This window comes from Paenibacillus polysaccharolyticus (assembly GCF_900102085.1).
GTDB lineage: Bacteria > Bacillota > Bacilli > Paenibacillales > Paenibacillaceae > Paenibacillus > Paenibacillus polysaccharolyticus.
Genome location: NZ_FMVM01000005.1, coordinates 1 through 57,671 on the forward strand (window position 1 = coordinate 1; position 57,671 = coordinate 57,671).

A 57,671-nucleotide genomic window follows, 5' to 3' on the forward strand; every position below is an offset into this window, starting at 1 on the left:
GTGGTTTGTGTGGTTTGTGTGGTTTGTGTGGTTTGTGTGGTTTGTGTGGTTTGTGTGGCTAGCGTTGTTCGTATGCCAGTTCCATAGTGTTGTGTGATTGCGATATTGCTCCTGGTGTCGATGGTCTACATGCTGGTGATACAGTTGCTGATGTTAGGCTTGGTTTCGCGGTTAATGTTGGTGTTAACGATTAGTGGTGGTGTACTGTGACCGTCCTGCCTGTGTAGTGTTGGTGTTACGACAATGCTTCTCCGATTACCCTTCCTCATTCTCCTGACGACGCAGCCGTTTTAGCTGATCCACGGCACTGTCCAACGCTTTTTTGCGCTGTTTCATGGAGCGTAGATGTTGCTGCTCCACCTCTTCAAAATGGGTATGATCCAGCTTCATCCAGTCCAGCACCTGGTTCAGAGGCGGTTTTACGTCGAGCTGTATTTTCTGGTGTTTGCGTGCTACACAACATAGATATTTATGATGGACTTCCAGTTTCAATACTTCAAAATACGGTAATAAACACATCGCCAGATTACTCGCATAGAACGTCTGTTTATGATCATAGAATGGATGATAGCCATAAGGAACAGTCACGATGAGTGTGCCTTCCTCCCCGAGCAGTCGATGGATCTGCAACAGCAGTGTCTCAGGATGCGCAAAATGTTCCAGCACTTCCCCTAGCAGGACAGTGTCAAACGTGGTTCTCGCCTTCCATTGCGTGATGTCCAGCATGCGAAAATCGACATGGTTGCGGACGGGCTTGGATTCTTTAGCCAATTCCTCTTGCGCATAGCGGATACTTTCTTCCTCCAAATCCACGCCTGTCACCCGAAAGCCTTCACGCCCCAGCAAAATAGACGTAATTCCCTGGCTGCATCCCACATCCAAAATACGTTTGCCTGTGGTTTCCCGGCACATCCAGTGCACCCTAGTCCTCGTCGCTTCATGAGAATCTTCGGAATTAATCTCTCCGTAATAACGTTCGTTCACCCGGTCATGATTCGCCATAGCCATCTCCCGTTTTCCCGTGCACATTTTTCATATCTTGATCCGCCCAGGCATCGTCTTGGATTCCATGCGATTCACCGTTCTCTTTCTCTGCACCTTCACCCGAGGGAACGCTCTCGCGTTTCGTACCCGGATATCTTTCATTTTGTCCTTTTACATCTGCCCCTGCTGAATCTTTCTCTCTCGTGGTCTGGCCGCTGTTACTATGACCTTTCGATCCTGACGCTTCATGCTCTGTATCTTGAAATTCCTCTTTCTCCATTCCCTGTTCCTCATGCTCTACATGTTCTGTTTCCGCAAGTTCAGCATCTTCCACAACTTCTTCATATTTCTCATGTTCCTCATGGCCTGCATGTTTTAGATATTCTGATTGGACACCCTTTTCCCTTTCAGCACCCTGACCCTTCTCCTGTTCCAAGCCGAGTGTTCTCCCATGGTCATGCCGCTCAGGCTGACCGAGCACAACGATATTGTTTCCGCGGCATCCGGCCGTGGCGTTACGTGTATCAAAAATCAGCGGTGCATGATCCGCCATCTCCTGATAATCAAACGAAGAATGGTCTGTCGTGATAATAACCAGATCGGCCCATGTCCACAATTCGGGCGTAGCTTGCCGGGACTGGAGCATGGAACCATCATCTTGACGGAATACGGGCACCATCGGATCGGTGAAAACAACGTCGGCACCCGCTGCGCTCAGTAGCCGAAAGACGTCGAGCGCAGGGGATTCGCGCAGGTCGTCAATGTCTTTTTTGTACGCCATACCCGCCAGTACAACGCGGGCGCCGCGAATAGAATGGCCACGTTGTTCCAGCAGGGCTGTTGCACGCTGAACTACGTGCTCTGGCATCTGCCGGTTCGTCGCATCTGCGAGCTCAATGAACCGCAACTCCGATCCCTGGCGATTGGCTGCCCAAGATAAATAGATCGGATCAATCGGAATGCAGTGCCCGCCAATACCCGGTCCAGGATAAAACGGCATGTAGCCAAACGGCTTCGTTGCCGCTGCCTGTAACACTTCCCAGATATCCACGCCCATCTGCTCACAAGCCGGGGTTAACTCATTAACCAGCGCAATGTTTACGCTGCGAAACGTATTCTCGAACAGTTTCGCTGTCTCGGCAACGGTTGTCGAGCTAACAGGCACGACTTCGTTCAGAAACGAGCCATAGAATTGTGTTCCATAACTCAGACAGGCGGGAGTCGAACCGCCGATGATTTTCGGAGTGTTTTTCACACCATAATGCACGCTGCCCGGATCAACTCGCTCCGGCGAATAACAGACATAGAAATGTTCACCTGCTGTCCAGCCGCGCGCTGCTTCTATGGGCTGTTTCACATGCTCTTCCGTCGTGCCTGGATACGTCGTGCTCTCCAGAATGACAAGGCTGCCCTGCTGAAGATAGGGGGTCATGCCCCCCACGGCTGATGAAATATAGGATATATCCGGCTGATGTTTATCCGTTAACGGAGTCGGTACACAGATGACAATGACATCCGCACCTGCAACTGCTGCATAATCCGTGCCTGCCGTTAACAAATTCGCCTCCAGCAGCGTTTGAAGCATCTCATCTTCAATGCCGATAATATACGAATGGCCTGCACGGAGCTTTGCCACTTTGCCTGCATCGATATCAATGCCGTGCACCTGGTAACCGGACTGTGCCATCTCAACGGCCATCGGCAGTCCCACGTAACCAAGACCGATGACAACAGCCTTCAGGGAGCGGTCATGAATGCATTGAAGCGTGGTCTGCTGTGGCTTCGGGTAGAGTTGCTTCAATCGTTGCTGTTTCCGGCCACGGTGCTCTCCTGGAGTCTGTGCCTGCTTCTCCTTTTCATCTTGACGTTTCTCTTCGGGATTCAGGCTGTTCTCACTCATCTCTTCCACCTCCAAACGTTCCGCCTCCCTTCCGTTAGTCGATATATCCTCCTGCACGCAAAAACGTAGCTATCGCCGGTTTGTTCATCATTTCACTGTCAGAGCGATACTGATCAAACTTCACACGTGGCAGATGATCATAATGTTTCGTAAGACCTTGATCGGCATGCTCCGGCAAAATGACATAATACTGCGCATCGTACTGGCGAGTACGCGGTGCTTCAAATGGCGAGATCAGCACTTCGTGCAGCTTCTCCCCCGGACGGATGCCTGTCACTTTGTAATCGCCTGACGGGCGACCTGCCTGTTCGAGCATGACAGATGCCAGTTCGGTCATGTTGCAAGCTTTCATTTTCATGACGAATGTTTCTCCACCTACCGCCGCTTCCGCTGCTTTGAGTAATAGATGAATAGCCTCGGTACGGGTCAGGAAAAAGCGAGTCATGCCTTCGTCCGTAATGGTCAGGCTTTTGCCTTCATCAATCTGTCTCCGGAACAAAGGTACAACACTGCCGCTTGTGCCCAGTACGTTGCCGCCGCGGATACATACAAACCGGGTCTTCTCGCTCAGCCAGTTGGCACGAATCATCATTTTTTCGCCCAGTGCCTTGGTCATGCCATATACGTTAATCGGATCGACTGCCTTGTCGGTGGATACGTCAATGACTTTCGGAATCCCCATACGGATGGCCGCCCGAATAATATTCTGTGTCCCAATCACATTTGTTTTAAATGCTTCATCCGGCTGATCCTCACAGACCGGAACATGCTTGAGCGCGGCCAGATGGAAGAGCACATCTACGCCTTGGCACGCTTCCTCCACTGCCCGGTAATCTCGAATATCTCCAATGATAAAACGCAGACGCGGATCATGATTGAACTCCCGCTGCATCGCGATCTGGGCATACTCGTTCCGAGATAGCAGTCGAATCTCCGCCGGGTTCTGCGCAAGCAGTACCTCCGTTAGCTTCTGACCCCAGGAGCCAGTTCCTCCGGTGACCAGAATCGTTTGTCCTTGAATCATGGATGAATCCCTCCTGTTCAGATCATGAATTCACGTAAAACCTGCGCCATCTCCTCGCGGCTTAAGCGGTCTTTAGGCGGTACTTTTTTGACGGACGTATTGCTGGAATGAACGATATTGACGTAGTTCCGCGGTGCAAGCAGTTCATGTGGCAAGTCGATCACATTCCCATGCGTGCCTCGGCCCGGAAGCTTCACACGATATCCGGCGGCATATTCTGCTGTCTTGTACAGATAGACATAAAATTGCGGGGAGCGGTGGAATGCCGGAGCCATCTCGTTGTTCACACTGTCCCACAGATAACCATTCTGATTAATCAACGCCATCGTTTCTGGCTGAGGCTGCACATCATAGAGCTGCTGCACAAATGTTTTGTGATACAGATCGTCCGAATCCAGACGGGCAATATAGATGTTTTCTACGTCTTTGGCGAACTCCAGAATCGCACGTACACTCTCGATGTGGGTTCCAAAACGAATATTCGAAGGCAGCGGCTCCTGGCTCGCCAAAATCTCCTGCATCAGCTCCCCGGATTCTTTGGAAAGCTTCACCACTGTCAAGAAATCTTGATTCGTCTGAGCCTTGAGACAATGCAATGTAAATGTGCGAAAAATGTTCATACGGCGCTCCAGCCATTCGCGGGTCAGCCGCTGCGGATCTAACCCGTAGTTATTGAAGTTAATCTCAATCACAACTTTCCTGGACATACCCTTCCTCCTCATCACGCTGTAAGCCTATATGGCGAGTACAGACGTTTTCATAGTTTTTTTTAGAATGAAATCTCGTATCTACGAAACTCGTTCCTCGCGCTGATCGCTTACACTTCAATTCTCTTAAATGCCAGCACTGTATAAAGTATGAACTCCTGAACATTCCGGCACCGACATATGTACTGATTTTCTTATAAATAGATTGATATACACCCCAAGTTATCTATTGGAGGTCGAACGCACAGATCACGGTTTCTCTCGCGACATAGAATAGAGGAGCTTGATTTTCAAAGGGGGCAGGCATTCGGAATGAATTCTACTTATCTAGAAATGCAAGACGTGCTGGATCAGCTTGAAGCAGCTTTGCAAGAGAAGCGTCCATTCTCACTGGTGCGTGTGGGGGATGGTGAAAATATCGTGATGTCGCAAGAATCCGTATGGCCTATGGAGCAGGTGCTTCAAGAGCGCTGGGCAATTAAAGCTAATCTCGGACAAAAGGGGCTGCGGCTTCCCAACCTGAAGATGCGGGACGAAGTCGCTGCTTCGTTGAAAAGAGCCACTATTGTGGGTGTCCTTCCGCGTGGAGACAGCACCATCAAGGCTCCGGATTACCTTAAGCGGCCGCTGACCGATATGATCTTTGCTCACTACGGCATCGCGCCTGCGTTGACCTGTCATGCTTGTGTGAATCGTGAACTTGTGCAAGTACCTCGGTTTTGGCAGATGCTTGCCGGCAAACGTGTGTTGCTTGTAACGCGTGAACTGGATGAGTTAGAGGCCGCACTCGTTAAGGAGCCTTATTATCTCGACATCGTAAGTACACTGGCTTTTGACAACTATGATCAGATGGATGAGACCTTGCAATGGATTCAAACGCATCAGGATGACTTTGATGTTGCACTGTTCTCTTGCGGGGTTAACGCCGTCATTCTTGCAGAACGAACAGCAGCACTGGCAGGTAAAGTCGCCATTGATTTTGGCAAAGCCAACAACATGATTTTGAAAGGACGCGCCAACTAAGTTGCATCTACAGTATTCAGTTTTTCTCTATGCCCATGATCGATAGCGCTGCTTGTATCTCTACTTCTCCCTTTCCTTCTATATCAAAACCTTTCTAATCTCTCTCTTATAAATCAATGCTCTTACACTTCTGCTTCATCTCAAAACCAAAATCCCCGCCTACCGAGGCGGGGATTTTGAATTATATCTTGATTGGAATGATCTTGATTGCCATGTAGCTGAAACAGGTACAACAAACGTTACTATAAGATGGTCTCTCTAAAGTCTTTCAAAGCTCCTTTAGTTGGTCGCGGCAATACCGTAGAACATCTCCGGCCCGGTTCGCACAGCTGTGGATACACCGGAGATGAATGACGTATATACATTTTCCAGCGCTGGTGGTGCAGCCAGATCCTGAGCTGTGAACGAATGGAACTCGGCACCGCCATTTTGCCCGACCGTTCCTTCTGCTCGATAGATGATGAAGAACGGATCGTACACAAAACCACGCACTATCTCTACAACAAACGTGTCGCCCAGTTCTCCTGTAACACCCACTGTACCATTCAAGGTAATGATAGGATTAATGACCCCCTGGGTTTGAAGACCGATAGCGCCGAAAGGTTCAGGGGATTCGGACAAAGGTAATCCCGGTGCCCCTACGTATCCCGAGTTCTCCGAGGTTCTCATATCGAGAAACACGCCCATGAAGTAACACCTCCAATGCTATGGGATAACATATTCTATGAAACTGATAACTCTTCGGATTGGATGGTTAGCAGATTTGATGAACCTATTTTTAATTCCGCGCGGTTAATGGTATATTGAACAGCATAACGAAATGAACGGATCGTATGCACACAAAGGGTACAAGCTGTTCAGAAGGAGATTGTCATTCATGAATAAACGCAAACGTTCAACCGGCGGTATATCTGCCAAAGGAAAATCATACGGAGGCTCTTCCAAGCCGCGTCCCGGCCGTTTCAACACTTCATCATCCAAACCGAATTCTCCTCGTTCGGGAGAGGATACGAGTAAGGTTTCAGCTTCCCATTCGTCCGTGGCGCCTGCAAAAAACGGTGGCAAAGGAAGCAAACCGGCCAAACCGGCCAAACCGGCTACGGCATCCAAGCGTCCAGGCAATGCACATTATCGCAAGTCCGAACCGCCACGTCAGTACAAGGTAACCGAGCCGGATGAACTGCTGAATTTCCTGCTGAAGCATATAAAGTCAGGACGTAATGCGGTGAAGTCCATTTTGGGACGTGGACAAGTATCGATAGATGAGAAAGTTGTAACGAAGTTTAACGAACCTCTGCTACCCGGACAGATCGTATCCATCAGCAAAGAAGGGGCTGTAGCCGCTCCTTCTCTGACAGGTATTAACATTTTGCATGAAGACGACGACATCATTGTGATTCGCAAGGAAGCCGGACTCCTATCGATCGCGGCTGACAAAAGTGACGATCTGACCGCTTATCGCCAGCTGATGTCACATGTGCGTCGTACCAACGAACTGAACCGGATTTTCATCGTGCATCGTCTGGATCGGGACACCTCGGGTGTGATGATGTTTGCCAAAAGTGAAGAGGTTCAGCAGCAGTTGCAAAACAACTGGAAAGAAAACGTACAAGACCGTGTTTATGTCGCACTGGTTGAAGGCGCGGTAGCTCAAGAAGAAGGCACCATCTCCTCTTGGCTCAAGGAAACTAAAACACTCAAGATGTACTCCAGTTCCCGTCCAAACGACGGGCAACATGCGGTTACGCATTATAAACGGCTGAAGTCGAACCGTGAGTTCTCCCTGCTGGAGGTTCGTCTGGAAACGGGTCGTAAAAATCAGATTCGTGTGCATATGGAAGACCTGGGACATCCGATTGCCGGGGATCGTAAATACGGCGCACGTACAAGAGATCTCGGACGTCTGGGACTCCATGCACGAGTATTGTCGTTTATTCATCCAACGACAGGCAAACTGATGACATTCGAAACGGATATTCCGAAGCCATTCCTGTATCCGTTCCGCGGAGAAGCTACACCTGCACAATAACGTGCTCATACGAAGACGGACAACCGACTAAGATGCCGTTCCTCACGGACTCATTGTCCGTCTGAAAGGAGGTTAACACGTTTGCAAAACCTGTTTATTACCGGTTACCGTGCACATGAACTGCAAATTTTCGGTCAGAAGCATGAGGGCATACCCTACATTAAAAAAGCCATCGCCTCCCGCCTTACTCCGCTTGTGGAAGATGGCTTGGAATGGGTGCTAACTCCTGGTCAATACGGTGTCGATCTGTGGGCCTGCGAGGTTGTGCTTGAACTGAAACAGAGCTATCCACATCTGAAGCTATCGATTATCACTGCTTTTCAGAACCCGGAGGAACAATGGAAAGAAGACAAGCAGGAGTATTACCGTTCCATTCTGTCTGGAGTGGACTACTATGGTGCAATTAGCAAACAGCCATATATCGGGCCATGGCAATTCACCGCACGGGACGATCTGCTGCTGCGCAAAAGCGATGGCCTGCTGCTTGTCTATGACGAAGATGCCGGCGAAGGTAGCCCACGTTTTGTAAAAGAAAAGGCAATCAAAAAACAACAAAACGAGCATTATCCCATCATTACGGTCACTTCCGAGGATATTCAATCTGTCGCGGAGGAAGAACGCATGAATGATTTTGCTTATGATGGGGATATCCCCTTCTAACTTTGGATGCTGTACGGCAAATTGCTGTGCAGTATTTTTTTCTGACTGGACTCCGTTTTTATTGGACTCTTAAGCTGAACTCAAGGAGTACGTCCGCTCGCCACAAATGGGAAACTCATGTTTTTTTTCGGGCAAGGTTGGGTATAAGTAGTATTAAAACTGCGATTTTTATGTCGTATGGGACAAAGGGGAACTGCAACCATGACTTTAACGCCAGAGCAGCGCATCCAGCTGCACGGGTTCAATAACCTGACCAAGTCACTCAGTTTCAATATGTACGATATCTGTTACACCAAGACCAAAGAAGAACGTGAAGCTTACATTGAATATATCGATGAACAATATAACGCAGACCGACTGACTCATATTTTGAAAAATGTATCGGACATCATCGGCGCACACGTCCTGAATGTCGCACAGCAGGATTATGTGCCGCAGGGCGCAAGTGTAACCATGCTGGTATCGGAAGGCCCGATCGTTGAGATTCCAGAAGAATCCTTCGATGAATCGCCTGGTCCCCTGCCCGATAATGTCGTCATGCAGCTGGATAAAAGTCACATTACAGTGCACACTTATCCCGAATTCCACCCCAGCGAGGGCATCAGCACTTTCCGTGCAGATATCGATGTGTCGACCTGTGGTGAGATTTCACCGCTGAAAGCATTGAATTACCTGATTCATTCGTTTGATACAGACATTATGATTATGGATTATCGCGTGCGTGGTTTTACAAGGGATACGAGCGGGCGCAAGCTGTTTATTGACCATGAGATCAGTTCGATCCAGAACTACATTCCGGACGAGATCAAAAGCGGCTTCGATATGATTGACGTGAACGTCTATCAGGAGAACATTTTCCACACCAAATGTAAGCTGAAAGAATTCGATCTGGATAATTATCTGTTCGGGTACACCAAGGACAAGCTCAGCAAAGCGGAACAACAGGAGATTACCGAGTGGCTGAAACTGGAGATGGATGAGATTTATTACGGCAAAAATATAGACCGTTCTTCCTGATTGGACAGACCAGTCAGGAGTGATGTCATCATGAATAAAGACAAGTGATTCTGATCCGGCTGACTTCCTTCACAGAAGCACATATTTGGGTCATATACTTGTCTTTATTGTTGTTTATTCTGGCTGTGACTGTGAGCTTACCAGCCATATGTTATTTTGAACAGATTGACAGTGTGCGCGCGAATTTCTTAAAATAGAGGGAACTGCACTCGGATGCGGTAAAGGAGGAACAGGGTATGATTGAAACGAATACGACCAAGCGTAATGAATCCCTTTTGCAAGCCTTAAACGCCCGACATGCAGCCATAACCAACAACATTGCTAATGCCGATACGCCCAATTACAAAAAGACCACCGTTGAGTTTCAAGATGAGCTTAGACGTATCATCGAGAACGGTAAAACCGGACAACTCCGGATGCAACGCACACATGAGAAGCATTTTCCCGTCAGCAATCCGAATGCCTCCATCGTGCAGTACCGAGTGATGCAGAACAACGAAACAGCCATGAACAATAACAACAACAATGTAGATATTGACCGGGAGATGGCTATGCTTTCCGAGAATCAACTCATGTATAACTACATGGCTGATCGAGTCAGCGGACATTACAAAAAAATGAAAAATTTATTGAATGATTTAAAATAAAATCTTACACCAGCAGCCCTCGTGGCTGTTTTTTTGTGTATGAGGTAGAAATGCCGATGATGAAAGCTAGAATGACAGGTAATAAAACATAAGAGAATATAAGTAATATGCCTGTTCCTGGCGAAGGTTTGTCCCCCGATTCTGTAATAGGAATTGTATAATTATTAATGAGAATAAGAACAATATAGAACGGAATCCATGAGACCGTTGGAATATATTTAAACTTTTCATTATATAACATTCTCTTCGTTATAAAATAGAACAACACCACAAATGAAACCAACAGCAAAATACTAATAATACTTATTAAAAGTGACATTGTGTTGTTTGACCAACCCGTTAATCTTGTGATCCGGTAATAGTTTAGTTGTGGTAGATAGAATACATATAGAAAAATAGCACTTGGAATACTACATAATATTATTTTATGGAACCGATTCATAGTTTCACTCCCACATTATCCCTTTGTATATAATATAAAACAATTTCTCGATCAGCTCTAGTACTTTCAAGTGTAGCGTCTGCAAGCGTTGATCCGAGTTCTCCGCCGACCAATCCACACTGGAAGTTCGGTATTTATTAGGGCTGTAGTATAATGGGATAAGCGAAGAACGTTAGATTATATAAAAAGAGGTGCAACATGACTCGTCAATACAATGCGTTTCAAGGCTCCAAAGTCAGACTCACGGCACCCTGTCCCGAAGACAGCGTGCAAATCGCACATTTTACACAAAACTACGAATATATGCGTAACTTGGATACGGATATTGTGACGCCACAAACATCCGATGAGACCGGATCTTCTTCCGTTCGGAACGGTCAAGATTTCGAATTTGCCCTGCGCACGTTGGAAGACAATCGCTTTCTCGGATTTGTTGCCATCTATCGATTGGAATGGAATAACCGCTCTGCACAACTGGCTATCGGCATTGGTGAAGAACGAGATCGTGGCAAAGGTTATGGCAGTGACGCTCTTGCGTTGATTTTGCGATATGCATTCCATGAGTTAAACCTGAATCGAATTGCTCTTGACGTGATCGAATACAACGAAGCCGCAAGACGGGCATATCTCAAGGCCGGATTCCGCGAGGAAGGCAGGCATCGTGCTGCCGTTCTTCGAGACGGTACACAGTACGATCTGATCTCGATGAGCATTCTCGCAGCAGACTGGTCCGCCCAAACGGGATATCCCGTTTCGTTTCAGCCAGGGTCTAGTTCGGGTAGTGCAAGTGCTTTCCCTTCGGCAGGCTCTACTACGGTTGGTAGCATGGCAGTCCAGGCCACTCCCCGGATCGGCGTAGGTGCAGTGATCCTTAATGAACGAAATGAAGTGCTCCTCGTTTGGCGTAATCGTGCACCCGAACAGCACACTTGGAGTATTCCCGGCGGTAAAGTCGATGTGTACGAAACACTGGAGACGGCTGTTATCCGGGAGGTTAAAGAAGAAGTCAATCTGGATATTGTGATCAACGGTCTTCTCTGTACCGCAGAAACGATTCGCCCTGAGCGACAGGAGCATTGGATTTCCGTGCTCTACTCCACCAAGGTCGTTAGCGGAGAAGCACGCAATCTGGAAGAAGGCGGAGCTATTGGGGAGATTGGCTGGTTCCCGCTCCATGAGCTACCTTCTCCACTCGCCAGCTTTGCCGTCCCGGCATTGGAAGCAGCGAAGCAACAATATACACAGAAACATGGCATCGACATCTCACAATGAATAGCTTTACGGGAAATACATTAACGCAACGCAGCGTCCCTTTCATACTGCATGAGTCCAGACACCAGTTCGACTGGAAAGGTCAAGGTGCCCTTTCCCTGAAAACGTTCCGGTACGGAACATCATTATACGAAGCGGGTCATGGACATTTTGCAGTCGATCAGGACAGATATTTGCTTTTGAACGAAGGACAGGAATATCAGCTACATATTGATTCACCTGTTCCTGTCGAATCGTTTTGCATCTTCTTCCCTTCGGGGCTAGTGGAAGAGATTGGTCGGAATATCTCTGGAAGTAACCGCTATCTCTTGGATGAGCCTTATGCCACATCTTCCCTTGGTACACTGGACTGGATGGAACGAACATATCCTATGACCGATCAACTAGGAGCTGCTCTTGAGCGATTGCGCTCCTCCTATGCCTCTCAGGCCGTAGATGTATGGGGACTAGAGGAACAACTCTATCATCTGGGCGTGCACATGCTTGTTTTGCACCGTGAGATTCGGTTGGAAATCGATAGCTTGGATATGGTGAAATCTTCAACCCGAAACGAGATATATCGAAGAATCTATATCGCGCACGAGTACATGACAGCCTACTATAATAAACCTATCACGCTTGCGGAGACTGCCTCAGCCGCGCATCTGTCCGTAAATCATTTTCTCCGCAGTTATAAAAAGGTGTTTGGCATATCGCCACATCAATTTTTGACGGAACGCAGACTTCAGGCTGCTTGTCAGCTGTTATCCAATACGGATCTCCCTGTTACAGAAATCTGTTACAACGTCGGTTTTGAGAGCCTTGGCTCGTTCAGCTCCCTTTTCTCCAAACGATTTAAACACTCCCCTGCACAGCATCGGATAAAAAGGTGATTTTCGAGAAGCACTGTCCGTGTGAACGATCTATCATGGAGTTAGTTACGAACGAGCTTACGTCACACTCCCTGTGTGGATAGAAACGAAAGAGGAGGTTTTCACAGATGAAAGACACAGATCAGAGTCCAAAGCAGCTAGAGTCATTGGAACAGCTATTTGAAGCGGCACAGCAGAATGATGTGGAAAAAATAAAGTCCCTGCTAGCCGTACAACCAGAACTGGCCAACACGGAAAACAAGGATGGATTGACACCGCTGGGATATGCCGCACATTTTGGACACTCCGAGAGCGTACATGCCCTTATTGAACACGGTGCGGAAGTGAATGCGATCTCTCATTCCCTTATCTCCTTCATTCCCTGCAACACAGCCCTACACGCCGCACTGGCTGGAGAACGTTCAGTGGAAGTGATCCAGCTATTGCTGGAACATGGCGCATCCACAAGCATCCTTGACAGTGATGGACAGCAAGCCCTTCATACGGCTGCCTTTCATACCGATCAGACAGCCATTATAGACTTGTTGCTTGAATATGGAGCCGATGTCACGGCACTTAATACATCCGGCGAAATCGCACTAGATATTGCGAAGCAACGTAGTCATACCTCTGTCGCTGCTCGTCTGGAGCAAACGATGGCAAAGCTATCCTAAGCGGGATAGATATAAGCCGCTATAGCGATGTGAATCCGTACTATACTTGGGACTCATGCTACACTTGTGACTCGGTATCGTACCTAGAAGGCTATTTGAGATCATACTTGTCACCGTCAGCATCTTCCTGGAGCCGTAATGCTCGTGGGAGGGCTGACGGTTTTTGCTGTATAATGCAACGAAACTTTCTGAAGATCAACATGCACAACATTTTTTTCAAAAAAACAAGAACCGTTTGGCAACTTTCTCTGTCTAATACGAAACAACATCAGCAAAGGAGGAGCCTTGTGACCCCTACCGAACTTACGCGAGCTGCACAAAAGGGGGATGCTGCAGCGTTTGCAGCCTTAATGGAGATGCATCAGAGCCGCCTGTACCGGATCGCCTATGCGTATCTGCATAATGAGGGCGATGCACTGGAAGCGATACAGGAAGCAACCTACCGCGCATACCGCAAACTCAAAAAACTGAAAGAACCTACCTACTTCAGTACATGGCTAATCCGCATCCTTCTGAACTACTGTGCAGATGAACGCAAACGCAAAATCCGGTTCAGTCCCGTGACCGAGATCCGTGAATCCGGCCGCTGGGATCGACCCGAAGATCCAGACCTTGCCGCTGCGGTAGCTGCACTTGAACCGGAATACAAACAAATTATTATTCTGAGTTATTTCGAAGGTTTCTCGTTAACTGAAGTCGCTGACATTCTCGAAATTCCGGCAGGCACGGTCAAATCACGACTGCACCGCGCGCTTGGCAAGCTCCGGGATCAACTTGAACCGAAAGGAGAGCTCTTATCATGACCGACGAACAAAATCCGTTCGAAGCTTTGGAGACACGTCTTCAAGCACGCAAAGCCGAATACGATACGATGCCCGTACCGGATACAGCAACTTCCCGAGCTGTACAGGCCGGGATTCAACAAGCTTCCCGTAAACGAAAAACCAGATTACGCTGGCTGACCAGCTCCATCTCCGCAGCAGCCCTGATTTTATTGTTCACTGGCTGTATTCGGGTATCCCCTGCCTTTGCGTCCTTTGTCGAGCAACTGCCTGGAATGGAAGGCGTCGTCAATCTGATCCGGCAAGACAAAGGATTGATGATGGCGATTGATCAGTCCCTGTTGCAAAAAGTCGGGATCACCGACGAGCATAATGGGGGTTCCGTAACCGTGGAAGGCATTATTACTGACGACTCACGCATGGTTATTTTTTACAAGATGAAAGGCATGAAAAATACAGAACAATTCGACTATGACATCGATTTACTGGATGGAAACGGTAAAGATCTTCCTGTTGGTTTTGGCTATTCTACAATCCACTTTGACTCAGATGATCCAGTGTATGAAAACTATATTGATGTTATTTTTACCGACCAAGCCCCCCCTCCGGATGTGTTAACGGTGGTATTCAAATCGAGAGACAAAGCCAATCCAGGCGTGTGGAAGGTAACGATGCCAGTCGATAAAAATTTAACCAAGGGCATGAAAGAGGTTATCCCTGTAAACGAAACCTTAGTTGTCGATGGACAGCGTATCCAGGTAAAACAGGCCACCATGTATCCAACCCGGTTGGTACTTGACGTACAGATGGACCCAAACAACACCAAAAAAATCTTTGGTCTCAGCGATCTGCAACTCGTGGATGAGCAAGGACGTGCCTGGAGAACCGATACCTCCGTCGGGGAAGATACACGCTCCATTTATTTTGAAAGCATGTATTTCTCCAAACCTAAAAAGCTGACCTTACAAGGCTCCGGATTCTCGGGTCTTGATAAAAAGGAGCTTGATTTCAGCCTCGACCTGAAAACACGTGAGATTACGGGAGGCCCTTCCGGTCTTCAGATGCTTGGCAGCAAAGTAGAGGGCAAAAATCTTATTGTTGATTTCTCTGTTCCTGACAGCATGGAAGATAGTTTCGTACTCGGTTTCAGCAAAGTAAAAGACCGTTCAGGTAAAACTTATCAAACCCCTGGTGCAAGCTGGAGTCCGGGTTATGGTAAAGATCTGGATCACACCACGGTTTCAATCACCATCGAACATGGTGCAAAATTACAGGGTCAGCTTCAGATGAAAATTGCTACCTATCCGTCAAAAGTAAAGTCACCCTTTTCACTCGAAATCCCTGTAAATCCTTGAGGGTCAGGTCAGTTACGAAAGCGGCCGTGGAGCTCTGCACATGTCATATGTGTAATCACCTTTTCTAGGCAGATGCATATCTTGAAGTAAGAAGCATTTTATTTCGAGGAAGGGTTGTGCATCATGTCTGAATCGCCATCCACACCAACCACTCGTGTTGTATATCAGGCCAATCAACCGATGTTGCAATCCGTGCAAAATGTGCGGAACATGCTTCATCATACGGTTCGTCAGCATATCGGCAAGAAAGTGCAAGTTCAGAACATCGATGGTCAGGTCTGGGAAGGGGTCATTATTAGTGCAGACCGCGGAATTCTGTACCTTCAAGTGACACCCATGCATGGTTACCCTGAACCGCGTGCTTTGTTTGGCCCAACGATTCTACCGCTGGTGCTGTATGAATTGCTCGTCATCACCTTGTTAATGTAAGCCAAAAGGGCTTCGTCTCTTTCCTTTCGAGGATTGGGCGAAGCTTTTTTATTCCATGTCCCGGGATTGCTTATGAGCGTGTGAAATATGATACAATGGTGTCGGTGCCACGCCTTATTTCATATGAAACGGAGTTTGATCCGGTTGGAATACATACGTCATGACCCCTCTTCTCCTGTTGAATCCGAATCGGAGATGCGTAACAAAAGTCAACACCCTGTGACTGAACCGTCTGAGCAATCCCAAGTCATCGCCATCTGTCTGCTTGCTGGGAAAATCATGCTGCAAAGCGGCGGTGAAACGTACCGCGTTGAAGATACGATGAAGCGGATGGCCGCTGCATTGGGGCTGCCACATTCACATAGTTATGTGGTGCCCACGGGCATCTTTTTCTCGGTGGATGCCACGGAACCCGCGAAGCTGATTCGCATCTCGGAGCGCACCACAGACCTCGATAAAGTGTCTGAAGTGAATGCCGTCTCACGTCGCATCGGACAAGGGCAACTAACCGTTCAGGAAGCCCATGAGCTGCTGCTGGAGATCGAACGCAAGCCTTCCGGTTATTCGTATGCTGTCCAGCTAGGGGCCGCTGCCTTATCCAGTGCTTGCTTCACAATCATGTTCGGCGGAGGCTGGGGAGATTTTCTTCCGGCACTACTCTGCGGCGGAATCGGTTACGCCGCGGTCATTCTTTTTCACCGCTGGGTGCGCGTCAAATTTTTTGCCGAGCTCACAGCTTCCTTTGTCATCGGCATGCTCGCCTTTTTCCTCGTGTATGTCGGTGCAGGCTTTGAGCGGGACAAAATCATTATCGGTTCTGTCATGCCGCTCGTGCCGGGATTACTCATTACCAATGCCGTGCGCGACCTGATGGCTGGGCATCTCGTATCCGGCTTATCTAAGGGCGCCGAGGCTTTTCTTACTGCTTTTGCCATCGGCACAGGCATTGCTGTTGTATTTTCACTTTTGATGTAAGACGGAGGGTTGCAGGAAATGCTCCATTTTATAGGACAAGCTTTAACCAGCTTCATTGCTTCGGCTGCGTTTGGCATTATTTTCAATGCGCCAAGACGGATGCTGCTTCACGGCGGATTTGTCGGGATGATTGGCTGGATCATTTATATTGTGCTGGAGTATGCAGCAGATGCTGTCCCGGCCACACTGGCCGCAACGATTGCTGTTGGTGTCATCAGTCAGCTATTTTCTCGCATGTTCCGGGCACCTGTCATTATTTTTAGCGTGGCAGGTATCATTCCTCTCGTGCCGGGAGGACTGGCGTATAATGCAATGCGTAGTTTTGTGCAAAATGATTACAGTGCTGCCATGGAGATGGCCGCCAAAGCTCTTATGTTGTCGGGTGCTATCGCCGTAGGACTTGTCCTATCCGAGGTATTAAACCAGATGATTCAGAGCCTTTCCCGTTCAAACCGCATCAAGTCCACCTCCAAATGAACCTCCCAATGGCAGGTTGCCACCAAGCAAAAAAAGCCCATCGTCTGCAAGCTGGAGTTTTGACTTAGCTCCGTTCTTGTAGGCTATGGGCCTTCTCGTTTACTTGATGAACGTATTTTTTACACGTACCGACTTCAGAAAATAGGGAATAAAAATACAGCACGTCAGCAGTGAACGAATGATCAGGTTAAAAGCAGGGGTCGCATCCAGTATATGCTCTTCCCTTCCCACCTCGTTCTGAGCGATAAGAATCCAGGTAGCGATACCGATCACCAGATTGACAATGTACTGTATAATCATCAACCGTGGGAAAAGCCGCTTTCTTCGGTATAAAAGAACAAGATTCACAATAACGATAACAAACAGAATCACGCTGCTAATGAATCCAAACCATAGCAGCGGCCTTATGACTTCCGTATACAGCTGCGGGGCGATGCCCCGACTTCCTTCCCAACGTGCCGGATCCATGATCACCGCAACCTGTGAGATATCCGAAAGTAAAAATACCAGTGAAGCCCAAAGACTAATCTGAATTAAAATCAACCAGCCGCCCAAACCCGAAATACCTGGAAGTTCAGGCCGGATACCACTTTTGGACGAAACCATATCTACATCCTCATCTTGCTTACCGTATGAACGATTCATATTCATGATACCCTCCTTAGAAAAATAGAAGAGCATCTATTATAACTTAATATCTGTATGTTGTGTTATAAAAAGGAGGATATCCTCTTACAGATCGAGCACGAGTATACATTGACCTTCCCGTTTCCTTAGCCCTTTCCTTTATTGGTTGCTACGTTTCATTACCGCTCCGAACAGCTCCGCTGCTGTTCCGCTTCCGGACTTTAAGTAATGTTTCGCATCCGTATAATCGAATCCCATCCACACGACCCCCGTCCATTTCCTTGTATATCCGGCAAACCAGATATCCCGATTTGCTTGCTTGGGCACATTCGGCAATGCGGCTTGTGTCGTACCCGTTTTGCCAGCCACATGATCATCAGGCAACTGGGCACGCTTTCCTGTTCCTTGGCTCACGACAAGCTGCAGCATGTTCGTTATTTCTTGAGCCGTTCGCCTCGTGATAACTTGTTTGTTCTCTGAGCGATGGCTATAGATAATTTGTCCTCGGGCATCCGTTATTTCGTGTATAAGGTGTGCACGATTGAATCTCCCCTCATTGGCAAAAACAGCATAGGCTTGTGCAAGCTTGAGCGGCGAGACACCTTGATGCATCCCCCCAAGGGCAACGGACAGATTCATATCTTCATCCTGTAATTTAATCCCCAGTCGCTCAGCGAAACCTTTGGCCTGGCTCAACCCGATCTCGTTTAACAACCAAACCGCAGGCGCATTGATTGATTTTTGCAGCGCCTCCGACAAAGATACCGTACCTCTGTACCTTCCTCCCACATTGCCCGGCTGGTAATTTCCGTAACGCGTAGGTCGGTCAGGAAGCATACTTGATGGCTCGAATTGTCCGGACTCCAATGCTGGGCCATAGACGATGACGGGTTTAAATACGGATCCTGGTTGCCTTGCATCCTTCATAGCACGATTCATATCTCCCTTCACAGGATTTCGTCCACCCATCATTCCTTTCACTTCACCGTTATGTTGATCAAGTATTACCATACTGGCCTGTACCTGTTGAGTTTCTCGGTCATCCGGAAACCAGACATGCTCCGCGAATGTTTCCTCCATTGCCCGCTGCACACTTGCATTCAAGCCCGTTCGAATGGTCCATCCTGCGGAACGAATCTCGGCTTCACCCTTGCCGGTGAGAAGTGAGGCCTCCTGCAAGACTGCATCTAAGGCAGACGTATAGGAAGGCTTCTCCATTTGGTACGTAAGTGCCGTTGAAAGGCTCGCCATATTGGGAGGAGGCGGTTGATATTCAACAGCTACAGCCTCTTGCATCTGTTTGCTCGTAATGATTCCCTGTTCGTGCATCATGGAGAGAACGACATTACGTCGCTCTTGGGAAAGATTCTTGTTATCCACCGGATTGTAAATAGATGGCCCCTTAGGAATACCCGCGAGCGTTGCGATCTGCCAGAGTTTTAATTGTTTCAAATCTTCCACACCGAAATAACGCCATGCTGCTGCCTTGACCCCATACTGTTGCCGTCCCATGTAAATCCGGTTCAAATACATTTCCAGGATTTCGTCCTTCGAATACTTCGTTTCCATCTCGATCGCAATGGATAACTCGTTTATTTTACGGATGAAGTTCTTGTTGGCGTTCAGATACAGATTTCTAGCCAGTTGCTGTGTGATCGAACTTCCGCCCTGGCTCCAATTCATATGTAGTATATTTTCTACTATTGCCCTGCCAACACCCATGACGTCTAGACCCGCATGTCGGTAGAAACGCCGATCCTCGGTCACTAAAAAGGCCTGTTTTAGCATATCCGGCATTTCTTGCAGATCGGCATACGCCATATATCTTCCGTTTGGTGTCGTCAACCTGATGATCTCTTGTCCAGCCTCATCCAGAATGACGGTTGATGACACTTGCTGCATAACTTCCGGTTGATGGCGAATCACCATTTTTCCATACGAAAACAAATAGATGTACAGTAGCACCAGTAGAACCGCTACAATAACAGCAACATCGTACAATCGATATATGGAACGTTTCATCTTCACATTTAACATGATGGTTCCTCTGATTTAACCTTCATTTCAGAGCAATCTTTATTCGCTGTAAGCGCCGCAATCGCATTGATCTGATCACTCAATTGCCGCAGCTCACCACCGCTCAGGATTTGAATGGGTGCAGGATTCCGGCCCTTAGCAAGTTCATTAGTTCCCCGCACAAGGGCTTGCATGTCTTCGCTTATTTTCTGAGAACGAATCCAGAAAAATAAAAGAAACAAACCTCCGCCCATAAGCAACCCGATCGGTTTCTTTCCTATATGATTGATACTCCAATGTACAAGGTCGGTAAACCAGACAGCTTCATGGAACATCAAACGATAAGCTAATCTCATGATCTGGTACATAACAAAAAGAAGCACAATGCTGAGAACCGCGCTTGCTCCGCAAATATAGATGTATTTCATTCGAATGGTGTTAAATCTCGAACTCATCTTCGGTATCCTCCTCATACTTCGAACAGATTGATAGAGGTAGCATACCGAATAGTTCTTAAAGAAGCGTTGTTAACTTCTTATCAAATTCTTAATTTACATATCCAAAGCTTAATATGAGAGGTATGATATGAACATTCTACTCTTCCAATGGCGTATGGACGGGTGGTTTTATGGCCGGAAAACGGGTAACAAAATCCGTCCGGCCCTGATCGCTATAAGCGGCAATCTGCCCCTGATGCAGTTCTATCATAGATTTGGCAATGGCAAGTCCCAGTCCTGTGCCCCCTGTATCACGAGAACGTGATTTATCTACCCGATAGAAACGTTCAAACAAATGTGGTAAGTCCTGAGCCGGGATCGATTCTCCGTAATTGCTGATACGTACCACAGCTTCTCCTTCTTCAAGAGCAAGGCCAATTTCCATTACTTTGCCCGTTGCACCATATCGAATCGCATTGCTGAACAAGTTTTCATAGGCTCTAACGAGTTCTCCCGGAGCAGCCTGAATCCATAGTGGCTCTTGGCCTCCAACGATCGTATAGGTCATGCCTGCTTCTTCAAGCATTGGAGCAAATTCTTCGGCGAGTTGCATCAGGAACGGGGTCAGATTCAGTGGTCTTAAAGACAACGGAAGGCTTCCGCCGCTGACCCGAGTATATTCAAACAAATCATCAATGAGCTTGCGCAACGTCAGGGATTTCTCGTAAGCGATACTGACGTAATAACGCATTTCTAATTCATCCTGATACCGATCCTTCTCGATATACTCCAAAAATCCAAGAATCGAGGTTAAGGGTGTCCTCAAATCATGCGAGATGCCTGTGATCAGATCATTTTTGGCTGCAACTGCACTCCGTTCTTCCTGAAGAGATCGCTGGAGTTGTTCCGCCATTTGATTGATGCTCGCCGCAACCACACCAAACTCATCGGAAGTCTTCACCGCAATCCGATGTGACAATTCTCCTTTGGCAACTTCCTGGATACCCGCCGTGATCTCATCCAGTACAACCATCACTTTGCGGGTGAAGAGAAAGAAAAACAGCACAAAACTGATGATTCCTACAGCAATCATCAGTGGAACAGAGCCAATATGATTCACTAGCCAGCGAACCACTTGCCCCGGAATCGTATAATTCGGATATTGCTGATTTTCCAGAATCGTCTCGCCCACTTTGCCTGCTCCATACAATATCACCGCAGTCAAAATGCCACTTAACAGAAATGCGTAAATAAACTTCCAGCGTACCGTATTAATCCATTTCGAATTCATGGTAGAAACTCCCTGCTTGTGACGTACAACCTAAATCGGTTTAATCATCTTATATCCGACACCCCATACGGTCTGAATGAACTTCGGATGTTTACTGTCATGCTCAATCTTCTCACGAAGTTTACGAATGTGCACCATAACCGTGTTGTTAGACTCCATGAATTCTTCTTTCCAGACTTGGCGGTAAATCTGTTCCATACTAAGTACCGATCCTTGATGCCTTGCGAGCAGTTCAAGCACTGCAAATTCCCGGGGTGTAAGATGCACAGGTTTGTCATCCAGCCACACTTCATGTGTGTCTGTATTAATAATCAGATCATCAATGATCCATTCATGCTCCTTGCTTTCCCTGCCCTCATTAAATGTATGGTACCTGCGAAGCTGGGATTTCGCTCTCGCCACAAGCTCAAGCGGATTGAACGGCTTGGTTAAATAATCATCAGCGCCGATGCTTAAACCCGTTATTTTATCGATATCCGTACTTTTTGCAGACAGCATTATAATTGGCATTTTCTGCTCTTCGCGAATTTTCATGCAGGCTTCGATTCCGTCCATATTGGGCATCATGACGTCCAGAATAATGAGATCAATGTCTTCCGTCTTAAGCACCTCTAGAGCCTGTATTCCGTCATTCGCAGTAAAAATCCGGTACCCTTCATTGCCAAAATAAATTTCCATCAGTTTAATAATATCCTGCTCATCATCGACAAGCAGTATGGATGCTGGTTGTGCCACGGCATTTTTCCTTTCTGCTTCACAAATGCTACATCGGTTAACCCAACTACTAATGCAATCTATCTGTTCACAGTATACCACCTTGGAATCATACTACGGAAATCATCATGATCATTCCGCACACGTTCAATCTTCATCATCATCTGCTCGGTCTCCTCTGGCTTCACGTTCTGAATCCAAACCACGGAAGATATCAGCGCCATGGCCATATACAGAGAGTACATCTTCCAGAAACCCTCATCCGGTTCATGCCCATCAAAATATCCATGTATCTGCCCAATCGAGTATGGAATGCTGATCTCTGTAGCAAATAACCCCAGCTTCAAAAACTCATGCACAGGGTCGCCCTGATCTGCCCGGTTAAAATCAATGACTCCAGCCAGTTCACCCTTGTTTACTATCAGATTAGCTGGATGAAAATCATCATGCTGAAAACCATCGGGACGGTCTTTCATCCATTCCAAATGTTCTTCAATAAAATTCAGAATATGCTGATCACTTTCCATCACAACAGGGCACGCGTTGTATCGATCCACGTACCGCCGATGCTTCTTACTTTTCCGTATGTACCAGGACTCGGCCTGCTTCTCTACAGCTAAATGATGAATGCGCTCTAACTCTGCACCTGCTTTCAGGCCGATGGAATACTGCTGCTGCTCACTCATCGAAGGCAATACCTCGGAAGCATCTTCACCCTCAAGATAACTCAAAATCATATATCCATTGTTCTCATCCAACCTTCCAACGCCAAGCGGTGTAGAGCATAGAACCCCCATCTCTCTCAAAGCTGCCAAAACATGAGTCTCTTGTCGCTTGTCATCCATATCACAACAAGGAAAGATTCGCAGCAACATATTTCTTTGATCAGGAACAACGACTTTGAACTTATGATCCAGGGAATATCCTCGGGATATACGTTCAACCTGTAGAGCATTTCGAAGTTCAGGAATCCTTGTCACAATCTCCAGCATGCCGCTCTCACTCGAAGATGAATTCTGGTTATCCATAAATTCTACCAACTTAACCCCTCCATTATTAGATGTAAGTCACAAGTCGGCTTATATCAAAGAATACCTGCATAAATTTATGTACTGTCCCTTGTATCCCGGTTAATGCTCTTCATACCTTTACCCAATATGTATTGATGATATGTATTCGTTTAGGCAAACATCGCCGTCTTGGGTTCTCTTCCCGTCAAGGTTAACATCGTATAGAGTTGTCCCCTGTGATGGTACATATGCCCCATCATTTCAAGTAACCATTCCAGACGGCTATAGGAAGCACCCCAATAGGATGTTGTTACATGAAGCAATTCTTCCGTCGTAAACTGCATGTAACGCTGGTAGAGGAAGTTTCGGTTCTCTATGAGAGAATCCTTGATCTGATTCACAGAACACACGCGGTTCTCTTGGTAAAATCGAGTCATTTCCTCTTCTGATGCACCTTCGGATATGTACAGATCTGCGCGACAGACTAACGCTAGATGCGAAAGTAACTCCCTTATAGAACGCTTGCCCTCAATCGGAGTCAGGTCCAAATCTTCTTCACTTAACTGATCGCAAATATCAACTAATGATGCAACCGCCGTATCAATATGTTTGAATGCAGACTGAATCAATATTATCACTTCCTTTTCATCCCATTATATAGAACATATGATCTCATTTCAACCTATGTACTTCCTTTAACTATTTAAACACGCTGGCGCCTCTGATTAACATATGCGCACAAAAAAAAGCCCCTCCTCCTCTTATAAACGGGGATTCAGGACATTTTGTTACAGCTATTGAATAAATATTCACCTAATTTATGGAATGGCAGTTGGCCTGGGTAATAAAAATGAACTAAAACTTAACTGGAATAAATCGAACAACATGTATGATCAAATTGCTCAGCCTCCAGGTCAGCACCTCGAATGAAGAACTGTAATTCACCGCAATCCAGCCACTGAAAACCGATTGCATCATTCGTATCTATTTTTAACAGCAGCAGTGTGTCGGATAATTCCTCCCACGTGCGCTCCTCATCCCCATCGTAATGCGCGGTCAGCTTCTTCACACATTCCTGCTCACTGCCGGTGTGTGCCTCACCCAGCTCAATATAACTCAACGCCCGGTGTTCTGCATCGGGATGCTGCCCATCGGGGTAACCAAACATGCCGCCCCAATTAAGCGGGCTTGGGTGATTCCAGTCTGATTCGAATTCCAGATAACGGTCTAGCCAACGGCCTCCGGGAGCTCCCTCTGGATTGGAAACTGCCTCTGAGGCTTTCCCCTGTTCATCCAACGCCGCAGCATCTATGTACGCATATGTAGGAAGCTCAAGGTTAGGCAAGACGGTAACCGAATGCGCTATCGTAGGTTCTCCCCCCAGAGCAGTGGCCCCGTCCGGTTCGCGTTTTACAAGATTATATGTAGATGGTTCATAGATCACTCGATGTTCAATCGGATAAGCTGCATCCACACTGCCAATAAAAAAGTACAACATGCCCCGCTCCGGCAACGTTCCGCGCCCGTCATTCGGTGTATACGGAGACAAATCCACCATATTCAGCTGGGCCAGAAAAGTCATTGGCACCCCGTCCTTCGTAAGCGGCCAGTCCAGATCATCCGGCAGATCAGGATGTCCGCCAACACGCGAATTTCCTGTTCTGCGATATTCATCCGTTGTGGACACATCCAGGCGAATACCCCAGCGCCCAGCATCCAGCACCAGATCGGCAACAGCACCGAGACCGTATTCTTCTTCGAGGGTTTTACGTGCTTTTCTAGTCAGACGTTCACATTGTTCCGGCTTAATCATATAGATCCTCCCTTTTTGACGTTACACCTATGCTGAGACTTATTCACGTTCACACCTGTATATTCTTCCGCCTTGTCTTTTTTCCCTGCTTTCTGTGTAAAAAAGAGGCTGACCTTCGTCAGCCCCTATCTTTTCATATACTTTTGTTATCGATTTGAATCAGAGGACTTCTGCTGATAAGCAATCATATGCTCCTCACCATCCAGAAATTCATGCGACTGGTGCGCAGCCATCACCCCATGATAACTGATGTCCAGACCAAGGTCTTCCTCTTCCTCGGTCGAACGGACAGGAACCACTTTGCCAATGAGCTTCAGTCCGAACCAGGTCATTGCGAATCCCCAGACGACCAGTGCAGTCAGACCCAGCACCTGAACACCAAGCAACTTCCAGCCGCCGCCCATGAACAAACCTCCGTCCGTGGCAAACAGACCTACAGCAACCGTCCCCCACATTCCCGAAACGGCATGAACCGGGAAAGCCCCTACCGGATCATCAATGCGCATGCGATCCAGCCAGTTCGTAGCAGCCATCATCAACAGACCGGAAACTGCGCCGATGAATATTGCTGCCAGATCACCTACAAATGCACAGCCTGCTGTGATGCCTACCAGTCCAGCAAGTGAACCGTTAATCACGGACGGTGCATCGGAACGATTAAAGCGGAACAAGGTATAGAGCAACGTAGCCGCACCACCCGCAGCTGCGGATAGCATCGTAACGATGGCGATGTGACCGATTCTGACATCTGTCGCACTCAATGTACTTCCCGCATTAAACCCAAACCAGCCAAACCATAACAGGAAAGCACCTACCGATGCCAGTGGCAGATTGCTTGGCAATGCAATCGCACTTACACCAAGTGGTGTGTATTTCCCTTTACGTGGCCCGATAATAATAGCTGCCGCCAATGCAGAGAAACCGCCCAGTGCGTGAATCACCGCTGAACCGGCGAAATCTTGCATACCCAGCTGACTGAGCCAGCCGCCACCCCAGGCCCAGTGTCCGCCAATCGGATAAATAATCGCCGTCATCAGGATGATATATAGTAGGTATGCACGGAAATTGATCCGTTCAGCTACGGCACCGGATACGATTGAAATGACCGCAATCGTGAATGCGGCTTGGAATAGCCAAAACGTCTCCAGGGATACCGGAACGTTCAGATGAGAGAGATCACCATTCAGGAAAAAACCTGTCACTCCTATAAACCCTCCAGCATCTGAACCATACATCAGGCCAAAACCAATCGCGTAAAACAATAATGTGCCAATCGTAATATCAGCAAATACTTTCATGATAATATTCACACTATTTTTATAACGTACAAACCCAGCCTCCAGCAGGGCAAATCCGCCCTCCATCAACAAAATCATCGCTGCGCTGAGAACAACCCAGACCGTGTCGATCCCGGAGCTTAACGTTTCCAAAGTCATGCCTGCACATCCTCCGTTTCACTAAGCTGTCTGATCTCGCGGATAATTTCAGGCGAAAGCTCAATCTCTTCCTGCCGATTATGATTAGCGCTCTGAATACGTTCCATAATCTGATCAAGATCACGGATGCGCCTGCGAATCTGCTCCATCTTGCGGAATCGTTCCTTCACCTGCACCATGTATTCCACCGCTTGATGATGAGAAGCCGGACGTCCCGCAAACCATTTGCGAACAGGAGACAGCGACTGATAAGCCACTTCCTCGGCTCGTCGTTTTTGTTCGAACTGTTCAATCTTCTGTTTGAGCGTTTCGATCTCATTTTCTTTTTTGACCTTCAACCGTTCGATAAGGTACAATAGATCGGACGATGATATTTGCAATGCTGTATGGTGATACACCTCGTCGATTACTAACATATCATGTCAGGACTCCTTACATATCAAGTTACTTGTTACCGATTATAGTTTGCCGGGGTGTGCCCGTCAATCTTTTTTTCGTTTTATGGAAGCCGTTGTATAAAATTCAGCATACCCAATTTAAGGGTATGTTTTTTATTTTTTCCTCAAGTTCACCTAACAAGGGGTAATATAGGTAAAGTTCGCATTTGCTCATTTTGTGTTTTATGCTTGTTAAACAAGGTCTTATATGTTCGGTTGGACATATAGAAATAGTAATGTTATTGTAATAAACCTAAAGAGAGGATGTTTATGATGTTTGAACGTAATGACGAAATACGTAACCAAATCTGGGAGGCTATCTCCGGGTTAGATGAAGATCAATTGAACCGGAAACCTTCCCCGAAACAGTGGAGCATTATGCAAGTGTTACGGCACTTGAATCTGATGGAAAATGTCATCACCAAGCAAGCTCGTCTTGCAGTGGAAAAAGAACAGAATGTGTCCATTGAGAAAAAGCCTTATGAAATGTCTCTGGACCGCAGCAGATCTGTCGAAGCCCCTCCTCATGTGCAACCACCAACTGAGCCTGAGAGACTTGCGGATATTCGTAGGGATCTTGCTGAGTCCCATCAAGCACTGGAACAGTTTGCACGCGAGCATGATGTTGCCCTGTTACGTAGTAAGTCGTTCCCTCACCCGGCGTTCGGTGAATTGGATCTGGCACAATGGATCGATTTTACAAGCTACCACGAGGAACGTCATCTGGTACAGATTCGAGAGATCAAGCAGCAACTGGGACTGTAAAATGGGTTCGTGGTTTGAAAATAAGCAAAAAACCTCCGCATTCCACTTATAGTGGGTACGGAGGTTTTTCTTTAATTAAATCTGCGCCTCTTTCAGGCGGTGATCTGCTCCAACTTTTTTGCCCAGAATCACAAGGTCCCGATCCACGCCATCCAGCACCGCCACTTCAGGATAGAATCCCCACTGTTCGAAGCCATGCTTGCGCAATAACCCCAGACTCGGCTCGTTATGCCCGAATACAAATCCTAGAATCGTCGTTACTCCCAGTTCAGGACAAGCCTCGAATACTGTATTCAGCAGCATTCCACCGGCCCCAATTCCACGGCACTGCTGATCGACGTATACACTGACTTCTACCGTCCCATTGTATGCTGGTCGCCCATAAAACGAACTCAAACTGGCCCATGCGACAACCTGCCCATCCCGTTTCATTACCCATAGAGGACGACGATCCGGTGTATGCTCATTAAACCATGGCAAACGCTGCTCTACCGTCACCGGCTCCAAATCCGCCGTTACCATGCGGCTCTCGATGGTTGAATTATAAATCTCCACAATTCTCGGCAAGTCTTCGAGACATGCATATTCGATCTGTACCTTTTCCAGTGCCATTCCCTATTCCTCCATTGACCTCTATAAGTTGAACTAAGAATTTACACAGTCCACTCCGATGACAGAATAACCTTTCAATCGCTGTTATCCCCAGATTTTTTTGATTCCCTTTTCCAAAGGGAAAAATCCGGTGATAAAGGCGCTAAGCTTATGCTTCCGATGTAGCTTTCTTACAGAAAGCTTTTAGCTTCACTTTTTCAGGTTTTTTCTGTCCTCTCCGTTAAAGTGTAAATAAAATTTTCACCTTATCCAGCTCTAATCTCATTCACAACCAAGTTCAAGGCTATAATTAATTATAGACGCTATTATAATGGAAAAAGGAAGCTGGCGTACAGCATGTAGAATATCCATACCTACACAACAAGCGTTAGCCAACAATAGTGCCATCTGACCGCTTACTCCGGCAGTCCCTGAACGGTATTCCCCCTTGTCAACTCCTGGCTCTGATCGGCCCAGCGAATATTGAGGGAACGTGACGTGAACAGGTCTGGACCATCGGATACCTGGAAGTGCAAGTGAGCTTCACTGGAGTTGCCCGAATTACCCAGATCCCCGATGCGATCCCCCTGTTTGACTTTATCCCCTTTTTTCACCGCTACACTGCCTTTTTTGATATGCCCCGTAATACTGTATTCTTTATTGCCATGATCAATAACCACATAATTACCCGCCGGTTCTTCCGGATTCATCACGCCGGGTACATTATCCTCAATATCGTTCTTGATCTCCACTACCGTACCATCCGCAGCAGCATAGAGCGGCTGACCAAACGCATAATAGTTGGCATTATCCTTGGCATCGCCCTGATAACTCGCCCCGTCTTTCGTCTGAACAATATCGAGTGCATAGCGCTGTGTTTCATGCTCGTAATGATAATTCTCCATAACACTATGACCTCCCCAGAAGACATACATCTCTCCTTTCATCGGGAACTGAAACCCAGTCTTGGTCGGCTTGTTATCTGTATCGGGATGTGGTTCCAGTGGAGTAATGCTTAATCCGGCAATCTGATGATCTTCTGTAAAATAGGCGAGGATCCCCTTGGTCCCTGAATCGTCTGTCCACGCATGTTCCGTCAAACCATTCATCTCAGAATCTACCACCTGCTTCCACGACTTCACTCCTTTCAAAAAGCTGTCAGCAGACGCCTTGAAATCTTCCAAGGAAACAGCTTGCTTCATGTCAGGAGTAAACTGATTATAAATGGCATCTTTGGAGCCCTTCGTCAATGTATCCATGAGATTATCCGGTGTTACCTGTTGAGCTGTCGAACCATCATTTTGTTCTTTGCTTGAAGTGTCACCGTTATCCTTTTGATCCTTCACCTGCTCTGTAGCTTGCTTCTCAGCCTGCTCAGCTTCATCGGAGGTAATTTTGTTACTTGTACAAGCAGAGAGTACAGCACATGCTGTCACAGTTAGAAGGAGTAGTTTCCATTTCCTATTCATCATTCAACACCCTTTCTGTTTATCTTTTCTTACTTATCTCAAATCTACATCACGAGTCTTATGGTTTGCCTAACCTTCACTTACATCTAGTTAAATTTATCGCCCTACCTAAGCTTTATAATTAAGCTTCTGTTAAGGCAACCTATCTTCCAATTGGTCTCAAGAATGTTATGATGGGCAATATACCAAGAAAGAGAGTTAAGAGGAGGTTAGCATTACATCATGGATCATGTCTCACTACTGCTTGTTGATGATGAACAAGCGATTTTACATATGCTCAAAACCGTACTGCTCAAAGAAAAGTTTCTCGATATTGATACGGTCACGACAGGTGAAGCAGCGCTCGAAGCATGCAACAACAAAACGTATCATTGTATCGTGCTTGATATTATGCTTCCAGGGAAAAGCGGCTTGGAAATCTGCCCTTTTCTAAGGCAGGTCACAGATGCCCCTATCCTGTTTCTAACCGCCAAAACAACGGACTATGACAAACTGACCGGATTTGCCGTTGGCGGTGATGATTATGTCGTCAAACCGTTTAACCCGCTGGAAGTCGTTGCAAGAATTAAATCGTTGCTTAATCGCTATTTGCCTTCCAAGACAGTCGTTTTGCAGCAACAACAAAGCATCCCATCACACGTAAATACGTCATCTCCTGACCTAACGCAAGGCATTTATGATTTTGGACGATTTCAAGTATTTGAACTGGCTGGGGAGCTTCGTGTTGAAGGACAGGCTGTAACCTGCCCAGCACTGGTGTTCCAGTTGCTTCTCTTCTTCTGCAAACATCCGAACCGAATCTTCACCAAGTCTGAACTGTATGAGCGGGTGTGGGGTTCAGAAGCCATTAGCGACGATAACACCGTTATGGTGCATATCCACCGCATTCGGGAACGCATTGAAAAAGATCCTTCCAATCCGGCTTTTCTTGTTAATGTGCGCGGTTTGGGGTACAAACTGATCCAGCCTAGCAACCTGTCACGGACATGAGTATTCGCCGTAAGTTATTAACTCGCTTCATCGGTATGCTCACTGGCACGGTCATTCTGATTATTTTGCTAGGATCACTGGCTACCATTTGGGTTTTGCAAAAAGTGAATGAAGTAAATATTGTAGATGACTTTGCAGTTAACGGACTGGATCAGCTCATTAATTCAGCGGAGATCATGCCGGACAATACCATACGCTATGATCCCGAACTATTGAAACAAGTCGATAAAAATCAGGGCTGGCTGCAGGTGCTCGATGAAAAAGGTTTTGTTATTGACGATTATCATGTTCCTTCCGATGTGCCTAATCACTACAAGCCTGGCGAATTGATCGCCTACTGGGAAGCTAATAAACCATTTCCCTACCAGCTATCCATGCTGATCCGGGAAAAGGAGGGGAAAAATTTTACGTTATTATACGGAGAGCGAAATGCGGCCAAATCTTTACTTGATGAAATCCGTCCAAAGCTGTCGTATGAGGGCGGCAAACTGACTGTGAAACCAGCGGAGCAAGAAACGATTCGCAAAGCAGATGGCTACATTCAGATCCTTAATCCCTATGGAAAGGAAATCGACTCTTACAACAAACCGGCCGTAGGCGTGCCGAGCCAATACAGTATTCAGGATCTCGTTCTCCAGGTTCGTTACCCGAATCGTTCAGGCATATCGGTCGCCACATGGTACGATAACCAAAACGAAACGACCTGGATGGTAAGTGTACGGATTGATTCAACTGTCGTTGAGAAACAGAATCCATACGCTTTTATTCTTGAACCGGCGCTGATCGTCTTGATCTTGTCCATCGTTGCGCTGCTGATTTTACTCGCTTTATGGTACGCTAATCGATTCGGTGCTCCGATGCTGCACATGCTTCAGTGGTTGCAACGTCTGGAGAAAGGACAGTATGAGGAACCAACCGGGGCAGCAGGTATTCCGCGGAGCCAACGCCGCAATGGAAAATGGAAACGTAAATACCAAGTGTATGGCGACGTACTCCACTCCATGCAAGCTTTGTCCCATACACTCAAGCAGGATGAGGAACTACGGAAACAAACCGATTCCCTTCGAGAGGAATGGATCGCTGGGATCACGCATGATCTCAAGACACCTCTTTCCTCCATTCAGGGATACGCGCATATGCTGGAAACGGACAAATACACCTGGACGGCTGAAGAAGTTCGAGAATTCGCAGGCATCATGATCGACAAATCCATGTATATGGACAGACTTGTGAATGACCTTGCGATGACCTATCGGCTACGGAGTGGAGGGTATCAACCCGAGGTTGAACGAACTGACGTAAATACGCTACTTCATGATCTCGTGCAGCGAGCCGAGCGCAACCCTGCGTACGGAGAAGGACGTATTGTTTTTCAATCTGCAGACGCGCCAGTCTATGGGCTAGTACACGTTCCTTCTTTTGAACGGATTGTAGATAATCTCACCGCTAATGCTCTGCTGCACAACCCACCCGAGTCTGTCCTCGTTGTTCGTGTTGAGACCGGTGAACGTGACGGTGAATTTACAATCGAGTTTGCCGATAATGGACGAGGCATGAGCCCCGAGACCGTGTGGAAGCTATTTGAACGATATTACCGTGGTACAGATACGGGAACAAGTGATGTTGGATCAGGACTCGGCATGGCTGTCACCAGAGGTTTAATCGAGGCAATGAAAGGCCGAATTGAAGTGTCATCCACACCTGGCGAAGGAACAACGATTCGGTTGATCTGGATGCAAAATGCAAAAGAAATGGGCTAGCCTGCATTTAAATATTCCACTTGACCTTTCCATTTTCAGTCTATATAATCGGTTCTCAAGTAACACCTGTTCCAATGGTTACATTAAATTCTACACACTACAGGATCAACAGATCTGAAATATCCCTGTGTTATTCAGCTCATTGCATCCTTCATATTTAGCGATGACCAGAGACATGATTTGCATTGCGTGCTGCCCAGAGAGAGAAGGGATTGGTGAAACCTTCTTCAGCGAACGAATCCAAGTTACCCCTCTGTAGCCGTGGTCTCGAACCTCCGACGATGTACAGTTCATGTCCAGATCATCTCAATAGATTATTCCAATCGATGATTTCGCAAGATAGTTGCTCGTACGGTCAGTAGAGTTCACCGCCTGATCCCCGTTAACGGATTCCAATGAGGGTTATGATGGTTCTGTTTGCGGCGGCTGGCCGAGAGCAGAATGCAACATAACCAAATTAGGGTGGAACCACGAGCCAAGCGCACTCGTCCCTTCTCCGGGACGGGTGTTTTTTGCGCTTCCAACACAAAAAATATGGGAGAGTGGTTCACATGAGTCAAGAAAAACATGAGTATGCAAGCGAGCATTTCTCCTTGGGTGATCAGCACGCAGAAGTGTCTGAGTCGTTGGCAGCCAAATCGTCGATTGAAAAGATTGAAGTCCATTTGCAAGGCGGTGCTGTACGTAGTTACAAAGCAGGCATCACTGTAGGCGAAGTTGCCTCTTCGATTAGCACAAGTCTTGGTAAACAGGCGATCGGTGGGTTCGTGAATGGCCAGAATGTCGATCTGAGCGAAAAACTGGAGCAGGACTGCGAACTCATCATTGTTACACTGGATAGCGAGGAAGGTCTGCACCGATATCGTCACAGCACAGCACATGTGCTGGCACAGGCATTGAAACGGTTATATGGCGCAGACCACGTGAAGCTGGGTATCGGTCCGGTCATTGAAGATGGATTTTACTATGATGTCGATCTGGAGCAGTCCCTCTCCATCAGTGACCTAGATGCCATCGAGCGGGAAATGAACAAGATTATTCAGGAAAATTGGCCCATCCGCCGCAAAGTGGTTAGTCGGGTGCAAGCCTTGGAGCGATTCGAAGCCATCCATGACCCTTACAAGCTGGAACTTATTCGTGATCTGCCAGAAGACGCTGAACTTTCGATTTATGAGCAGGGTGAGTTTTTCGACTTGTGCCGCGGGCCACATCTCCCATCCACTGGCCGAATCAAAGCGTTTAAACTGCTGAATGTCGCTGGTGCCTACTGGCGTGGAAATTCCGACAACAAAATGATGCAGCGTATCTATGGCACTGCTTTTCCGAACAAGGCCCAGTTGCAGGAACACCTTCACATGCTGGAAGAGGCGAAAAAGAGGGATCACCGCAAGCTTGGCAAAGAGCTGGAGCTATTTATGTTCTCTGAGGAGGCGCCTGGCATGCCCTTTTATCTACCCAAAGGCATGACTGTTCGTACAGAGCTGGAGCAATTTTCACGGGAGTTGCAGCTTCAGGAAGGATATCAGGAGGTTCGCACTCCGCTCATGATGAACAACCGCCTGTGGGAACAGTCGGGCCACTGGGAGCACTACAAGGATAACATGTACTTTGCGGACGTGGATGACGCTACATTTGCCTTAAAACCAATGAATTGCCCAGGACATATGCTGATTTTCAAAAACACACTGCATTCCTATCGCGAATTACCGATTCGCATGATGGAATTCGGTCAGGTTCACCGTCATGAATTCTCAGGAGCCCTGAATGGTATGATGCGGGTGCGGACGTTCTGTCAGGACGATGCCCATCTCTATGTGATGCCTGAACAGATTGAAGACGAGATTAATCGGGCCATCTCCCTGATTGGACGGATGTACGACATTTTTGGATTTGATTATAAAATCGAGCTCTCCACACGCCCCGAAGATTCCATGGGCTCGGAAGAATTGTGGGATCAGGCGGAACAGGCGTTACGCAATGTGTTAGACGTCCGCGGTGTGGAATATCGCATTAACGAAGGCGACGGCGCCTTTTACGGGCCGAAGATCGACTTTCACATACTTGATGCGCTGAAGCGAAGCTGGCAGTGCGGAACGATCCAGCTTGATTTTCAGATGCCGGAGAAATTCGATCTTACTTATATCGGTGAAGGTGGTCTGAGACACCGCCCAGTCGTGATTCATAGAGCAATCTATGGCTCGATTGACCGTTTTATCGGCATTTTGACTGAGCACTATGCAGGTGCGTTTCCACTCTGGCTGGCTCCTGTGCAGGTTAAGCTGATTCCCGTATCGGATCATTATACCGACTATGCACTTGAGGTGCAAAGTAAGCTACGGGCAGCGGGTATCCGTGTGGAAACTGATCTACGCAGCGAGAAGCTAGGCTATAAGATTCGGGAAGCCCAAATGGAAAAAGTCCCTTATTCGCTCGTACTTGGTGAACAAGAGAAAAATGCCTCATCCGCCTCTGTCCGGGCATACGGTCAGGGAGATCAAGGCATGCAACACATCGATGCTTTTGTCCAGATGATTCAGCACGCGGTGATGAATAAAATTGTGCTCGGACAGGTATAAGAGGTTATAACCTCTCGTCAGGTTGCAAACCAACCTGTTCTTCGCTCCACGTCCATAACTGCTCGGCAGCCGCATCATCCAAAGCATGCTCTTTCAAGCGCTGCTCTTTCTGCTGATAAAAGTATCGCCCAGTCACCCCGGTGACATCTGGACTTGTTGCCAAGTAGATTGCAGTCCGGGCCCCTTCCTCTGGTGTCAAGAAAAACGGCAACTTGGCTGCAAGTGCCATGATGCGGGTGCCAAATCCGGTGTTGCGATCCACTCCGATGCTGGTTCCTACCGCACCTGGATGTAAACAGTTCGCCGTAACGGAAGTTCCCGCGAGCTTACGAGCAAGCGCCCGTGTGAAAAATACGTTAGCCAGCTTGGATTGGGCGTAACTTTTGATCGGATTATAGCCTTTTCGCAAATGTGGATCATCAAAATGAATTTTACCGGCTTTGTACGCCCCAGAAGACACATTTACAATTCGACCCTGTTTAGACGCTTTCAGTGGTTCAATGAGAAGCAACGTGAGCAGGAAGTGACCCAGGTGATTAATGCCAATGCTCTGCTCGAAGCCATCTGACGTTTCTTTGCGCTTCACCATCACCACGCCCGCATTATTCACCAGTACGTCCAAGTGATCATAGCGCTCGCGGTACTGGCGTGCAAACTGACGGATGCTGTCCAGCGAACCGAGATCACACAGCATCAGCTCGATACTGGTCGATCCGGACTGACGCAAGGCTTGTTCAAGCGCCTCTTGTCCTCTCTTTTCGCTGCGGCAGGCCATAATGACGTGGTACCCTTGCTTGGCAAGTTCAATAGTGGTGGCCAGTCCCATCCCTGAGTTGGCTCCTGTAACGATGGCTGTCTGAATGGACATGAGGTGTCCTTCCCTTCTGAACCGGAGGTTCCGTGAATTATTTTATAATGAAAGCGCTAAGGCATTATGTTCCAGAATATGAGATAATGAAGCGATCACCTGATCAGCAACATTCATGAATAGATCGTGCTCCATTCACATCTCGGTACCCATGGGAGGACAAGTCGTATGCTAACCCAAGAGGATTTCAAACACGTCAAGAAACTCGCCAAGCTTGAGATTAAACTGCTGGAACAGGAATATCGCGATATTCTGAACCATGACGATTCCTCAATATATGAAGAATACGAATGGCTGAACGAAGAACAGTCAAACGAGCTTACCCGCAAACGCAAAAACCGGAGATACGCATCGTTAACTGTGGAGTTATGCTCTATTATGGAACAGATGTTATTACAGCTTTACAAACGTACGTATCAGAAAAAGTTTAATTCGACCCAGCTCATGAAAACTCCTGCTTACCGGGCACGCTCCAATATGGAGATGCTGGAGTCCGAACTGGGTAAGCAACATATTGCTTTGAAAACTGGCAAAGAGCCATGCAGCACAGCGCTTCATCAGGCATTCCAGACAAGAAACAGATTAATTCACGAGAACTTCTCGGTTGCAGCGATCGTGAAGGACGGCAGCAACGAGGAAGAAACGTTCGAAACGATTTTACATGCGGTGAAAAAATATAGGAAACATCTGAGCTATGAACCGAACGTTCAGAATAAGGAGTAAGTAAGTGATTAAGTGATTAATTACTTACTCGTTGCTTGATGCATCATGGGAAAATGTACAAGGTACAAGCTGAGTTCACTGTCCCTTATTAAAAACACAATCATATAAGGAGGTGTTCCGGACACATATCCGGATATTTTATGAGCCAACCTATACCATCCATCACAGTGCTAACACTCAACATTCCAACACCTTCGGGCAACAGCCCTATTCATCCTGTGCTTCTTCAAGACGAAGACGGGTACACTCTGGTTGACACGGGCATGATTGGCCAATTTGCCGAATTACAATCTACACTCGAAGAGTTGAACGTCCCTCTCTCCGACATTAAACGTGTGATTGTAACACATCAGGATATCGATCATATTGGTAATCTGGGTGCTCTGCTGGATGCTATTCCAGGACTTGAAGTTTGGGCTCATGCGGATGAAATTCCTTATTTGACAGGTGTAAAACCCCTGATCAAATTCACGCCGGAACGCCGCGCCATGTTGCCCGCTCCTGTGCTGGCTCTGGCCGATCAATTGTTGATGCAACTGCCTGAGATCAACATCAGCAGAACACTTGCGGACGGGGACATCCTTCCACTCCAAGGCGGAACACAGGTCATTCATACACCGGGACATACGCCAGGCCACCTGTGTTTTTATTTTAGCGAGCAACAGTTCCTGCTTGCTGCCGATGAACTGCGAGTCGTCGACGATGAACTGGTCGGCCCAGCGCCGCCAGCAACGCCGGACATGCCTGAAGCACTGCGCAGTCTGAAGAAGCTGACGAGCCTGAACGTAGATAAAGTTCTCTGCTACCATGGCGGAGAATATACAAAAGAGCCTGCAAAGCGCATCGCCGAACTGGCTGAGAATTCGGAAGCTTAGGTGTCATGCTACATTTCGTCACCGCCGTACAGTGTTAACGTTTAAGCATTATAATTTGTGGGTACGGCACACTGTGTAGCATTTGAGTAACGTAAAACCTTCTCACAGTGTACATTGGTACACTGACTTTTTAAGTTGGTTTGTGCGTTCTCTCATATCTAAATGCCATAACTAGATTCCCTGTAATTCAAAAGCTGTCCTTCGTCTGTATACTGGCGGGGACAGCTTTTTTGAATTTTATCGCGATGGATGCGTTTGTAAACTAACACAGGAGAGCTATATCGAGTGTTCGAAACCCTCTATCTACCTTTAGATGAGTATTTACCTTCTGCCTATTCAATGCCCCGCAGTCGGCCAAAATTCTAACGATCACCAGAAGCCTTAGTAGGCCTGATTCGCCACGTTTTATTTTCTAACGATCACCAGAGAGCTTATTTACTCCAATTCGTAACGATTTCGCCCCATTATGCGCATTTTCAGCAAAATAGCGTCTGTGGGGATCGTTAAAATTCTCAAACCCTCAAAAATCGCGAAATAAGCTCGCCTGTGATCGTTAGAATAAAAGTCGGAGCCAGTACCCATACACCCGGCGTTCTGCAGTCTGCAAAACCCTAGCCTTTTCCGTCCCCCCTGTGGCGCCTAACTCCTTACCCTTTACTCCATTACTGCTTACTCCTTACTCCTTACTCCTAACTCCCAATTTGGCACGTTCCCTCATTTACTCTGTAATCCACTTTACCTGCACTCTCATTTCCCGATCTACAGATCACCGAATTCCAACCAATCCAGCTAAATAACTGCTACCCTTCGGGTGTAAGCACGATCAACTTATCATCACCTTCACGCGGTGTGCCTCGGCCATCGCGATTGTTCGTCAGCACATATAGCTTACCGTCTTCACCGGCGGTGACATTACGTATACGGCCCCATTCATCTTCGAAAAAAGGGACCACCTGCTCGACCTTCGTACCGTCTTCGGACAATACAACCCGCAGTAGCTGCTCCCCTCGCAGATTCGCAGCCACTAATGAACCCGCCCACGGGCCTTCCGCAATGAAGGCTACACCCGAAGGCGCCCAGGTATCATTCCCGCTATGCGCCAGCGGAGCCTGATAAGTTCCGTTATCATCGTCGTCGCCCTCTACTTCGGGCCAGCCATAGTTCTCCCCGGCAACAATCCGGTTAATCTCGTCATGATTGCGCTGACCGTGTTCGGTCGCATAGAGATATCCGTTATCCGGATTCCATGCCAGCCCTTGAGCGTTACGATGCCCCATACTGTATACAGGGGAATTCGGCCAAGGGTTATCTGACGGGATCGACCCATCGAGACCGATGCGCAGTATTTTTCCACCAAGGCTATCCCGGTGCTGTGCCAGTTCCGGTTCATAACGCTCGCCTGTAGTGATATACAGCAGCTGATCCGGGCCGATCTTGATTCTTCCGCCGTTGTGATTCACCCCACCTGGAATGCCCGTCAATAACTCCTTATCGATGGCCGCTTTTCCATCCGTCACCTTCAGGCGTAGCACGCGATTGGCAATATCCTCTCCCTCCAAGTACGAGTGATACACATACAGATAACCATTACTCTCAAAGTCCGGATCTGCCTCCAGCCCAAGCAGTCCACCTTCGCCTTCTTCGTTAAAAGGTGCTTCGAATTCAATCAGCGGCTCAGACTCCAGTTTTCCATTCGTAATAACTCGGATCACGCCCGGGCGCTCGGTCACAAACATTCGTCCATCTGTAACGGTCACCATCTCCCAAGGTGCGTTCAATCCCTCGACCAGAACGGAAGCCTGATAGGGAACGACTGTATTCCCTTGCTCATCCCGCTCTCCAGTAACTGTTTCAGTATTGCCTTCGGTTGCCGTCTGTCCTTGACCAGTACCCTCTCCTAGGGACAATGGTTGCGAATCTGACGTCGGGGTGCCTGGAGCACAAGAAGCGGTTAACAGAGCCATACTAAGCAATGAGGCATACAGCGGTACAGTTAATCGATTGTTCATGACGAATTAAACTCCCCTTTCAGCTTCATTGAATTGAGTATAAAAAGTGGATCAGCTTCTCTCCCTTATTTTCGTATGTTGCCTGAAGTCGTGACGCGTCTTATGTGTGAGTCTTTATTTCATGTGTCTGCCTGCCGACTTGTCTGTGTCTCTCTGTCTTCTGAATATATTGCAGGCCTATGTTGTGTCTGTGCCGCGTCTCGTTATGTGTGCCTGTTTCGTGTATGTGTGTTACAAGTCTCTATATGTCTAGTATATATGCGTCTTTTCCTTCAGCCAACGTCCCACCGATAAAGCGGTTTCGCCCTGTATTACCCTTGCCACTCTTCCCCTAAACGGTAAAAACAGGCATTCCTTGGCTCAAAAGTCGCCGCCAGTTTAGAATTTATTCAACATCTTCTATAATAGAAGAAACAGACGCTATAGTGTTAAGAAAACACGGTGTATTTAAAAGAGCGTACATATGAAAGGTGGATATATCTACTATGAATCAAACTCCTTTATCCAGACTGGAAGCCGATCTGTCCAAGCAAGAACTCGATGCCATGCTCATCACAGATCCAAAACATATTTATTATCTGACGGGATATGCGAGCAATCCGCATGAACGTTTTATGGGCCTGATGCTGGCACGCGGTGAAGATCCGTTACTGATTGTGCCTGCACTGGACGCGGATGCCGCTGCGGCAGCTTCTACTGTATCCAACATTGCTACACATTCGGACACGGATAATCCCTACGCGCTGTTTGACCGATATCAAGGACGGCTGGGCCGGGTAGGTTTGGAAAAAGAATACGTCACCGTCTCTCGTTATGAGCAACTGAACTCCGCTCTAGGCGGTGCAAGCTTTGAAGATGTTGGTTCGTTGCTGCGCGCACTGCGTGTGAACAAAACACCGGAAGAAGTCGCTCGTATTCGCCATGCCATCTATTTAATTGAAGAAACACTGCGTCAAGGTCTTACCCATGTGCGTGCAGGTGTTACGGAGATCGAGCTGGTCGCTGAGATGGAATACCAGATGAAAAAACTCGGAGCCGACGGCCCCTCCTTTGATACCATGGTGCTGACTGGACCCAAAACCGGCTTGCCGCATGGTACGCCTGGGGATCGCAAACTACAGCACGGGGATTTGCTTATGTTTGACATGGGTGTGTACGCTGGTGGATATGCGTCGGACATTACGCGTACCTTTGCCTTCGGAGACATTTCACCAGAACTTCGCACCATCTATAATACCGTACTTGCCGCCAACGAAGCCGCGATACAGGTTGTTAAATCAGGCATTACCTGCGCATCCGTTGACCGCGCTGCTCGTCAGGTGACGATTGATGCAGGATACGGCGAGCGTTTCATGCACCGTGTCGGACATGGACTCGGCATTGATGTGCATGAGTATCCTTCCCTGCATGGAGAGAACATGGATCTGCTTCAGGCAGGAACCGTGTTTACCATTGAACCGGGTATTTACACCGCAGCAGGCGGTGTGCGTATTGAGGACGATGTTCTTGTCACCGAGACAGGTGTAGAGGTGCTTACTACGTATCCCAAAGAACTGCAAATCCTGACAGACTAAGTTGCAAGTATGCAGTCGCAAAACATGAGACAACTGCAACTTCAATTAGCACAAAAAATCCCGCAACCCATGACAACATGGCTTGCGGGATTTTGATTCTTGCGATGGGGATCAGCGTCTATTAGAGTTCACATCCATCGAGATCTGAATCGATCAGAGGGTTGCTATGTCAGGCGTACATTTTGTATTCCATGCTCAATCAGCTTCCATCTTCGTTAGTCCATTTCATGGGTTATATCCTGCCAATCCTCCAGTTCAGGCAACTCCTGTTTCCCCCAGTAATCCAAAAACCACTGAATCACCTTCGTTGTATCTGCCGTGGTGTAACTGTAATGCCGAAATCCGCTCTCACCTTCCTGCAAACGGGTCTCTACCACCATTTGCCCCGGTTCCTCAAGCGAAGCAGCCTGCAAATACATACTTCCCTCTACCCATTCTGACGGTTGCAGAACGACAAAATCATGCAATTCCAGATCCGTAATCAAGTCCACAAATACCGAGGCATTAAGGCTATCATTCTCATAGGTTGTGCCATTGCTCTCCAGTTTGTAGCGCAGTGTGGAATACATGCTCAATCCCCCTTGTCTTATGTAATCGTAGACGATAATATCAGGAAACAAATTCTGTATAAATTATCCCCCTGCAGAGTCCATATTGCAACTGTGGCTCCGCAGAGGGATTTGAAGTGGCGATCCTATTTTAAGCTTCATCTTCAAATTTAAAGTTACGTGCGGCATACAGAAACGGCGTTCCAACCGCAGTCAGCAAAAACTTGATCAGGTATGTCGTGAGGAAAATTTCCAGCCACACATCCCATGGATAGATAAACACAAAGGCAACCGTGCAGAATACGAGCGTATCCACAAAGGAACTGATAATCGAGCTACCATTCGTTCGAATCCAGAGCTGATTACGTCCTGGTGCAATTTTACGTAGCCAACTGAACAAACGCACATCCAGAAACTGACTGATGAAATACGCAGACAGACTGCCGAGCGCCAGACGTGGCAACAGACCAAACAATGTTTCCATCGAATCCTGAGCAAAATCCGTCGGTGCCGCATTAAATAACAACACCATCTGCATCAGAACGGTTGTCATGATCAATGTGAAAAATCCAAACCATACCGCCTTCCGTGCCTCATCCGCCCCGTACTTTTCATTGAGAAGATCACTGGTCAGATACATGCTAACATACATCGTGTTACCCAGCGTTAAGACGATTCCCATAATGTCTATCGTTTTAGTCACCTGAATGTTGGCAATGACCGTCGCTACACCGATCCAGGCATACAGACCTTTTTTGCCAAACAGACGATAACATAGAAGAAAAAATCCATACGTCACGAGAACGAATACCGCTCCCCACACCAAATTAAACATGAATACATACACTGCCTTCCTAGTTTTGATTACGCGGGATGGTTACGAACCGCGGTTTGGCGCAGCGCCAAAACATGAATAACTCTATCACATTTCCGCAACATTGAACAGCACTAAATCCCTCCAGCGTTGCATAACACCGTTAACCCAACACATATATCCTCACACGCTCTATACCCGCCATCCCCCCGATCCCCCTTCTCTATTGAAAAAAAAGACTCCCACCACTCGTGCCGCATCTGCACGTTCCGGTGTAATCCCACACGCAAAAGCCGCCCTCCGGAATGTCTCCGAAGGACGGCCTTGCATCCACTCTATTGCAGCTCGCTCTGCGCACGCTACATCACCAAGTGCACAAGTTGTGCGGCGTAAGCATCGCCCAGCTTACGCGTGAGCAGCAGAATCCAGCTCACGGCTTTGATCGTTGAACGTGTCCCGATCGTTTTCTTTCAAAATTTTACTTGTCAACAATCCGGATGTCATGGACCCGTTCACGTTGAGCGCTGTACGACCCATGTCGATCAACGGCTCAACGGAAATCAACAGTCCTACCAGAGCCACAGGCAAATTCAATGTGGACAAGACGATCAGGGAGGCGAAGGTTGCGCCGCCGCCAACGCCTGCCACACCAAACGAACTGATCATAACTACGAGGATCAACGTCACGATGAAGTCCCAGCTCAGCGGGTCGATTCCGACCGTCGGAGCAATCATAACCGCCAGCATGGCCGGATATACACCGGCGCAGCCGTTTTGCCCAATCGTAGCACCAAAGCTTGCGGACAAGTTGGCAATCCCGTCGGATACACCGAGTTTCTTCGTCTGTGTCTCCACGTTCAGCGGAATCGCTGCCGCACTTGAACGAGAAGTAAAAGCAAATACCAGCGTTGGCAGTACTTTTTTCACATACGTAACCGGGTTAAATCCGGACAGGGAGATGATGATCAGATGGATGACAAACATAATCGCCAGCGCCACGTAAGACGCAATGACAAACTTGATCAGCTTCAAAATTTCCTCTGCATTGGTGGTCGCCGTTACTTTCGTAATGAGCGCCAAAATGCCGTAAGGCGTAAGCCTCAGTACCAGCGTGACAATCCGCATTACAACAGCGTAGACGGCATTCACCATGCCACGGAACGTTTCCGCCTGTTGCGGTTTCTTGCGATCCAGTCCCAATACAGCTACACCGATAAAGGCTGAGAAAATAACGACAGCCAGTGTAGACGTACGGCGTTCACCCGTCATATCCGCAAATGGATTGGAAGGAATGAACTCCAGCACCTGCTGTGGAATCGTCTGATCCTTCACATCAGCCAAACGTTCCTCCACCTTCTGGATTTGAGCCGTTTCCCGATCTCCGCCTTGAATCTCAATGGAAGTCAGGTTGAATCCCAGACTTGTTGCAATGCTGACTCCAGCAGCAATCGCTGTTGTAATTAGCAAAATAGCGATGATGGAGAAACTCATCTTGCCCAGGTTTTGTTTCCCCTTCAGATTCATGATCGCCGAGATAATCGACACCATGATGAGTGGAATAACTACCATTTGTAGCAGACGGACATATCCTGAACCGACCAGATTAAACCAATCGACTGACTTCGTAATCACATCCGAACCCGATGTGTAGATCAATTGCAGAATAACACCATAAACAACACCCATACCTAGACCCGCAAATACACGTTTCGTAAACGAGATGTGTTTCTTCTGCATCCAGTAGAGAACACCCAGCAGCGCCAGCATGACCACTACATTCACAATTAATAGAAATGTATTCATTACCTTTGTTCCTCCTCAGACATGTATCATCGGTCTTGAACCGATTTTCTAATTTATATTTGGCCTTCAAATGTGACAATGAACAATATAACATATATCAAACTATTCTGGTAGGTATTAATTGATATTATGTAATATCCATGTTAATCATTCTGGATCGATGAAAATAATTATGCAGTTTTATGAAAATTCTGCTATTCAACCCGCGGTTAATTTTGTAAAATGGGTATATCCGCTTATTCGAGAGTTTCGTAAATACAAAAAATAGGTCTTTCTTCGTTAGTAAAAAAGGCCATAGAGAACGGAATAAGGGACAATGTTATTGAAGATGACGTGAAAGGGTGATTCTATGTTTCGCAAACGCACCGTTGCTGGCAAGATCAGGGGCACGTTATTCCTAGTGTTACTCGTTGCCTCCCTGTTGTTTAGTATCAGTTTTTATGCCGTATCCATGAATATTATTCAAAGTTACGTACTACCTCAGTTCGACAAAGTTCTGAATACGTCCATTCAGGATATTTACAAAAATACATCCTCATCCAAACTTCTGCAGATCCAAAGTGGCGGTGCAGGCGCTGAAGGAGCGGCCATGACGGTCGGATCCTACCTGGCGGATCAGTCCAAAGAACATAGCCTGGATGCGGCTTATGTCATTGCCGTGCAGGATGGCAAAGCCACCGTTGTTGTCGCTAGCATCAACTCCAAGTTCAAGACCGGAGATGCTATTGATGTAGAACCTTCCATGGTACAAGCAAGCGAGAAGAAACAAGTGGTCATCAGCCCGGTCTTCTCTGATTCTTATGGTGTACATAAAGCAGCATTTATGCCGATTGCGGGAAGCAATATGCTCATGGCCGTCAGCATGGATGCCAAGTTTGTTCAGGATAAAATTGCTCAAATTTTCTGGCTGTGCCTCGGTATTACCGCGTTGGTATTTGTCCTTGGCTGGCTCATCTCTACTAGTATGATCAAAAGAGTCACCAAACCCATCATTAAACTTGTAGAACATAGTAAGCGAATCTCTCAAGGTGATCTTACCGCTGAGCTGCAGATTAAAGGCAAAGACGAGATCGCCCAACTGGCCTTCAGCTTCCAGACGATGACACATAATCTCAAAGAAATGATTAGCCGTGCCCTAACTACCTCTAATGAGGTCGTTGTCGGTTCCAATGACTTGCTTGAGCGTGTAGAGTCCATGTCCGGTATGGTGCAGAACTCCAGCCATGCTGCTGAAGAAGCGGGAAAAGGTAGCGTCAGTATCGCTTCCAGTGCATCCGAGAACGCAAGAGCGATGGAAGAGATCACCCAAGGAATTATGCATATCGCATCTTCTGCCGCCGAAGTATCCGAACAAATCAATGAAGCTGCAACAGAGGCGCTTAACGGCAATCAACTGGCACAAAATGCAGTGAATCAGATGGAACTTGTCGGACAGACTGCTAGCGAATCGCTACGTTATATTGAAACGATGAACGAACGTTCCGTTGCCATCGGCACCATTGTCAATTCTATTTTTGAAATTACGAAACAGATTAACATGCTGTCCCTTAACGCATCCATTGAAGCGGCCCGTGCGGGTGAACACGGACGAGGATTCGCCGTCGTTGCTGGAGAAGTCCGCAAGCTGGCGGAACAATCCAAGACAGCGACCGAAGAAATCGCCGATTATCTCGGTACGATTCGCGAAGACGCAGAACGTTCCGTAAGTGTGATGAGCCGGGTAACGCAAGAGATTGGTTCTGGAACTGCTGTTGTACAGCAAGCAGGTTCAGCCTTCCAGCAACTCAATGAATTGATCCAGAACGTCAATCTCACCATTCAAACCGTCTCCTCCTCCACACAGCAAGTTTCTGCAGGTGCAGAAGAAGTTAGCGCTTCGGTGGAAGAAACAGCACAGATTACATCCAAGTCTCGTGAGAGCATGGAACAGATTGCAGCTACCGCAGAAATGCAACTCAGCGAGATGGACTCTCATTCGAGCACGGTGCGCCATCTGCATGAACAAGCTGTCGAGCTGCAAACAGCGATGAAGAAGTTTAAAATCGACTAATGATTGATTAAGCCTCAATCCAATCATCCATCAATAACCATTAACAATCATTAATAATGATCAAATATCTATAACCCTGCATTTGCTATACTAAACATTCTAAATACTCCAATAAAAAACACCCCCATACAGATGCGATCGTTCAATGACTGAACAGGTCGCGGGTCATGGGGGTGTTTTTTGCTATTCATCCATATTTCTCACTCGGATCATTACAGATAAGTCCTGAACAAAGTGCACATGTTAATTATTCAGGTGTCACGCCCATAATCTCATACACTCGTTGCATATCCAGTGATGAGCGCAAAGATGTGGCTACTCGATCAAACTCCATTTCTTTGCGCTCCTGAGCACTGTATGTTTCTTCCAGCGGAGCAAGTCCCTTTGCTGTACGCAGTCCGTTCAACCAGGAACGCCGAAATTGGTCGCTTTCAAACAAACCGTGCAGATACGTTCCCCACACTTTCCCATCTGATGTGCCCCATCCTTCCAAGAATGCTTGTCCGCCAGCATGAGCGATCTCAAACAAAGCGGTTACCTGTTCAGGTTCGTGACATTCGGTTACACCCATATGGATTTCGTATCCCTTAACAGATATGGCCGAAGGCTCAACTTGTTTTCCGCCATGTAGCCGAATGGGATGTTCAGGCTGTATGTTCCCCATAGCTCTGACCGTCTGTTTGTGCTGAAGAAACGTTGTTGATAAAGGCAGTTTGCCAAGTCCCACCGCTTCCTGAGCTTGGTTTGCCTCGACAGCATACGGATCAACCAAGTGTTGCCCCAACATTTGATACCCACCGCATATACCTACAAGTTGAACATGTTCAAGCTCTGAGTGAGAATGGATCGCCTGTTCCAATCCCGATTCCCGTACATAAATCAGGTCTCCGATCGTATCTTTTGTGCCTGGCAAAATAATGGCGTCCGGGCTACCCAATTCCTCCGGTAAACTCACATAACGTACATTCACGTCCGGTTCACGGGATAATGCATCGAAGTCCGTGAAGTTGGAGATGCGCGGATAACGAATGACGGCGATATCCAGTTCTGTCTCTACTTTTTTGCCATGCCGCAGGGAATCCAGCACCACTGAATCTTCTGCCTCGATCTGAATATCTCTTATGTACGGCAAGACACCCAGCACAGGTATTCCAGTCCGTTCTTCAAGCCAGTCTAACCCTGGTTGCAACAGAGAGAGATCCCCTCTGAACTTATTGATGATAAATCCTTTTACACGGGCTTTCTCATGTGACTCCAGCAGTTCGAGCGTACCCACGATCGAAGCAAACACGCCGCCGCGATCAATGTCAGAGATCAGAATAACCGGCGCATCGGCCCATCCCGCCAGATTCATATTCACAATATCCCGATCTTTCAGGTTAATCTCTGCCGGACTACCTGCTCCCTCCATTAAAACGATGTCATATGTATCGCGCAACCGATTTAACGCATCCATTACGGTCTGCTTCGCTTCAGGTAAGAAATGCTGACGATAATCCGATGCGCTCATCTGGGCAAAAGGAACACCATGCACCACGATCTGTGAATGCATATCCCGCACAGGTTTGATTAGAATCGGATTCATATCGGTCGTAGCTTCAATGCCACAGGCTTCAGCCTGTGCCCCCTGCGCCCGACCAATCTCCTTGCCGTCTTCTGTAACATAAGAGTTCAGCGCCATATTCTGTGATTTGAACGGAGCAGGGCTGAAGCCATCTTGCTTGAAAATCCGGCACAGTGCCGTTGTAATGACACTCTTACCTACATCAGAAGCCGTGCCTTGCAGCATGAGTACAGCCGCTGGTTGTTTTACCTGATCTTCCACGGTCCCTCACCCCTGTCTTTCGCGCGATTAACTTGCTACATAACGATAATGCTCAAACCAAACGAAAATCCTCCAATGAAATTCTGGGCAGCCCAACCTCTACACCTCAACCTCTACAGCCAAAACAGTCCTTGAAGCACGCTTAATACCGTCAATAAAGCCGCTTCCAACAGTTCGTTCATGGCACCATATGTATCTCCAGTAAGCCCTCCAAGCCGGGCACTGATCCGGGCAGCAACAAATCGCCCTATATAATAACACGCCACAGGCAGTACGATAACTGACGTTACAGGATACAACCACCAAGGGAGTGACCCAAACCCGCTGACCATGGCATCGGCAATAGCAATATCCGGTTTAAACAACCATACGACAGCAATTGTAATGACGCCTAAGACCAGCGTAAGTCCAATCGCAGCGCTACGTGTTCGCTGGACTTCATTCCGCTCCCCGAGCCCTTTGAATAGAACGGCAAGCCCATCATCCCCACGAGCATTAGGCCAGGCTGACATGGCATAGACCATAAACCATCGGCTCCAGATCATAGGCAAAATCAGCAACGCACTGTACAACCAGTTCCCACGGGCAATCATATCGGCAATCAGTGCCGCCTTCATCATAAGGAGCAGCACACAGGCAATAACCCCCATCGCGCCCACTCGGCTGTCTTTCATAATCTCCAGCATTCGCTCACGGCTGCGGTAACTGAGCAGGCCATCTGCTGTATCCATCCATCCGTCGAGATGCAATCCTCCGGTAAGCCAGACCCATACGGTCAAGGTCAGAACCGCTGCCGGAAAAGCCGGAAGCAGGGCACCGCTCAGTGCGGCGACCAGCCACGCGCAGAGACCGATTGCAGCACCGACCAGTGGATAATACACCACACTTTCGCGTAGCAATGGCGGAACAAAATCGAGCTGCATTTTCACAGGAAAACGAGACAGAAATTGAAAGGCCGCTGCAGCCGCATGTTTCCGCTGCGGAACGGCTGAACCCGCTGAGCCATGCTTCATAAGCGATACTCCTTACTTTTCAATTCGATTGGAATGCCTACCGTCACGAGAAACACCTCACGACAGATTGCTGCAATGCGCTGATTAAGAACACCTGCCAGATCACGATACACACGACCAAGCTTGTATTCGGGTACAATTCCATCCCCTACTTCATTGGTAACCAGCACAAGTAATCCGGGATAGGTTTGGACCGCTTCTACCAGTGCATCCAGATGACCTTGCAACACGTGACCTTCGTCATGTTCATGGGCCAGTAACACATTCGTCAGCCAGAGAGTCAAGCAATCCACCAGAATCGTTGGTGCGGACGTGCCCGTATGCCCTTCGCCCATCTGCTGAATTAGAGCAGGCAAAGCCAAGGGTTCCTCCATCGTACGCCAGAGGTAACCGGAACTTTCACGCTGCTTCTGGTGCATTGCTATGCGTTCACGCATCTCGTCATCATACGCCTGAGCAGTTGCTACATACCAGGCTTCTGAGGAACGCTGCATGCACAGACGTTCGGCAAACGAACTCTTACCACTGCGTGCACCGCCAGTAACCAATACACTCATCGGGAGCCATCTCCCTGAACAGGTGAGACCGTTAAAATGGAGGAACCAGTCGAATGCTCTTTCTCACTGGAATCAGAGTCGGAAGCCTGATTCGTTCCGTCTGACACACCCGCACTTGCAAAGGTCGCCATTTCATTCAAAATCAGACATGCTGCATCAATGAGATGCAGACTGAGTACTCCACCTGTGCCTTCTCCAAGGCGCATATCCAGGTCCAGCATCGGCTTCAAATCAAGTTCACGAAGCAGCGCCGCATGTCCATTCTCATGGGAGGTATGGGAAGCGATCATATAAGCTGTACTCAGCGGAGCCAGCTTTCTTGCGATTAGCGCCGCAGCAGTCGAGATGAAACCATCTATAACAACTGGACAACGATGGGCCGCGGCTGCGAGAATAACGCCCGCGAGTCCCGCAATCTCCAATCCACCCACCTTGCATAGCACATCCAGCGCATCCTCAGGGTCAGGTGTATTAACACTCAAAGCCTGACTTATAACAGCAGCCTTGCGTAGCACGCCTGCATCATCCAAGCCAGTCCCTCTCCCAACAGCTGCTGCTGGTGCAATACCGGTGAGCGCACTCATCACTGCGGCGCTTGCCGTTGTGTTGCCAATCCCCATTTCTCCGGTGACAAACAATCCTGTCCCTTTTGCTACTTCCGCGGTAACGACATCGACACCTACTAAAATAGCCTGAATCGCCTCATCCCGAGTCATCGCGGCTCCTTGAGCCATGTTGGCCGTGCCTTTACGAATGTTGCGGGAGAGCAGGTTAGCGTGATCAAGGTCAGCATTTATACCGATATCGACACAGATCACTTCCGCTCTGGCATGACGAGCAAGGACATTGACTGCAGCGCCTCCAGCCAGAAAATTCATGACCATCTGCGGTGTAACCTCGGCTGGAAAAGCACTGATCCCTTCAGCTACGACCCCGTGATCCGCAGCCATGACGATCACAGCCCTGCGATCAAAACATGGACGAGCCTGGCCTGTCATCCCTGCAAGTCGAATCACAAGTTCTTCCAATTTTCCGAGACTACCCGGCGGTTTCGTCAGTATATCCACATGAGCAGACGTTTCCGCAGCAATATTTTGGTCTGGAGCCGTGATCTTATCTAATACTTGCTCCAATATCTGTTCTTCCTTCTTCATTCAACCAGCACTTCCTTCATCAAAATAGAGGCTCTCCCGCCTCGTTTAATCCATGTCCCGCCGCAGCAGCAGTTGAGGAACCGAATGATCCGGATGGGACACCATCGCAGGTTTAACACGAAAAATCTCTTGAATCTGCTCTCCCGTCATTAAACTGTGAGGTGTTCCCTCTCCCACTACCTTCCCCTCACGCAAAGCCAAAATACGATCGCAGAACAACGCAGCCAGATTGAGATCATGCAACACCGCTACAATCGTGATGCTGCTCTTCTTCTGCCATGCCGCTAACAACTCCATAAACTGCAATTGATATTTGATATCGAGAAACGTCGTTGGTTCGTCCAGCAATAATAATCGCGGCTCCTGTGCCATGACCTTGGCTAGGGCCACTCGCTGCCGTTGTCCGCCGCTTAGGGAATCCAGAGGTCGATCTGCCAGTTCCGTGAGTCCCAGTTCTTCAAGCACTCTGTCCACCACATGGGCTCCCTCTCCCGATTCACGGCCTAACCAGTTCTGGTAAGGATAACGCCCCATTTCGACAACATCTCGAACCGGATAGGAGATTGCGGGTAAGCCATCCTGCTGCAAAACGGCAATCATCCGTGACAATTGCTTACGACTATATGATCGGATATCACGACCAGCAATGCTGATCTGGCCTTCACTTAACGATTCCGTTCCTGCAATAAGCTGGAGTAGTGTTGATTTCCCGCTTCCATTGGGGCCAACGACACCCCACCAATCTCCTTCTGTGATCTGCCAATCGGTAGGATGCAAGGCATGATGATCACCGTATGTTTTGCCCGCCCGGACAACAGATACTAGAGAATCGGCAGCATAATTTTTGTCGGTCGTCACGGCATCATCCCCTTCTGCAGCTTTTTGTTCCGATGCAGCAAATAGGCGAAAAACGGAGCGCCGACAAAAGCAGTCACGACGCCTAGCGGTATTTCAGTCGGTGCCAGCAAGGAGCGAGCTATGGTGTCCGCCCATACCATAAAAATCGCACCGCCAATCGCAGACAAAGGTACCAGCAAGCGATAGTCCGGCCCCACCAGCAAGCGCAAAATATGCGGAATTACCAAGCCAACAAATCCGATGACTCCCGAAACCGAAACAGCTCCTGCCGTTAGCAATGTACCTACAGCCAGCACAGATAACTTGAGCCTGTCCACACCAACACCAATATGCGCTGCCTGACGTTCACCTAGTGCCAAGACATTCAGCGAACGTGCCCGGCTCCATAGAAAAATCAGTCCAAGCAGAAAATACGGGAAAAGGATGGTCGTATACGACCACCCGCGCAGTGCCAGACTTCCCATCATCCAGTATATAATTTCATTGATTGTCTGCTTCGACATGGTCGATAGGAAGGAAACGACCGCCCCCAAGAAACTTTGCATGACCACACCTGCCAGAATGAGGCTATGCGTTGGTATTTTACGTCCTTCACGAGCCAGCGACAGCACGAACCATAACGTGATTACCCCGGTCAAAAAAGCAACCAGCGGCAATGTCCAAATACCAATGATAGCGTACTGCAAACCAAAGAATATCAGGAACGCCGCCCCCACCGAAGCACCAGAGGAAACCCCCAGTGTGAATGGATCAGCAAGCGGATTACGCAACACACCTTGAAATCCTGCACCTGCAATCGCTAACGAAGCACCTACGAGCATCGCAAGCAAGACACGCGGGAAACGCACCTTCCATATGATTTGTTCGGCGGCCTTGTTCCAATCAGGTGTAATCCAGTCGCCCACCCATGGCAATTTGTGAACGAGAATACCAGCGATGTCCCGGATGGGCAACGCCACTGAACCGATGCCCGTGCAGACGAGCACGGTAAGCACCAGCAGCGCCATGCCCATCGTTCCGAACAGGATCAGCTTTCTGCTCATTTGAACAGGTCAGGATAGATCGCTTTGGCAACATCTTTCAACCCTTGAGTTACGCGCGGTCCTGGACGGCTCAGCAAGTTAGCATCGAGCCCAATCACAGCATTGTTTTTCACCGCCGTAATTTGATCCCAGCCGCTACGTGCCTTGATGATCTGATCCAGCGTCTTGTTGTCCTCAACTACGTCATTGGCGTACAAGATAACATCCGGGTTAGAGGCAATGACATTTTCCTCGTTAATTTGGTACCAACTCTCTTTGTCGGCAGCAATATTGGTAGCCCCGGCTACGTTGATCAGTTCGTCCATGAACTCACCTTTACCAACCGTCCAGCCTGGGGAGAACTCGATGTATACTTTTTTCTTCTCTTCCGGTTTTACGGCTTTTACCGCTTCCGTTACATCTGTTACATCTTTCTTCATCTGCGTGACAAGCTTCTGAGCTTGCTCTTGATGATCGGTGATTTTACCGAAGGTTTCGATATTGTTTATTACATCGTCGATAGATTTAGGATCCGTTTTGAAAATGGTAATGCCTAGTTCACGCAGCTTTTTCACCGCATCCTCACTCATAGAAATGCCAGTGAACACGATGTCCGCATCTGCTGCAATAATGGACTCCTCGTTTGGCTTGGTGACACCGCCCATTTTTGCTTTTGTTTTCGCTGCTTCTGGATAATCATCATAGTCGGATACGCCAATAATCTCATTATCCAGTCCGAGGGCAAACAGAGACTCTGTTTCAGCCGGAGATACCGAGACGATTTTGGTTGGTGCTTTTTCAAAAGTGAAAGACTCGCCCGTTGAATCTGTAACGGTCAGTGGATATTGAGTTTTCAGATCCGTTTGCGTTTGTTCCTGTGACTGCTCCTGTGCAGGTTGCTGTGAGCTGCCCGCACCTTCTTTTGTTGCGGTATTACCGCATCCAGCCAGCGCCAGTGCCAGTATTGCTGCGCTCAACAGTGATGTGAGTGCTTTCCAGTTCTTAATCATTGATTTAAACTCCCCTTCTCTATCTGTACTATTGTTGTTGCTTTTGTTATATACACGAGGCCACTCCGATTGCAGTACCATTTTCCGATCGCTGTTATCCCCAGATTTTTTTGATTCCTTTTCAAAGGGAAAAATCCGGTGATAAATGCGAACACTTCGTTTCTCCAAATTGGTTCTGCACTCTCCGTTAAACGTGTATATGATGACTCCACTATATCGTGTACAACAAGAAAAATCCCTTATCCTTAAGCAAGGATCAGGGATGACGTCTCGCATACGGCAATCTGTACATGTAACAGCGGCTAGCTGTCCATGCGCACAGAATGGCCCGAAACGTTGTCCTTTCCTCGAAGGAACACCGGCTTGTACGTCCAGGGCTGGTAATCTGACTTACAGGATGATTCCTGTTTCACAGTGGCGGGACCGTGCCGGATTTGCACCAGCTTCCCCATTTTACCCTTGTGCGCATGATAACTTGTCCTTGTTCTTCATGAACAACAACGGATTGGCACGCGGGACCCTTGGTCGCTAAAGATGGTTAATTCAGGTCAAACATAGTCGTAGTGCTCATCGCACGAATCACGTCAGTTCAGGCGTCTCAGCCCATCATACCCAATATGTCCGTCCGAGTCACACTTCTGTTGTGATTATAGGGTATATTGCAACACCTTACAACCCGATGTACGGAAAATCCATTCGTCTGCCAAGCCAGTGATCCCCTTGCTTTTCAAGATCAATCTGAATAGCCTGTCCAGGGATGACATGTGTATCCCAAAACCCGACGCCATGGATGAGCCGAGACATCATGTAACGGATGACACCGCCATGTGTCACAATAAGTGTCTTGTGTGAATTTTCGTGTGAATGCTCCGACCAGATCTGTTCGTACAGAAAAGAATTCACTCGTTCCGCAAAAGTCTTCCACGCTTCTCCTTCAGGCGGAGTTACCTTGTGTGGATCATCAATCCAGTCCCGGTACAAGAGATTATCCTTCAATTGCTCATAATTCAGGCCTTCCCATTGTCCGAAATCATTCTCGCGCAGGCGCGAATCAAACTTCGCCTGTTCAATCAGCTGCGGTGCAATGTGTGCCAGCGTCTGGCGACAACGAAGCAGGTCACTGCAATACACCACATTCCATGTGAGATCGCGGCACTGCTCGCGTAGCTGAGCCAGCTCTTCTTGTGCATCAGGCAACAGTCCGATGTCGGTATGCCCCAAATATTTTTTTTCCACATTCCACTGGGTTGTTCCATGACGGATCAGTACGATGCTACGCTTGTACGGAGATTGTTTTGATCCAAGCTGTTCTAATTCTTTAATTACCACAATAGCGCACCTCCTGCTAACCACACACCCAAGGTTGCCAAGAAACAAAAGCCCACAAAAGCTCCCGCCGACCAAAACATCAGCCGCGTCGTTCGCACGATATCTTCCGACTCCATCGGCCGCGTAGCCTCGCCCATATAAGCTCGAAATGAAGCAACGCCGTGATACACGTTATGCCCGCCCAGCCGAATGCCTAGTGCTCCAGCGACTGCCGACTCGGGAAAACCGCTATTCGGGCTGGGGTGTAGTCTCGCATCCCGGGCAACCATACGCGCTGCGCCTTTGGCATCCAGTTTCAGCACCCATGCGCCTACAATTAACAGCAGAGCGGTCACGCGAGCGGGAATCCAGTTAGCCCAGTCATCAAGCCGTGCGGAGGCCCACCCGAGATGAAGATATTTATCATTTTTATATCCAACCATGGAATCCAGTGTATTGACGGCACGGTAGGCCATAGCCAGCGGAGCACCACCAATGAGCGCATAGAATAGTGGCGATACAATGGCATCCACAATGTTTTCCGCAACGGTCTCCACCGTTCCCCGAACCACCTCCGGCTCGTCCAGATGTGCCGTATCACGTCCAACAATCATACCGAGTGAATGCCTGGCTCCAGGCCAATCCTGCTGTTTCAGGTGGCGATACACTTCCATGCCTGCATCACGCAAACCTTTGGAAGCAATCGTTGTTGCGATCAGAATAATTTCGGCTGCAGCCGCCAAGATCGGATGAATCAGACCTAATAGAAACAAAAGCCCCCATGTGACAGCAAAAGAACCTCCCGCAATCAAGATCGGGAACCAGATCCCCGCTTTTTTCAGCCCATTATCTGTATGTACACGTGCCCTCATAATACTCTCCAATGCCGAGATGCCTTTCCCCATGCCGATAACGGGATGCGGAATCCAGCGCGGGTCTCCGATGCACCGATCTAATATGTATGCAAGAATGATGATCCAAGCTCCAGACATGCCAATCCAGAACGTTGATGTCCATAGATGCTCCAATTCAAATGTCATTACTGTGCCCGTTCCTTTCTTTCCATTGCAATCCGGCCTGAAGGCTTTCTGTCACCGTGTCATATACCAGTCTGCCGATGGCCGCTCCCAAAGCAGTAGCCGTGCCCGCATATGTGTGAAGTGGCTGGCTATCATCTACAGCAGTCTGACGTACAGCCAGCACAATGGCATCGGTTGTTGTGCCTGTGGCAGAGAGTCCATTCTCAGAATCAACAATACCTGCATCAGCAAGGGCAGCAGCCTTGGCCTCCACGGCCGTCTGAACCGCATTAACCATCGCTCCCGGGGTCATCTGTCCGTTGAACCACAGCATGATATTAATCGTGCCAGGGATATATGGAATTCTGTTTTGTTTTTTCCCACGGACATCAAACACGGTTCTATCGGAACCTGCTCGTGCTGCATTGGATACTCCTGCAGTCGTACAGCACAACAGTCCAAAATCCGAACTCGTATACTCCTGAATAGAGGTATGTTCCAATCTGACCGCAGTTAACAATCCGGCACAATGATCAGCTTGCTCTTGCCATTCATACAGCGCCTCTGCGATATCACGGGGTGGATCATCACAACGGTAATGTTTGTCCACATAGATGTTAAAGACGCGGTTTAATTCAAGCATCCCGCCGCCATATACAGCGCTGGAAAGTGCGAGAGCAGGTTGTGGGCTCTGAGCTTTAACATGCCGTTCATGGGCAGCGATGTACAGACCCGGCCAGGAAGAGGACACGTAGATATTCTCATCTCTTTTTCCATCTGTAAAATAGTTATAAAACGGGAGTGTCACAACCGTTTCCCTCCCTTTATTTTTTCAAAATGTTGCGTATGCCCCTGCTGAATCCCCTGATCGACAGATGCCATATCCACGTCCTGATCCCCGCTTTGTTCAAGCACACTTCCGAGCACTTCAAGCAACCTGTCGTTGGCTTCAGCACCTTTGACCGCAAAACGTACATGTCCTGCCTCAAGCCCCGGATACATGGCACAGCTACGAATCAGAATACCCCGCCGCCCCAGAGCTTCCTGCATAGAAGCCGCTGTCCAGGGTTCCGGCACACGCACCAAAATGAAATTGGCTTCACCAGACGTTACGCTACACCCATACGACTCCAGTACCTGGATTAAACGTGTCCGTTCAATCGTAATCTGCGATATCGTGTCCAGCTCGAACCGTTCCCCGCTGCGCAGACAGGCTTCTCCTGCAATAAGAGCCAGTCCGTTGACACTCCAGGTGACTTGTTTCTCCGTCATCGCCTGTATGTACTTCGAATGACCTATAGCATATCCGAGACGCAGACCCGGAATCGCATAAAACTTCGTCATCGAACGGATGATGATCACATGCGGATATTGATTCAGATCAGGAGCGAGTGACTGTCGCAGGGCCGGTGGAATAAAATCGATAAACGCTTCATCAATAACGAGCACGGTACCCGTCTT

Annotated in this window: 54 protein-coding genes, 1 pseudogene and 1 riboswitch (1 of these 56 running past the window's edge); of the genes and pseudogenes, 22 read left to right on the forward strand and 33 right to left on the reverse strand. The window is 48.0% G+C overall.

The annotated features are described in order from the left end of the window. Positions 1-255 precede the first annotated feature (255 nt). The 4 genes from BLQ13_RS07985 to BLQ13_RS08000 are packed head-to-tail and all read right to left on the reverse strand — an operon-like array spanning position 256 to position 4,615. The gene (locus BLQ13_RS07985; protein ID WP_090917929.1) at positions 256-1,002 is read right to left on the reverse strand and encodes a class I SAM-dependent methyltransferase; all 747 of its coding nucleotides are present in this window, start codon (positions 1,000-1,002) and stop codon (positions 256-258) included. Continuing rightward, entirely contained in the window at positions 989-2,884 is a 1,896-nt protein-coding gene (locus BLQ13_RS07990) for a nucleotide sugar dehydrogenase (protein ID WP_244159251.1), read from the reverse strand. Before BLQ13_RS07990 ends, BLQ13_RS07985 begins: the two co-directional genes overlap by 14 nt. Positions 2,885-2,918: 34 nt before the next feature. Beyond that, positions 2,919-3,908, reverse strand: a complete 990-nt coding sequence (locus BLQ13_RS07995; protein ID WP_090917931.1) for a polysaccharide biosynthesis protein — start codon at positions 3,906-3,908, stop codon at positions 2,919-2,921. Between the two features lie 17 nt (positions 3,909-3,925). Next, positions 3,926-4,615 (reverse strand): glycosyltransferase, encoded by a 690-nt coding sequence (locus BLQ13_RS08000; RefSeq protein WP_090917933.1) that lies wholly within the window; start codon positions 4,613-4,615, stop codon positions 3,926-3,928. 312 nt (positions 4,616-4,927) lie between these two features. On the opposite strand from BLQ13_RS08000, the gene BLQ13_RS08005 reads away from it, so the two are divergent. After that, the gene (locus BLQ13_RS08005) at positions 4,928-5,638 is read left to right on the forward strand and encodes a GT-D fold domain-containing glycosyltransferase (protein ID WP_090917936.1); all 711 of its coding nucleotides are present in this window, start codon (positions 4,928-4,930) and stop codon (positions 5,636-5,638) included. A gap of 279 nt (positions 5,639-5,917) precedes the next feature. On the opposite strand, the gene BLQ13_RS08010 is transcribed toward BLQ13_RS08005, so the two are convergent. Then, positions 5,918-6,325: a hypothetical protein gene (locus tag BLQ13_RS08010; RefSeq protein ID WP_090917938.1), complete on the reverse strand. Its 408-nt coding sequence runs from the start codon at positions 6,323-6,325 to the stop codon at positions 5,918-5,920. A 190-nt stretch (positions 6,326-6,515) separates the two neighbouring features. Between BLQ13_RS08010 and BLQ13_RS08015 the strand changes: the two genes are divergently transcribed. From BLQ13_RS08015 to BLQ13_RS08080, 13 genes and pseudogenes are all read left to right on the forward strand, one after another. Then, on the forward strand, positions 6,516-7,667 hold the full coding sequence (locus tag BLQ13_RS08015; protein WP_244159252.1) for an RluA family pseudouridine synthase: 1,152 nt from the start codon (positions 6,516-6,518) through the stop codon (positions 7,665-7,667). Between the two features lie 81 nt (positions 7,668-7,748). Beyond that, a complete protein-coding gene (locus tag BLQ13_RS08020) occupies positions 7,749-8,327 on the forward strand; it encodes an SLOG family protein (protein ID WP_090917940.1) in 579 nt (192 codons plus the stop codon). A 201-nt stretch (positions 8,328-8,528) separates the two neighbouring features. Beyond that, positions 8,529-9,344 carry an adenosylmethionine decarboxylase gene (gene speD, locus BLQ13_RS08025; RefSeq protein ID WP_090917942.1) on the forward strand — a complete coding sequence of 272 codons (816 nt, stop codon included), beginning with the start codon at positions 8,529-8,531 and terminating at the stop codon, positions 9,342-9,344. Positions 9,345-9,580: 236 nt separating this feature from the next. After that, a complete protein-coding gene (gene flgB, locus BLQ13_RS08030; protein ID WP_090917944.1) occupies positions 9,581-9,991 on the forward strand; it encodes a flagellar basal body rod protein FlgB in 411 nt (136 codons plus the stop codon). Positions 9,992-10,631: 640 nt separating this feature from the next. Beyond that, positions 10,632-11,117, forward strand: a pseudogene (locus BLQ13_RS08040) (GNAT family N-acetyltransferase); the annotation flags it as partial. 141 nt (positions 11,118-11,258) lie between these two features. Beyond that, complete coding sequence (locus BLQ13_RS08045; protein ID WP_090918435.1) at positions 11,259-11,705, forward strand: NUDIX domain-containing protein; 447 nt, start codon at positions 11,259-11,261, stop codon at positions 11,703-11,705. Beyond that, positions 11,702-12,577: a helix-turn-helix transcriptional regulator gene (locus BLQ13_RS08050; protein ID WP_090917949.1), complete on the forward strand. Its 876-nt coding sequence runs from the start codon at positions 11,702-11,704 to the stop codon at positions 12,575-12,577. The genes BLQ13_RS08045 and BLQ13_RS08050 overlap by 4 nt, the downstream gene beginning before the upstream one ends. A 107-nt stretch (positions 12,578-12,684) precedes the next feature. Continuing rightward, entirely contained in the window at positions 12,685-13,230 is a 546-nt protein-coding gene (locus BLQ13_RS08055; protein WP_090917951.1) for an ankyrin repeat domain-containing protein, read from the forward strand. A 287-nt stretch (positions 13,231-13,517) separates the two neighbouring features. Beyond that, complete coding sequence (locus tag BLQ13_RS08060; protein ID WP_244159253.1) at positions 13,518-14,033, forward strand: sigma-70 family RNA polymerase sigma factor; 516 nt, start codon at positions 13,518-13,520, stop codon at positions 14,031-14,033. Further along, positions 14,030-15,367, forward strand: a complete 1,338-nt coding sequence (locus BLQ13_RS08065) for a DUF4179 domain-containing protein (protein ID WP_090917953.1) — start codon at positions 14,030-14,032, stop codon at positions 15,365-15,367. The genes BLQ13_RS08060 and BLQ13_RS08065 overlap by 4 nt, the downstream gene beginning before the upstream one ends. Before the next feature lie 123 nt (positions 15,368-15,490). Next, a complete protein-coding gene (locus BLQ13_RS08070) occupies positions 15,491-15,796 on the forward strand; it encodes a hypothetical protein (protein ID WP_090917955.1) in 306 nt (101 codons plus the stop codon). 195 nt (positions 15,797-15,991) lie between these two features. After that, positions 15,992-16,771, forward strand: coding sequence for a threonine/serine exporter family protein (locus BLQ13_RS08075; RefSeq protein WP_090918438.1), 780 nt, complete (start codon positions 15,992-15,994; stop codon positions 16,769-16,771). Positions 16,772-16,789: 18 nt separating this feature from the next. Continuing rightward, on the forward strand, positions 16,790-17,248 hold the full coding sequence (locus tag BLQ13_RS08080) for a threonine/serine exporter family protein (protein WP_090917956.1): 459 nt from the start codon (positions 16,790-16,792) through the stop codon (positions 17,246-17,248). Positions 17,249-17,347: 99 nt separating this feature from the next. On the opposite strand, the gene BLQ13_RS08085 is transcribed toward BLQ13_RS08080, so the two are convergent. The 10 genes from BLQ13_RS08085 to BLQ13_RS08130 all read right to left on the reverse strand — a co-directional run bounded on the left by BLQ13_RS08085 (position 17,348) and on the right by BLQ13_RS08130 (position 27,008). After that, positions 17,348-17,899 (reverse strand): DUF2569 domain-containing protein, encoded by a 552-nt coding sequence (locus BLQ13_RS08085; protein WP_167375677.1) that lies wholly within the window; start codon positions 17,897-17,899, stop codon positions 17,348-17,350. A gap of 135 nt (positions 17,900-18,034) precedes the next feature. Continuing rightward, entirely contained in the window at positions 18,035-19,912 is a 1,878-nt protein-coding gene (locus tag BLQ13_RS08090; RefSeq protein ID WP_090917960.1) for a transglycosylase domain-containing protein, read from the reverse strand. Then, entirely contained in the window at positions 19,906-20,346 is a 441-nt protein-coding gene (locus BLQ13_RS08095; protein ID WP_090917962.1) for a hypothetical protein, read from the reverse strand. The genes BLQ13_RS08090 and BLQ13_RS08095 overlap by 7 nt, the downstream gene beginning before the upstream one ends. Before the next feature lie 139 nt (positions 20,347-20,485). Next, on the reverse strand, positions 20,486-21,619 hold the full coding sequence (locus tag BLQ13_RS08100) for a sensor histidine kinase (RefSeq protein WP_090917963.1): 1,134 nt from the start codon (positions 21,617-21,619) through the stop codon (positions 20,486-20,488). Between the two features lie 30 nt (positions 21,620-21,649). After that, positions 21,650-22,354 carry a response regulator transcription factor gene (locus BLQ13_RS08105; RefSeq protein ID WP_090917965.1) on the reverse strand — a complete coding sequence of 235 codons (705 nt, stop codon included), beginning with the start codon at positions 22,352-22,354 and terminating at the stop codon, positions 21,650-21,652. 59 nt (positions 22,355-22,413) lie between these two features. Beyond that, on the reverse strand, positions 22,414-23,373 hold the full coding sequence (locus BLQ13_RS08110; protein WP_090917967.1) for an aminoglycoside phosphotransferase family protein: 960 nt from the start codon (positions 23,371-23,373) through the stop codon (positions 22,414-22,416). Between the two features lie 140 nt (positions 23,374-23,513). After that, positions 23,514-23,981: a DinB family protein gene (locus BLQ13_RS08115; RefSeq protein WP_244159254.1), complete on the reverse strand. Its 468-nt coding sequence runs from the start codon at positions 23,979-23,981 to the stop codon at positions 23,514-23,516. Between the two features lie 224 nt (positions 23,982-24,205). Next, entirely contained in the window at positions 24,206-25,156 is a 951-nt protein-coding gene (locus BLQ13_RS08120) for a DUF1963 domain-containing protein (protein ID WP_090917971.1), read from the reverse strand. 146 nt (positions 25,157-25,302) lie between these two features. Beyond that, a complete protein-coding gene (locus BLQ13_RS08125; RefSeq protein WP_090917973.1) occupies positions 25,303-26,592 on the reverse strand; it encodes an ammonium transporter in 1,290 nt (429 codons plus the stop codon). Beyond that, on the reverse strand, positions 26,589-27,008 hold the full coding sequence (locus BLQ13_RS08130; RefSeq protein WP_090917976.1) for a hypothetical protein: 420 nt from the start codon (positions 27,006-27,008) through the stop codon (positions 26,589-26,591). Before BLQ13_RS08130 ends, BLQ13_RS08125 begins: the two co-directional genes overlap by 4 nt. Before the next feature lie 291 nt (positions 27,009-27,299). Here BLQ13_RS08130 and BLQ13_RS08135 point away from each other — a divergent pair, with 291 nt between their 5' ends. Continuing rightward, positions 27,300-27,794, forward strand: a complete 495-nt coding sequence (locus BLQ13_RS08135) for a DinB family protein (RefSeq protein WP_167375678.1) — start codon at positions 27,300-27,302, stop codon at positions 27,792-27,794. Between the two features lie 75 nt (positions 27,795-27,869). On the opposite strand, the gene BLQ13_RS08140 is transcribed toward BLQ13_RS08135, so the two are convergent. Together BLQ13_RS08140 and BLQ13_RS08145 are read right to left on the reverse strand one after the other, a co-directional pair. Continuing rightward, positions 27,870-28,406 (reverse strand): GNAT family N-acetyltransferase, encoded by a 537-nt coding sequence (locus BLQ13_RS08140; RefSeq protein ID WP_090917980.1) that lies wholly within the window; start codon positions 28,404-28,406, stop codon positions 27,870-27,872. A 395-nt stretch (positions 28,407-28,801) separates the two neighbouring features. Next, complete coding sequence (locus tag BLQ13_RS08145) at positions 28,802-29,854, reverse strand: M23 family metallopeptidase (RefSeq protein ID WP_167375679.1); 1,053 nt, start codon at positions 29,852-29,854, stop codon at positions 28,802-28,804. Between the two features lie 222 nt (positions 29,855-30,076). Between BLQ13_RS08145 and BLQ13_RS08150 the strand changes: the two genes are divergently transcribed. From BLQ13_RS08150 to thrS, 3 genes are all read left to right on the forward strand, one after another. Then, entirely contained in the window at positions 30,077-30,844 is a 768-nt protein-coding gene (locus tag BLQ13_RS08150) for a response regulator transcription factor (protein ID WP_090917984.1), read from the forward strand. After that, positions 30,841-32,604, forward strand: a complete 1,764-nt coding sequence (locus BLQ13_RS08155; protein WP_090917986.1) for a sensor histidine kinase — start codon at positions 30,841-30,843, stop codon at positions 32,602-32,604. The genes BLQ13_RS08150 and BLQ13_RS08155 overlap by 4 nt, the downstream gene beginning before the upstream one ends. A 551-nt stretch (positions 32,605-33,155) precedes the next feature. Beyond that, positions 33,156-35,180: a threonine--tRNA ligase gene (gene thrS, locus BLQ13_RS08160; protein WP_090917988.1), complete on the forward strand. Its 2,025-nt coding sequence runs from the start codon at positions 33,156-33,158 to the stop codon at positions 35,178-35,180. A gap of 4 nt (positions 35,181-35,184) precedes the next feature. Here thrS and BLQ13_RS08165 read toward each other — a convergent pair whose 3' ends face one another. Then, a complete protein-coding gene (locus BLQ13_RS08165) occupies positions 35,185-36,048 on the reverse strand; it encodes an SDR family oxidoreductase (RefSeq protein WP_090917990.1) in 864 nt (287 codons plus the stop codon). 168 nt (positions 36,049-36,216) lie between these two features. On the opposite strand from BLQ13_RS08165, the gene BLQ13_RS08170 reads away from it, so the two are divergent. Further along, complete coding sequence (locus BLQ13_RS08170; RefSeq protein WP_090917992.1) at positions 36,217-36,771, forward strand: hypothetical protein; 555 nt, start codon at positions 36,217-36,219, stop codon at positions 36,769-36,771. Positions 36,772-36,911: 140 nt separating this feature from the next. Further along, the gene (locus tag BLQ13_RS08175; protein ID WP_090917994.1) at positions 36,912-37,646 is read left to right on the forward strand and encodes an MBL fold metallo-hydrolase; all 735 of its coding nucleotides are present in this window, start codon (positions 36,912-36,914) and stop codon (positions 37,644-37,646) included. Positions 37,647-38,446: 800 nt separating this feature from the next. Here BLQ13_RS08175 and BLQ13_RS08180 read toward each other — a convergent pair. Next, positions 38,447-39,655 (reverse strand): PQQ-dependent sugar dehydrogenase, encoded by a 1,209-nt coding sequence (locus BLQ13_RS08180; RefSeq protein WP_090917996.1) that lies wholly within the window; start codon positions 39,653-39,655, stop codon positions 38,447-38,449. A 485-nt stretch (positions 39,656-40,140) separates the two neighbouring features. Between BLQ13_RS08180 and BLQ13_RS08185 the strand changes: the two genes are divergently transcribed. Continuing rightward, on the forward strand, positions 40,141-41,229 hold the full coding sequence (locus BLQ13_RS08185) for a M24 family metallopeptidase (RefSeq protein ID WP_090917998.1): 1,089 nt from the start codon (positions 40,141-40,143) through the stop codon (positions 41,227-41,229). A gap of 215 nt (positions 41,230-41,444) precedes the next feature. Here the strand turns inward: BLQ13_RS08185 and BLQ13_RS08190 are convergent, their stop codons facing one another. The 3 genes from BLQ13_RS08190 to BLQ13_RS08200 all read right to left on the reverse strand — a co-directional run bounded on the left by BLQ13_RS08190 (position 41,445) and on the right by BLQ13_RS08200 (position 44,394). Further along, on the reverse strand, positions 41,445-41,798 hold the full coding sequence (locus BLQ13_RS08190) for a hypothetical protein (protein ID WP_090918000.1): 354 nt from the start codon (positions 41,796-41,798) through the stop codon (positions 41,445-41,447). A 130-nt stretch (positions 41,799-41,928) separates the two neighbouring features. Further along, positions 41,929-42,612 carry a queuosine precursor transporter gene (locus tag BLQ13_RS08195; RefSeq protein WP_090918002.1) on the reverse strand — a complete coding sequence of 228 codons (684 nt, stop codon included), beginning with the start codon at positions 42,610-42,612 and terminating at the stop codon, positions 41,929-41,931. 384 nt (positions 42,613-42,996) lie between these two features. Further along, positions 42,997-44,394, reverse strand: a complete 1,398-nt coding sequence (locus BLQ13_RS08200; protein WP_090918005.1) for an L-cystine transporter — start codon at positions 44,392-44,394, stop codon at positions 42,997-42,999. A gap of 349 nt (positions 44,395-44,743) precedes the next feature. Between BLQ13_RS08200 and BLQ13_RS08205 the strand changes: the two genes are divergently transcribed. Further along, positions 44,744-46,444 (forward strand): methyl-accepting chemotaxis protein, encoded by a 1,701-nt coding sequence (locus tag BLQ13_RS08205; protein ID WP_090918007.1) that lies wholly within the window; start codon positions 44,744-44,746, stop codon positions 46,442-46,444. A gap of 247 nt (positions 46,445-46,691) precedes the next feature. On the opposite strand, the gene BLQ13_RS08210 is transcribed toward BLQ13_RS08205, so the two are convergent. The 11 genes from BLQ13_RS08210 to cobD all read right to left on the reverse strand — a co-directional run. Next, a complete protein-coding gene (locus BLQ13_RS08210; RefSeq protein ID WP_090918440.1) occupies positions 46,692-48,233 on the reverse strand; it encodes a cobyric acid synthase in 1,542 nt (513 codons plus the stop codon). Positions 48,234-48,382: 149 nt separating this feature from the next. Then, entirely contained in the window at positions 48,383-49,282 is a 900-nt protein-coding gene (cobS, locus tag BLQ13_RS08215; RefSeq protein WP_090918009.1) for an adenosylcobinamide-GDP ribazoletransferase, read from the reverse strand. Then, complete coding sequence (gene cobU / locus BLQ13_RS08220; protein ID WP_090918011.1) at positions 49,279-49,839, reverse strand: bifunctional adenosylcobinamide kinase/adenosylcobinamide-phosphate guanylyltransferase; 561 nt, start codon at positions 49,837-49,839, stop codon at positions 49,279-49,281. Before cobU ends, cobS begins: the two co-directional genes overlap by 4 nt. Further along, a complete protein-coding gene (gene cobT, locus BLQ13_RS08225; protein ID WP_090918013.1) occupies positions 49,836-50,993 on the reverse strand; it encodes a nicotinate-nucleotide--dimethylbenzimidazole phosphoribosyltransferase in 1,158 nt (385 codons plus the stop codon). Before cobT ends, cobU begins: the two co-directional genes overlap by 4 nt. A gap of 45 nt (positions 50,994-51,038) precedes the next feature. After that, positions 51,039-51,851, reverse strand: a complete 813-nt coding sequence (locus BLQ13_RS08230) for an ABC transporter ATP-binding protein (RefSeq protein WP_090918015.1) — start codon at positions 51,849-51,851, stop codon at positions 51,039-51,041. Further along, on the reverse strand, positions 51,848-52,894 hold the full coding sequence (locus BLQ13_RS08235) for a FecCD family ABC transporter permease (protein ID WP_090918017.1): 1,047 nt from the start codon (positions 52,892-52,894) through the stop codon (positions 51,848-51,850). Before BLQ13_RS08235 ends, BLQ13_RS08230 begins: the two co-directional genes overlap by 4 nt. After that, positions 52,891-53,883 carry an ABC transporter substrate-binding protein gene (locus BLQ13_RS08240; protein WP_090918442.1) on the reverse strand — a complete coding sequence of 331 codons (993 nt, stop codon included), beginning with the start codon at positions 53,881-53,883 and terminating at the stop codon, positions 52,891-52,893. The genes BLQ13_RS08235 and BLQ13_RS08240 overlap by 4 nt, the downstream gene beginning before the upstream one ends. 331 nt (positions 53,884-54,214) lie before the next feature. Next, positions 54,215-54,363, reverse strand: a riboswitch (adenosylcobalamin (AdoCbl) riboswitch). A gap of 189 nt (positions 54,364-54,552) precedes the next feature. Next, on the reverse strand, positions 54,553-55,212 hold the full coding sequence (locus BLQ13_RS08245; protein ID WP_244159255.1) for a histidine phosphatase family protein: 660 nt from the start codon (positions 55,210-55,212) through the stop codon (positions 54,553-54,555). Next, positions 55,206-56,183 (reverse strand): adenosylcobinamide-phosphate synthase CbiB, encoded by a 978-nt coding sequence (cbiB, locus tag BLQ13_RS08250; protein WP_090918444.1) that lies wholly within the window; start codon positions 56,181-56,183, stop codon positions 55,206-55,208. Before cbiB ends, BLQ13_RS08245 begins: the two co-directional genes overlap by 7 nt. Positions 56,184-56,220: 37 nt before the next feature. Further along, entirely contained in the window at positions 56,221-57,018 is a 798-nt protein-coding gene (locus BLQ13_RS08255; RefSeq protein WP_090918021.1) for an adenosylcobinamide amidohydrolase, read from the reverse strand. Continuing rightward, a protein-coding gene (gene cobD / locus BLQ13_RS08260) for a threonine-phosphate decarboxylase CobD (RefSeq protein ID WP_090918023.1) crosses the window boundary here: on the reverse strand, positions 57,015-57,671 show its 3' portion. 534 nt of this gene lie beyond the right edge of the window; 657 of the gene's 1,191 nt are visible here — the last part of the coding sequence; its start codon lies off the right edge, out of view; the stop codon is at positions 57,015-57,017. The genes BLQ13_RS08255 and cobD overlap by 4 nt, the downstream gene beginning before the upstream one ends.

Coding starts and splice junctions, on each gene's coding strand:
- BLQ13_RS07985 (WP_090917929.1), bottom strand. CDS start 1,002: ATGGCGAATCATGACCGGGTGAACGAACGTTATTACGGAGAGATTAAT.
- BLQ13_RS07990 (WP_244159251.1), bottom strand. CDS start 2,884: ATGAGTGAGAACAGCCTGAATCCCGAAGAGAAACGTCAAGATGAAAAG.
- BLQ13_RS07995 (WP_090917931.1), bottom strand. CDS start 3,908: ATGATTCAAGGACAAACGATTCTGGTCACCGGAGGAACTGGCTCCTGG.
- BLQ13_RS08000 (WP_090917933.1), bottom strand. CDS start 4,615: ATGTCCAGGAAAGTTGTGATTGAGATTAACTTCAATAACTACGGGTTA.
- BLQ13_RS08005 (WP_090917936.1), top strand. CDS start 4,928: ATGAATTCTACTTATCTAGAAATGCAAGACGTGCTGGATCAGCTTGAA.
- BLQ13_RS08010 (WP_090917938.1), bottom strand. CDS start 6,325: ATGGGCGTGTTTCTCGATATGAGAACCTCGGAGAACTCGGGATACGTA.
- BLQ13_RS08015 (WP_244159252.1), top strand. CDS start 6,516: ATGAATAAACGCAAACGTTCAACCGGCGGTATATCTGCCAAAGGAAAA.
- speD (WP_090917942.1), top strand. CDS start 8,529: ATGACTTTAACGCCAGAGCAGCGCATCCAGCTGCACGGGTTCAATAAC.
- flgB (WP_090917944.1), top strand. CDS start 9,581: ATGATTGAAACGAATACGACCAAGCGTAATGAATCCCTTTTGCAAGCC.
- BLQ13_RS08045 (WP_090918435.1), top strand. CDS start 11,259: ATGGCAGTCCAGGCCACTCCCCGGATCGGCGTAGGTGCAGTGATCCTT.
- BLQ13_RS08050 (WP_090917949.1), top strand. CDS start 11,702: ATGAATAGCTTTACGGGAAATACATTAACGCAACGCAGCGTCCCTTTC.
- BLQ13_RS08055 (WP_090917951.1), top strand. CDS start 12,685: ATGAAAGACACAGATCAGAGTCCAAAGCAGCTAGAGTCATTGGAACAG.
- BLQ13_RS08065 (WP_090917953.1), top strand. CDS start 14,030: ATGACCGACGAACAAAATCCGTTCGAAGCTTTGGAGACACGTCTTCAA.
- BLQ13_RS08070 (WP_090917955.1), top strand. CDS start 15,491: ATGTCTGAATCGCCATCCACACCAACCACTCGTGTTGTATATCAGGCC.
- BLQ13_RS08075 (WP_090918438.1), top strand. CDS start 15,992: ATGCGTAACAAAAGTCAACACCCTGTGACTGAACCGTCTGAGCAATCC.
- BLQ13_RS08080 (WP_090917956.1), top strand. CDS start 16,790: ATGCTCCATTTTATAGGACAAGCTTTAACCAGCTTCATTGCTTCGGCT.
- BLQ13_RS08085 (WP_167375677.1), bottom strand. CDS start 17,899: ATGAATATGAATCGTTCATACGGTAAGCAAGATGAGGATGTAGATATG.
- BLQ13_RS08090 (WP_090917960.1), bottom strand. CDS start 19,912: ATGTTAAATGTGAAGATGAAACGTTCCATATATCGATTGTACGATGTT.
- BLQ13_RS08095 (WP_090917962.1), bottom strand. CDS start 20,346: ATGAGTTCGAGATTTAACACCATTCGAATGAAATACATCTATATTTGC.
- BLQ13_RS08100 (WP_090917963.1), bottom strand. CDS start 21,619: ATGAATTCGAAATGGATTAATACGGTACGCTGGAAGTTTATTTACGCA.
- BLQ13_RS08120 (WP_090917971.1), bottom strand. CDS start 25,156: ATGATTAAGCCGGAACAATGTGAACGTCTGACTAGAAAAGCACGTAAA.
- BLQ13_RS08125 (WP_090917973.1), bottom strand. CDS start 26,592: ATGACTTTGGAAACGTTAAGCTCCGGGATCGACACGGTCTGGGTTGTT.
- BLQ13_RS08130 (WP_090917976.1), bottom strand. CDS start 27,008: ATGTTAGTAATCGACGAGGTGTATCACCATACAGCATTGCAAATATCA.
- BLQ13_RS08135 (WP_167375678.1), top strand. CDS start 27,300: ATGATGTTTGAACGTAATGACGAAATACGTAACCAAATCTGGGAGGCT.
- BLQ13_RS08140 (WP_090917980.1), bottom strand. CDS start 28,406: ATGGCACTGGAAAAGGTACAGATCGAATATGCATGTCTCGAAGACTTG.
- BLQ13_RS08145 (WP_167375679.1), bottom strand. CDS start 29,854: ATGAATAGGAAATGGAAACTACTCCTTCTAACTGTGACAGCATGTGCT.
- BLQ13_RS08150 (WP_090917984.1), top strand. CDS start 30,077: ATGGATCATGTCTCACTACTGCTTGTTGATGATGAACAAGCGATTTTA.
- BLQ13_RS08155 (WP_090917986.1), top strand. CDS start 30,841: ATGAGTATTCGCCGTAAGTTATTAACTCGCTTCATCGGTATGCTCACT.
- thrS (WP_090917988.1), top strand. CDS start 33,156: ATGAGTCAAGAAAAACATGAGTATGCAAGCGAGCATTTCTCCTTGGGT.
- BLQ13_RS08165 (WP_090917990.1), bottom strand. CDS start 36,048: ATGTCCATTCAGACAGCCATCGTTACAGGAGCCAACTCAGGGATGGGA.
- BLQ13_RS08170 (WP_090917992.1), top strand. CDS start 36,217: ATGCTAACCCAAGAGGATTTCAAACACGTCAAGAAACTCGCCAAGCTT.
- BLQ13_RS08175 (WP_090917994.1), top strand. CDS start 36,912: ATGAGCCAACCTATACCATCCATCACAGTGCTAACACTCAACATTCCA.
- BLQ13_RS08180 (WP_090917996.1), bottom strand. CDS start 39,655: ATGAACAATCGATTAACTGTACCGCTGTATGCCTCATTGCTTAGTATG.
- BLQ13_RS08185 (WP_090917998.1), top strand. CDS start 40,141: ATGAATCAAACTCCTTTATCCAGACTGGAAGCCGATCTGTCCAAGCAA.
- BLQ13_RS08190 (WP_090918000.1), bottom strand. CDS start 41,798: ATGTATTCCACACTGCGCTACAAACTGGAGAGCAATGGCACAACCTAT.
- BLQ13_RS08195 (WP_090918002.1), bottom strand. CDS start 42,612: ATGTTTAATTTGGTGTGGGGAGCGGTATTCGTTCTCGTGACGTATGGA.
- BLQ13_RS08200 (WP_090918005.1), bottom strand. CDS start 44,394: ATGAATACATTTCTATTAATTGTGAATGTAGTGGTCATGCTGGCGCTG.
- BLQ13_RS08205 (WP_090918007.1), top strand. CDS start 44,744: ATGTTTCGCAAACGCACCGTTGCTGGCAAGATCAGGGGCACGTTATTC.
- BLQ13_RS08210 (WP_090918440.1), bottom strand. CDS start 48,233: ATGCTGCAAGGCACGGCTTCTGATGTAGGTAAGAGTGTCATTACAACG.
- cobS (WP_090918009.1), bottom strand. CDS start 49,282: ATGAAGCATGGCTCAGCGGGTTCAGCCGTTCCGCAGCGGAAACATGCG.
- cobU (WP_090918011.1), bottom strand. CDS start 49,839: ATGAGTGTATTGGTTACTGGCGGTGCACGCAGTGGTAAGAGTTCGTTT.
- cobT (WP_090918013.1), bottom strand. CDS start 50,993: ATGAAGAAGGAAGAACAGATATTGGAGCAAGTATTAGATAAGATCACG.
- BLQ13_RS08235 (WP_090918017.1), bottom strand. CDS start 52,894: ATGAGCAGAAAGCTGATCCTGTTCGGAACGATGGGCATGGCGCTGCTG.
- BLQ13_RS08240 (WP_090918442.1), bottom strand. CDS start 53,883: ATGATTAAGAACTGGAAAGCACTCACATCACTGTTGAGCGCAGCAATA.
- cbiB (WP_090918444.1), bottom strand. CDS start 56,183: ATGTCTGGAGCTTGGATCATCATTCTTGCATACATATTAGATCGGTGC.